The sequence below is a fragment of the Streptomyces sp. NPDC025651 genome, assembly GCF_055558735.1.
Genome location: NZ_JBVHLZ010000017.1, coordinates 114506 through 159313, shown reverse-complemented (window position 1 = coordinate 159313; position 44808 = coordinate 114506). Strand labels below are relative to the sequence as shown.

Annotated in this window: 41 protein-coding genes and 1 riboswitch (1 of these 42 running past the window's edge); of the genes, 23 read left to right on the top strand and 18 right to left on the bottom strand. The window is 73.9% G+C overall.

Annotation, left to right across the window (positions count from 1 at the left end; translation table 11 throughout):
* Positions 1–125 precede the first annotated feature (125 nt).
* From ACZ4D5_RS39950 to ACZ4D5_RS39940, 3 genes are all read right to left on the bottom strand, one after another.
* Positions 126–1514: an RICIN domain-containing protein gene (locus ACZ4D5_RS39950; protein ID WP_467777397.1), complete on the bottom strand. Its 1389-nt coding sequence runs from the start codon at positions 1512–1514 to the stop codon at positions 126–128.
* 5 nt (positions 1515–1519) lie between these two features.
* Entirely contained in the window at positions 1520–3127 is a 1608-nt protein-coding gene (locus ACZ4D5_RS39945) for a peptidoglycan-binding protein (protein ID WP_467777396.1), read from the bottom strand.
* Positions 3128–3239: 112 nt separating this feature from the next.
* On the bottom strand, positions 3240–6461 hold the full coding sequence (locus ACZ4D5_RS39940) for an AfsR/SARP family transcriptional regulator (RefSeq protein ID WP_467777395.1): 3222 nt from the start codon (positions 6459–6461) through the stop codon (positions 3240–3242).
* 496 nt (positions 6462–6957) lie between these two features.
* Between ACZ4D5_RS39940 and ACZ4D5_RS39935 the strand changes: the two genes are divergently transcribed.
* From ACZ4D5_RS39935 to ACZ4D5_RS39870, 14 genes are all read left to right on the top strand, one after another.
* A complete protein-coding gene (locus tag ACZ4D5_RS39935) occupies positions 6958–8550 on the top strand; it encodes a phage tail sheath family protein (RefSeq protein ID WP_467777394.1) in 1593 nt (530 codons plus the stop codon).
* A 65-nt stretch (positions 8551–8615) separates the two neighbouring features.
* The gene (locus ACZ4D5_RS39930; RefSeq protein ID WP_205040150.1) at positions 8616–9059 is read left to right on the top strand and encodes a phage tail protein; all 444 of its coding nucleotides are present in this window, start codon (positions 8616–8618) and stop codon (positions 9057–9059) included.
* Entirely contained in the window at positions 9059–9496 is a 438-nt protein-coding gene (locus tag ACZ4D5_RS39925; RefSeq protein ID WP_467777393.1) for a hypothetical protein, read from the top strand. The genes ACZ4D5_RS39930 and ACZ4D5_RS39925 overlap by 1 nt, the downstream gene beginning before the upstream one ends.
* Entirely contained in the window at positions 9493–9651 is a 159-nt protein-coding gene (locus ACZ4D5_RS39920; RefSeq protein ID WP_362342012.1) for a DUF6760 family protein, read from the top strand. The genes ACZ4D5_RS39925 and ACZ4D5_RS39920 overlap by 4 nt, the downstream gene beginning before the upstream one ends.
* 70 nt (positions 9652–9721) lie before the next feature.
* Positions 9722–12805, top strand: a complete 3084-nt coding sequence (locus tag ACZ4D5_RS39915) for a hypothetical protein (RefSeq protein ID WP_467777392.1) — start codon at positions 9722–9724, stop codon at positions 12803–12805.
* Positions 12806–12866: 61 nt separating this feature from the next.
* Entirely contained in the window at positions 12867–13304 is a 438-nt protein-coding gene (locus ACZ4D5_RS39910; RefSeq protein WP_467777391.1) for a phage tail protein, read from the top strand.
* A 1-nt stretch (position 13305) separates the two neighbouring features.
* Complete coding sequence (locus tag ACZ4D5_RS39905; protein ID WP_362342003.1) at positions 13306–14055, top strand: CIS tube protein; 750 nt, start codon at positions 13306–13308, stop codon at positions 14053–14055.
* 79 nt (positions 14056–14134) lie between these two features.
* Positions 14135–16054: a VgrG-related protein gene (locus ACZ4D5_RS39900; RefSeq protein ID WP_467777390.1), complete on the top strand. Its 1920-nt coding sequence runs from the start codon at positions 14135–14137 to the stop codon at positions 16052–16054.
* Between the two features lie 15 nt (positions 16055–16069).
* Complete coding sequence (locus ACZ4D5_RS39895) at positions 16070–16483, top strand: GPW/gp25 family protein (RefSeq protein WP_467777389.1); 414 nt, start codon at positions 16070–16072, stop codon at positions 16481–16483.
* A 6-nt stretch (positions 16484–16489) separates the two neighbouring features.
* Positions 16490–18490: a putative baseplate assembly protein gene (locus ACZ4D5_RS39890; RefSeq protein WP_467777388.1), complete on the top strand. Its 2001-nt coding sequence runs from the start codon at positions 16490–16492 to the stop codon at positions 18488–18490.
* The gene (locus tag ACZ4D5_RS39885; RefSeq protein WP_467777387.1) at positions 18487–19095 is read left to right on the top strand and encodes a phage tail protein; all 609 of its coding nucleotides are present in this window, start codon (positions 18487–18489) and stop codon (positions 19093–19095) included. Before ACZ4D5_RS39890 ends, ACZ4D5_RS39885 begins: the two co-directional genes overlap by 4 nt.
* Positions 19095–20540 carry a discoidin domain-containing protein gene (locus ACZ4D5_RS39880; RefSeq protein ID WP_467777386.1) on the top strand — a complete coding sequence of 482 codons (1446 nt, stop codon included), beginning with the start codon at positions 19095–19097 and terminating at the stop codon, positions 20538–20540. The genes ACZ4D5_RS39885 and ACZ4D5_RS39880 overlap by 1 nt, the downstream gene beginning before the upstream one ends.
* Positions 20541–20661: 121 nt before the next feature.
* Positions 20662–21492 carry an SGNH/GDSL hydrolase family protein gene (locus ACZ4D5_RS39875; protein ID WP_467777385.1) on the top strand — a complete coding sequence of 277 codons (831 nt, stop codon included), beginning with the start codon at positions 20662–20664 and terminating at the stop codon, positions 21490–21492.
* A gap of 6 nt (positions 21493–21498) precedes the next feature.
* Positions 21499–22818: an acyltransferase family protein gene (locus ACZ4D5_RS39870; protein WP_467777384.1), complete on the top strand. Its 1320-nt coding sequence runs from the start codon at positions 21499–21501 to the stop codon at positions 22816–22818.
* An 81-nt stretch (positions 22819–22899) separates the two neighbouring features.
* Here ACZ4D5_RS39870 and ACZ4D5_RS39865 read toward each other — a convergent pair whose 3' ends face one another.
* A complete protein-coding gene (locus ACZ4D5_RS39865; RefSeq protein ID WP_467777383.1) occupies positions 22900–23823 on the bottom strand; it encodes an LLM class F420-dependent oxidoreductase in 924 nt (307 codons plus the stop codon).
* A 248-nt stretch (positions 23824–24071) separates the two neighbouring features.
* Between ACZ4D5_RS39865 and ACZ4D5_RS39860 the strand changes: the two genes are divergently transcribed.
* Positions 24072–24332 (top strand): hypothetical protein, encoded by a 261-nt coding sequence (locus ACZ4D5_RS39860; protein WP_467777382.1) that lies wholly within the window; start codon positions 24072–24074, stop codon positions 24330–24332.
* Positions 24333–24397: 65 nt separating this feature from the next.
* Here the strand turns inward: ACZ4D5_RS39860 and ACZ4D5_RS39855 are convergent, their stop codons facing one another.
* The 4 genes from ACZ4D5_RS39855 to ACZ4D5_RS39840 all read right to left on the bottom strand — a co-directional run bounded on the left by ACZ4D5_RS39855 (position 24398) and on the right by ACZ4D5_RS39840 (position 27230).
* A complete protein-coding gene (locus ACZ4D5_RS39855; RefSeq protein ID WP_467777381.1) occupies positions 24398–24880 on the bottom strand; it encodes a DUF6099 family protein in 483 nt (160 codons plus the stop codon).
* Between the two features lie 282 nt (positions 24881–25162).
* Positions 25163–25498, bottom strand: coding sequence for a nucleotide pyrophosphohydrolase (locus ACZ4D5_RS39850; protein WP_467777380.1), 336 nt, complete (start codon positions 25496–25498; stop codon positions 25163–25165).
* Complete coding sequence (locus ACZ4D5_RS39845) at positions 25495–26676, bottom strand: AAA family ATPase (protein WP_467777379.1); 1182 nt, start codon at positions 26674–26676, stop codon at positions 25495–25497. Before ACZ4D5_RS39845 ends, ACZ4D5_RS39850 begins: the two co-directional genes overlap by 4 nt.
* A gap of 167 nt (positions 26677–26843) precedes the next feature.
* Positions 26844–27230 carry a peptidase inhibitor family I36 protein gene (locus tag ACZ4D5_RS39840; RefSeq protein ID WP_467777378.1) on the bottom strand — a complete coding sequence of 129 codons (387 nt, stop codon included), beginning with the start codon at positions 27228–27230 and terminating at the stop codon, positions 26844–26846.
* Positions 27231–27426: 196 nt separating this feature from the next.
* On the opposite strand from ACZ4D5_RS39840, the gene ACZ4D5_RS39835 reads away from it, so the two are divergent.
* Both ACZ4D5_RS39835 and ACZ4D5_RS39830 read left to right on the top strand, forming a co-directional pair.
* Positions 27427–27825: a peptidase inhibitor family I36 protein gene (locus tag ACZ4D5_RS39835; protein WP_467777377.1), complete on the top strand. Its 399-nt coding sequence runs from the start codon at positions 27427–27429 to the stop codon at positions 27823–27825.
* A 93-nt stretch (positions 27826–27918) separates the two neighbouring features.
* Positions 27919–28917, top strand: a complete 999-nt coding sequence (locus tag ACZ4D5_RS39830) for an ArsR/SmtB family transcription factor (RefSeq protein ID WP_467777376.1) — start codon at positions 27919–27921, stop codon at positions 28915–28917.
* On the opposite strand, the gene ACZ4D5_RS39825 is transcribed toward ACZ4D5_RS39830, so the two are convergent.
* Together ACZ4D5_RS39825 and fes are read right to left on the bottom strand one after the other, a co-directional pair.
* Positions 28914–29306, bottom strand: a complete 393-nt coding sequence (locus tag ACZ4D5_RS39825) for a cell division protein SepF (protein ID WP_362341968.1) — start codon at positions 29304–29306, stop codon at positions 28914–28916. The two genes, ACZ4D5_RS39830 and ACZ4D5_RS39825, sit on opposite strands and share 4 nt — an antisense overlap.
* 120 nt (positions 29307–29426) lie before the next feature.
* Positions 29427–30740 (bottom strand): enterochelin esterase, encoded by a 1314-nt coding sequence (gene fes / locus ACZ4D5_RS39820; protein WP_467777412.1) that lies wholly within the window; start codon positions 30738–30740, stop codon positions 29427–29429.
* A 375-nt stretch (positions 30741–31115) separates the two neighbouring features.
* On the opposite strand from fes, the gene cbiE reads away from it, so the two are divergent.
* Entirely contained in the window at positions 31116–32375 is a 1260-nt protein-coding gene (cbiE, locus tag ACZ4D5_RS39815) for a precorrin-6y C5,15-methyltransferase (decarboxylating) subunit CbiE (RefSeq protein ID WP_467777375.1), read from the top strand.
* Positions 32372–33121 carry a precorrin-4 C(11)-methyltransferase gene (cobM, locus tag ACZ4D5_RS39810; RefSeq protein ID WP_467777374.1) on the top strand — a complete coding sequence of 250 codons (750 nt, stop codon included), beginning with the start codon at positions 32372–32374 and terminating at the stop codon, positions 33119–33121. Before cbiE ends, cobM begins: the two co-directional genes overlap by 4 nt.
* A gap of 74 nt (positions 33122–33195) precedes the next feature.
* Here the strand turns inward: cobM and ACZ4D5_RS39805 are convergent, their stop codons facing one another.
* Positions 33196–34317, bottom strand: coding sequence for a cobalt-precorrin-5B (C(1))-methyltransferase (locus tag ACZ4D5_RS39805; RefSeq protein WP_467777373.1), 1122 nt, complete (start codon positions 34315–34317; stop codon positions 33196–33198).
* 17 nt (positions 34318–34334) lie between these two features.
* On the opposite strand from ACZ4D5_RS39805, the gene ACZ4D5_RS39800 reads away from it, so the two are divergent.
* Positions 34335–35081 (top strand): cobalt-precorrin-6A reductase, encoded by a 747-nt coding sequence (locus tag ACZ4D5_RS39800; RefSeq protein WP_467777372.1) that lies wholly within the window; start codon positions 34335–34337, stop codon positions 35079–35081.
* A 126-nt stretch (positions 35082–35207) separates the two neighbouring features.
* On the opposite strand, the gene cobJ is transcribed toward ACZ4D5_RS39800, so the two are convergent.
* The 3 genes from cobJ to ACZ4D5_RS39785 form a co-directional block, all read right to left on the bottom strand.
* Positions 35208–36671 carry a precorrin-3B C(17)-methyltransferase gene (cobJ, locus tag ACZ4D5_RS39795; protein ID WP_467777411.1) on the bottom strand — a complete coding sequence of 488 codons (1464 nt, stop codon included), beginning with the start codon at positions 36669–36671 and terminating at the stop codon, positions 35208–35210.
* Between the two features lie 62 nt (positions 36672–36733).
* Positions 36734–37375 (bottom strand): precorrin-8X methylmutase, encoded by a 642-nt coding sequence (locus ACZ4D5_RS39790; protein ID WP_467777371.1) that lies wholly within the window; start codon positions 37373–37375, stop codon positions 36734–36736.
* The gene (locus ACZ4D5_RS39785) at positions 37372–38667 is read right to left on the bottom strand and encodes a cobalamin biosynthesis protein CobG (protein WP_467777370.1); all 1296 of its coding nucleotides are present in this window, start codon (positions 38665–38667) and stop codon (positions 37372–37374) included. The genes ACZ4D5_RS39790 and ACZ4D5_RS39785 overlap by 4 nt, the downstream gene beginning before the upstream one ends.
* A gap of 120 nt (positions 38668–38787) precedes the next feature.
* Positions 38788–38919, top strand: a riboswitch (cobalamin riboswitch).
* Between the two features lie 37 nt (positions 38920–38956).
* Here ACZ4D5_RS39785 and cobN point away from each other — a divergent pair.
* Together cobN and ACZ4D5_RS39775 are read left to right on the top strand one after the other, a co-directional pair.
* The gene (gene cobN, locus ACZ4D5_RS39780) at positions 38957–42568 is read left to right on the top strand and encodes a cobaltochelatase subunit CobN (RefSeq protein ID WP_467777369.1); all 3612 of its coding nucleotides are present in this window, start codon (positions 38957–38959) and stop codon (positions 42566–42568) included.
* A gap of 90 nt (positions 42569–42658) precedes the next feature.
* Positions 42659–43267, top strand: coding sequence for a histidine phosphatase family protein (locus tag ACZ4D5_RS39775; RefSeq protein WP_467777368.1), 609 nt, complete (start codon positions 42659–42661; stop codon positions 43265–43267).
* On the opposite strand, the gene ACZ4D5_RS39770 is transcribed toward ACZ4D5_RS39775, so the two are convergent.
* Entirely contained in the window at positions 43255–43452 is a 198-nt protein-coding gene (locus tag ACZ4D5_RS39770) for a hypothetical protein (protein WP_467777367.1), read from the bottom strand. The two genes, ACZ4D5_RS39775 and ACZ4D5_RS39770, sit on opposite strands and share 13 nt — an antisense overlap.
* Positions 43453–43734: 282 nt before the next feature.
* Here ACZ4D5_RS39770 and ACZ4D5_RS39765 point away from each other — a divergent pair, with 282 nt between their 5' ends.
* The gene (locus tag ACZ4D5_RS39765) at positions 43735–43935 is read left to right on the top strand and encodes a hypothetical protein (protein WP_467777410.1); all 201 of its coding nucleotides are present in this window, start codon (positions 43735–43737) and stop codon (positions 43933–43935) included.
* 62 nt (positions 43936–43997) lie between these two features.
* Here the strand turns inward: ACZ4D5_RS39765 and ACZ4D5_RS39760 are convergent, their stop codons facing one another.
* From ACZ4D5_RS39760 to ACZ4D5_RS39750, 3 genes are all read right to left on the bottom strand, one after another.
* Positions 43998–44195, bottom strand: coding sequence for a hypothetical protein (locus ACZ4D5_RS39760; protein ID WP_467777366.1), 198 nt, complete (start codon positions 44193–44195; stop codon positions 43998–44000).
* Between the two features lie 262 nt (positions 44196–44457).
* Positions 44458–44736, bottom strand: a complete 279-nt coding sequence (locus ACZ4D5_RS39755; protein WP_467777365.1) for a flavin reductase family protein — start codon at positions 44734–44736, stop codon at positions 44458–44460.
* Positions 44733–44808, bottom strand: the final stretch of a protein-coding gene (locus ACZ4D5_RS39750) for an ATP-grasp domain-containing protein (RefSeq protein WP_467777364.1). Its footprint extends 1256 nt past the window's final position; the window shows 76 of its 1332 coding nt (coding positions 1257–1332); the start codon falls outside the window, past its right edge — the gene reads right to left on this strand; the stop codon is at positions 44733–44735. The genes ACZ4D5_RS39755 and ACZ4D5_RS39750 overlap by 4 nt, the downstream gene beginning before the upstream one ends.

The following is a 44808-nucleotide window of genomic DNA, read 5'->3' as shown; positions in this document are numbered from 1 at the left end:
CTCGGGGGGGGGGTGGGGGGGGGGTCCGGCCCGCCCCGCGAGTGGCGGTCCGGGGGGCCCGCGCCTGGGGGGGGGGGGGCGCCGCCCGCGGGGGCCCCCACCCCCCTCCCCTTGGACGTGTCTGCTCACTCCGGCCAGTCGGAGATCGTCCAGCCCATGGCCTTGCTGTTGTCGTCGCACTGCCAGGTGATCGCGCCCTTGTCGTTCTGCATGTCGACGAGGCACTCGCCGGAGCCGACCGAGACGATGCGGGTCAGCCCGTCCGGACGCCTCTCCAGCTTCCACTTCTGGTTGCCGGGCAGCCGGCCGGACTTGAGGTTCTCCGGCGGCGCGCTGTAGATCTGGGCGTAGTTCGTGCCGCCCTTCACGTCCAGGACCTTGCCCGGGGCGTTGGCGGGCTCCAGGGCGTAGGTGTCGGACTCGGGGTAGTGGTGCAGGATCCAGTCCTGGTTCTTGCCGAACTCGTCCGTGAGGGCGGGGTTCTGACCGACGGACGTCTCGTCCTCCGTCTTCCCCTGCTTGACCTCCAGGTACCAGCCGCCGCCCTCGGCGCTCTGGATGGTGTGCGTCTTGGGGCCCTTGGGCTTGTCGTCCTCCTCGCCTCCGCCACCGCCGCCCGGCTTGGAGTCCGAGCCGCCGCCCCCTCCGTCCTCCTTGGGCGGGGGATCCTCCTGCTTCGGCTTCTCCTCCTCGGTCGGCTTCGCGCTCGGTGCTTCCTTCATGCCGTCGCCCTGCGGGAGCTGCTGCTGCTTGCCCTGCTTCTCCCTGGCCTGCGTGGCCATGGTCGGCTTGTGCTGGAACCACACCACGGCGAACGCCACGGCCAGCGCGACGAGGACCGAGAGGACCGCCATCGCCCAGCGCGGGATCACCGACGGCTGCACGTACGTGCCGCGCAGCTCCACCGGCTCGGGCACCCCGGCCCTGAGCACGGAGACGGTGAAGGGGTGCTTGGTGGTGCCGCCGACCCAGCTGACCGCGCCGGGCTTGAGCCGCAGGTCCGCGAAGCCGGCCCGCCCCGGGGCGACCTGGACCGAGCCAGGATCGGCCTCGACCTCCAGCTCCTCGCCGTTCTCCCGGCCGGAGAAGGAGGCCGTCAGCTGCTGGTTGCCGAGGTTGTCGACGGCGACGGACGCCTTGGCGCTCAGCCGGCCGCGCACGATCAACGGCAGGAGTTCCGTGCGGAGTTCGGCGAAGGGGCCCACGGTGATCTGCCCCTCGACGACGTCCGCGGTGTGCGGCGTCTCGCGGGGCCGCACCTGCACGCCGAAGGGGGTCGGGCCCGCCTGCGCGTCCGAGGTCCGCGGCGGCGCGAACTGCACCTCCGCGGTGGCCTCGGCGCCCGGGTACAGGCGCAGGACGTCGGGCTCCACGCGGGCCCAGCCCGCCGTGGCGCCGACCACCTGCAGGCGGTACTCCTCGACGGTGTCGCCGGTGTTGCGCACGCGCAGCCGTACGCTCGCGGTGGCGCCGGGCTCGACGCTGGTCGCGGTGGGTTCGAGTGCGGTCCACATGCCGCTCACCGCCCCTTCACGCCGGGGTTGGTGACGCTGCCGCCGACGAGCGCCTGGAGGGTCTTGCTGTCGGCGACACCGGTCGCCGGGAGGCCGACGGAGGCCTGGTAGTCCTTGATGTGGCCGGCCAGGCTGCTGCCGTACCTGGCCGTGACGGGCGCGGTGCGGTCGTTCTTGAAGTAGGCGACGCCGTGTTTCGCGTAGACGCGGTCGCGGTCCAGGTCCTTGTCGCTGATACCGGCCTGTGAGGCCCACCAGAACGCGGCCTCCAGCTGCACGACCTCCCAGCTCCGGACGCCGGAGCTGACGTCGTCGGGCCGGATGCCCTGCGCCCACAGCGACGTGAGGGTGGCCCTGCCGAGCTCGCCCTCGTCGTCGGTCCTGAATATCTGCGCGGTGTTGTTTCCGGAGTGCTGGCCGGTACGGATCACGGCCTTCTGGTAACAGATCAACTTTGCCTCGGTGTTGGCGTCGATGACGCCTGGGGTGTAGTCGCCGGTGAGCGTGCAGTCGTTCTTCGGGCCGAGGGCCGCGAGGCGGCGCTGGGCGTACTCGACCACGACGTCCCGCTCGTAGCCGCGCCGCCAGGGCGGGCCCGAGCGGGGGTCGCCGCCGTCGGATGCCGGTCTCCCCGCGCGGTCGCCGCCACCGCCTCCGCCGGACGAGCCGCCGTCCTTGGAACCGGAGGAGCCGGATCCGCCCTGGTCCGCCGCGTCGCCGGAGCCCCCGTCGTCGCCGATCAGGTCGTCGTCACCACCACCGCCCGCCTTCTCCTTGGGCGGCGGCGGGGCGTCCGCGAGCTTGTCCTTGCCGCCGCCCTGCGGCGCGGTGTCGGGCTCGGCCGCCGCCAGGTTCTCGCGGGCCGAGCCGTTGAACTTGGGCGCGTAGGAGAACCAGAGGACCACACACGCCACGGCCAGCGCCGCGAGGACGCCGCCGAGCGTGAGCAGCCAGCGCGGCAGGACCGGACGCTGGTCGAAGCTGCCCGGCAGTTCGTGGGCGCGCTCGTCGCCGGAGCGGCGCACGGAGACGGTGAGCGGGTGGGCCTGCCCCTGCCCGGTCCACCGCACCTGCTGCGGCCGGACGGTGACCTTCGCGAACGCGGCCCGCCCCGGGTCGACCTGGATGCGGGTGGGGTCGGTGTCGAAGGTCAGCCGGTCGGCGTCGTCGCGGACGGTGAGGGACGCGGTCAGCTGGGTGTTGCCGAGGTTGTCCACGGCGATGGAGGCCCGGCCGCGGAAGCGTCCGACGATGGTGGGCGGCAGCAGCTCGGCCCGGATCTCCGAGAAGGGCGCGACGGTGACCTGGCCCTCCACGACGTCGTGGGCCTCGGGGTGTTCACGGGGCTCGACGCGGACGCCGAACGGCGTGGGACCCGCCGCGGCGTCCGGTGAGCGGGGCGGTGCGAAGGAGATCTCGGCCGTGGCCTCGCTGCCCGGGTAGAGCCGCAGTACCTCCGGTTCGACGCGGGACCAGCCCGAGGGGGCGCCGATCACGGAGAGTCGGTACTCCTCGACCGTGTCACCAGTGTTGCGCACACGGAGCCGCACGGTGGCGCTGCCACCAGGATCAACGGTCACCGCGGCCGGGTCCAGGGAGTTCCACCACGTCATACGGGCACGGTAGAGCCCGCCACGGCCTTCCTCCTTGTACGAAAGGGCGGCCCCGGGGGCAGCCCTGACTGCCCTCTCGTACGGGCCACTTGACGCGCGGCCCTGCCGCGGCTCAGCCGCGCGCCGAGAGCAGGGGGCTCGACGCGCCCGGGCGCGGCTCCCGTTCCGTCAGGAGCGCGGCGATCTCCGCCGCCTCCATGGCGCCGCGCCGCTCCATCACGCGGTGCGCGATCCGCAGGGCCGCTCTCGCCCGGTCGGGGTCGCCGAGGGCGAGGAGAGCACGGCCGCGCGCGGCCATCGCGAGGGCGTGGCAGAACGCGTCGCCCAGCTCGCCCTCGACGGCCAGCGCCGCGTCCGCGCAGTCCATCGCCTCCCCGGGGCGCTCCTGCTCCAGTTCGCAGTAGGCGAGGCGGGCCCAGCACAGCGCCTCCCAGCGGGGGTTGTGGGAGCGGCCGTGCAGCCGCTGCGCCTCGCGCAGCAGGTCCGCGGCCCCGGCCGCCCTGCCGGCCCCCAGCAGGGTGCAGCCCGCCTGGTAGAGGACGTGCGCGAGGGTGGTCGTGCTGCCCGACTGCCGTGCCTGGCTCATCGCGCGGGCCAGGGCGGCGTCCGCCTCCGTGGGCCGGCCGATGGCGACGTACACCCGGGCCATGTGGGACAGGATGCGGATCCGGTCGCCGTGTCCGCCGAGCGCGCCGAACCGGTCGTACGCGAGGCGTAGTTGCTCGAGGGCCTCCTCGTGGCGGCCCGTGCCCATGAGGACGATGCCCAGCTCGTGGCTGCCCTCGGCACCGACCAGCGGGTCGCCGCAGGCCTCGGCGAGGCGCAGGCTCTCGCGCAGGGCGCGCTCGGCGCGACCGTATGTCTCGGTGCCGTAGTGCGGGGCGCCGAGGAGGCGCAGCGCGCGGGCCGCGGCCCGGTTGTCGCCGTGCTCGCGCGCGGTGCTCAGGGCGAGTTCGGCGAGGGGCTCCAGGTCGCGGTGGCGTGCGGTGCCGACCACGAGGTGGGACCAGGCGGTGAGCAGGTCGACGGTGGGGCGCAGGCCCGGCGGGCCGCCGGAGGGCGTGCCGGTGGCGTCGTCCGCCGGGTCGCAGACGTGCTGCAGCGCGTTCTCCGCGGCCGCGTACAGCCGGCTGTGCGCGACGACCAGCCAGTCGTGCGCGGCGGCCTCGTCCGGCAGCGCCTTGCCTGCGGACGCGGGCCGGTGCAGCAGTTCGGGCAGCACGCTGTTCGGCTTCGTGCGGCGGATCGCGGTGACGACGGTGGCCAGGACGTAGTCGAGGAACCTCAGCCGTGCGTCGGCGCGTTCGCGGGCACTCTCGTGGCGCTCGCACTGCCGGCGCGCGAAGAGCCTGACCAGGTCGTGGAAGCGGTAGCGGTCCTCGCCGTGCGGCTCCACGAGGCCCGCGTCGACCAGGCGTTCAAGGGCCGTCTCCGCCTCCTCGTCGCCGGTGTCGAGGAGCGCGGCCGCGGCCCCCCGGCAGAACGACGGCATGTAGCAGAGCGAGACCACGCGGAAGGCGTGGGCCAGGCCCTCGTCGAGGGCCTCGTACCCGAGCCGGAAGGTGGCCTCGACGCCGAGGTCGTCCACGCGCAGCTCGTCCAGCCTGCGGCGCTCGTCGCGCAGCCGGTCCGTGAGGTCGGCGACGGGGCGCCCCGGCCTCGCGGCGATGCGGGCGGCGGCGATGCGGACGGCCAGCGGCAGCCCGCCGCAGATGGCGACCAGTTCGCGGGCTGCGGCCGGTTCGGCGGTCACGCGATCGGCGCCGACCATGGCGCTGAGCAGGCCGAGCGCCTGCGGCTCGTCCATCATCTCGACGTCGACGAGGCGCGCGCCGGGCAGCGCGATGGTCCGCGAGCGGCTGGTCACCAGCACCGCGCAGCCCGGGGTGCCGGGCAGCAGGGGACGCACCTGGGCGGTGTCGCGCGCGTTGTCGAGGAACACGAGCACGCGGCGCCCGGCCAGGAGCGAGCGGTACAGGGCCGTCTGCTGCTCCAGGCCGTCGGGCACCGCCTTCTCGGGTACGCCGAGGGCGCGCAGGAAGCCGGTGAGCGCGCTGCCGCTGTCGACACCGGGCGCCGGGTCCGCGCCGCGCAGGTCCACGTACAGCTGTCCGTCGGGGAACTGATCGCGCAGGGCGTGCGCGGCGTGCACCGCGAGGGCGGTCTTGCCGACGCCGCCGAGGCCGGTGAGCGTGGCGACGGCCATCGCGCTGCCGGACGCGGCGGTGCGCAGCGTCCGGGTCAGCAGGTCGACCTCCGTCTCGCGGCCCGCGAAGTCGGGTACGTCCGGGAGGAGTTGGGCGGGGACGAGAGGGGCCGCCGGGTGCAGGACGGGGGCGGGCCTGGCGCGGCCGACGGTCGCCGCCACGACGTCCCGCGCCTGCGCGGAGCCCGCCTTCGGCAGCGGCTGTGACCGCGGCCGCGGCGGCCCGTGCCCGAGGTCCTGCCGTGCGGGTGCGCGGCGCCGCTGCTCGCCGACGCGGGGCGTGGCCGCGGCCGCGGCCGGTACACGCTCGCCCCTGAGCAGCGTCTCGTACAGCGTGGTGAGTTCCTTGCCGGGGTCGACGCCGAGCTCGGTGGCGAGCGTGCGGCGGGTGGCCTCGTACACGGCGAGGGCGTCCGCGCGCCGGCCGCCGCGGTGCAGGGCGAGCATCAGCAGGGCCTGGGCGCGCTCGCGCAGCGGGTGCTCGGCGGCGAAGACGCTCAGGGAGGCGGTCGTCTCGCCGTGGCGGCCCAGTTCGAGGGCGCAGGCGAAGAGCTCCTCCTGGGCGGTGACGGACAGTTCGGTGAGCCGGTCCCGCTGACGCCGGGCGTAAGGGCCCGGCAGACCGGCCAGCGGGGCGCCGTCCGAGAGGGCGAGCGCGGCGGACAACTCGATGTGCGCGGACGCGTGTTCCCCCGCCCCGCGCATCCGGCGCGCGGCGGCCACCCGGTCCTCCAGCTCGCAGGCGTCGAGGGCCTCGCGCGGCACCCGCAGGGCGTATCCGTCGCCCGCCGAGACCAGGATCCTGGCGGGTTCGCGGGCGCGGCGGTCCGGTTCGATGAGGGTGCGCAGGCGTGAGACGTACGTCCGCAGGGCGCCGACCGCGCGCGGCGGGGGCTCCTCGCCCCACAACGCGTCCACCAGCTCCGACGCGGAGACCGGGTGCCCTTCGCGCAGCAGCAGCGCGGCCAGGGTGGCGCGCTGCTGCGGGGGTCCGAGCGTGAGGGGCCTGCCGTCCAGCCAGGCACGCATCGGTCCGAGCACCTGGAACCACAGTGCCCCGCCCGGGTGCTCCTGGCCGGCTCCCCACTCGCCGCCCCGGCCCGGATCGCCGCCCGTGTCGCCCAGCATTGTCAGCCCGTACCCCTTGCCCCATCACGCACCGCGCAGTGCCCGTTCGTACGGAACGCGCATGTCCGTACGAACCAAACGTTACGTCAGCACCACCGGTCGCCCGTCACGCGTGGGCAACTTGCGCCACCCACTTGACCAGGTATTGACGGTGATGAGCGGCGGTGCGGGGCATATGCGCCACGGAGCGGTCACATTCGGCCGAGTACGGGAAAACGCTCCGCCGCCATGGCCGTTGGGGCAGTCCGCTCTGCCCCCGGGCACGCCCCCGCGCCCCTGGGGAGCCGTCCGCGCGGCGTCGATGATCCCCTGGGGACGGCTCGGCACGGGGCCGCCGCCCGACGGTGGCCGAAGGGGCAGTGCGGTCTGCCCTCCGCTGCGTCCGTCCGTCTCTACTCGCCGGTTCGCCCATGGGACATCGTCGATTCCGTACGACGGCGCGCGGTCCCGCCGGCGCGCGGCCCACGGTCCCGCCCTCGCAAGGAGAAACCAGAACATGCCCAGCTACCTGTCCCCCGGCGTCTACATCGAGGAAGTCGCCAGCGGCTCGCGGCCCATCGAGGGGGTCGGCACGTCCGTCGCGGCCTTCGTCGGTCTGGCGCCGCAGGGGCCGCTCAACGAGCCCACGCTGGTGACCAACTGGTCGCAGTACGTGGCCGCGTTCGGCGAGTTCACGGACGGGTACTACCTGGCGCACTCGGTGTACGGCTTCTTCAACAACGGCGGCAGCGCCGCGTACGTCGTGCGCGTCGGCGGCAGCGACGGCAGCGAGCCGGCCGCCGCGGCGCCCGCCGCCGCCGAGGCGCCCAAGCAGCTGACCGCGGGCGAGCCGGTCGCGCTCGGCGGCTTCAAGGTCGCCGCCATCGCCGCGGGCAGCACGAACGGCGGCGCGCTCACCGTCGAGGTGCAGGACGGCGAGGGCGAGGCCGCCGCCGACCGCTTCAAGCTGATCGTCAAGGACGGCGAGAAGGTCGTCGAGAGCTTCGACGTCAGCGCGAAGAAGACCGCGCGCAACTACGTCGTCACCCAGGTCAAGCAGCGCTCCAAGGCGATCGTCCTGGAGGAGGCCGCGACGGGCGCGCAGCTGGCCAGGCCCGACGCGCAGACCGTGACGCTCGCGCCGCCCGCCCCCGCGCCCGCCGCCCCGGCCGTGCCCGCGTCCAACGGCGCCGTGGCCCGCGTCGAGACCGCCCAGTTCATCGGCGACTCCGCGGACCGCACCGGCTTCGGCGGCCTGGAGGCCCTCGACGAGGTCAACATGGTGGCGGTGCCCGACCTGATGGCCGCCTACCAGCAGGGCCTCATCGACGAGGAGCAGGTCAAGGCGGTCCAGCTCGGTCTCATCTCGCACTGCGAGCTCATGGGCGACCGGATGGCCATCATCGACCCGCCGCCGTCGCTCAACGCCCGCCAGGTGCGCCAGTGGCGGCAGGAGCTCGCGGGTTACGACTCGCGCTACGCCGCGCTCTACTACCCCTGGATCAAGTCCTTCGACCCGGCGTCCGGCCAGTCCGTGATCGTGCCGCCGTCCGGTCACATGGCCGGCGTGTGGGCGCGCAACGACGCCGAGCGCGGTGTGCACAAGGCGCCCGCCAACGAGATCGTGCGCGGCGCCGTGGACCTGGAGCTGCAGATCACGCGCGGCGAGCAGGACCTGCTCAACCCGATCGGCGTGAACTGCATCCGCGCCTTCCCGGGCCGCGGCATCAGGATCTGGGGCGCGCGCACGATGGCGTCCGACCCGGCCTGGCGCTACCTGAACGTGCGCCGCTACTTCAACTACCTCGAGGAGTCCATCCTCGTGGGCACCCAGTGGGTGGTCTTCGAGCCGAACGACCACGCCCTGTGGGCCCGCATCCGGCGCAACGTCTCGGCGTTCCTGGTCAACGAGTGGCGCTCGGGCGCCCTGTTCGGCCAGCGCCCCGAGGACGCCTTCTACGTGAAGTGCGACGAGGAGACCAACCCGCCGGAGTCGGTCGACGTCGGCCGGGTCGTCTGCGAGATCGGCATCGCGCCGGTCAAGCCCGCCGAGTTCGTGGTCTTCCGGCTCGCGCAGTTCTCCGGCGGGGGCGGCGAGCTGGAGGAGTAGTCGACGAAGGACGCCATCCCCTACGCACGTAACCGCAGGATCCAGCAGTACAGGAGAGAACTCCCTTGTCCCTTCAGCCCGGTGACGCGCTCACCACACACAACTTCGGCCTGCAGATCGACGGCGTCATGGTCGAGTACCTGCAGGAGGTCAGCGGCCTGTCCATGGAGCAGGACGTCATCGAGTACCAGCAGGTCTCGGCGGACGGCAAGCCCGTCGTGAAGAAGATGCCCGGCGTGAAGAAGGCCGGTGAGTGCACGGTCACGCGCGGCATGACGCAGAGCCCCGTCTTCAGCGAGTGGATCAACAAGTCCATCGCGGGCGACATGGGTTCGGCGCGCAAGAACGCGACGATCATGATGATGGACTACCAGAACAGCCCGGTGAAGCGGTACAACCTGCGCAACGCCTGGTGCAGCAAGGTGGAGACCAGCGGGGTCAAGGCGGGCGACGCGGCCGCGCTGACCGAGCAGGTCACCATCGTCTTCGAAGAGCTGGTCATCGAATAATGCGGCGCGAAGGCCCGGCGGGGGCGAGCGCCCCGAGCGCCGTGGACACGGCAGTCGGGCGCGAACCCCTGCGCACGGAGTTCGAGTTCGAGCTTCCCCGTGGGTACGTCGACGAGTCCGGCACCGTGCACCGCAACGGCGCGATGCGTCTGGCGACGGCGCGCGACGAGCTCGTCCCGCTGCGGGACGTGCGGGTGCGCGAGAACCCGGCCTATCTGTCGGTCGTGCTCCTGGGCCGGGTCATCACCCGGCTCGGCACGCTCGGCTCCGTCCACGACGGCACGGTGGAGAACATGTTCGCCTCCGACCTGGCCTTCCTGCAGGACTTCTACCGGCAGATCAATGCGGAGGGCCACACCCGCGCGGCCGTGGCCTGTCCGCACTGCGAGGAGTCCTTCGAGGTGGAGCTGGCCGGGAGCCGCCTGGGGGAATCGTGACGTACGCCGCCGACCGCATCGAGGAGGAAGTCGCGTACCTCGCCTACCACTTCCACTGGGGCATGGACGACATCCTCGACCTCGAACACGCGGACCGGCGCGCGTACGTGGCGCGGACCGCCACGTTGGTGGAGCAGGCGGAGGCGAGGCAGTGAGCGCGAGATGCGCGTGGGCGGGTCGGTGAGTCGGTGAGTCGACAGGTCGGTGAGTGAGTCGAGGTAAGTGATGGGTCTGTTCAGGTGGCGACGGGGGTCGCGCGGTGACGCGGCGCCGGACACGGCGGGGTCGGCGGGTGCCGGTGCCGGTGCGGAGAGCTCCCCTGTCGACGGCGCCTCCTCCGGCGACGGTCACGTGACGGGCGGGCGGCGCCGCGAGAGCGGGTGGAACGCCGTGCCGCCGGTGCAGCGTGTCCTCGCGGCCCCTCGTACGGTCGCCGAGTACGGCTTCGGCGCGACGCTCGCCACCCACCAGAACCCTTCCTTCGGCGGCGAGTTGAGCCACGCGGTGCGGTCATCGGCCCCCGGTGGCCTGCTGCGGGACGTCCTCACCCCGGTGACGGGCCGCCCCGGCGACCTCGACCTGCCGTCACTGCGGCTGCCGGTACGGGGGCAGGGGGAGACGGAGCCGGAGGAGACCCCGGGTTCACCGGCTCCCGTACGGGAGGTTCAGCGGGCGGCGGGTCGACGGGCGGCACCGGCCTCGCCGTCGGGGACGGTGGGACGGCGCTCGTCCGCGCCGGGCGGCGCCGAGGCTCCGGACGCGAATCCGGGCGCGAAGTCGGGCGCGAAGTCGGCACCCGTTCCGGCCGCCGAGGCGGGCACGAAGCAGGGTGTCGGAGCGGATCGCCCCGTACAGCGCGCCACCGCGCAGCCCGAGCGTGCGAACCAGGCGGAATCACCTGCCGAGAAGCCCCTGCCCGGCTCCACGGCACCTCTTCCGGGCGCAGACGCCCCGCAGTCACCCGCACCCGGCGCGACGACACCTGCCACGCCGAACGCGAAGCCCGGCGCCAAGGCAGACCGTCCCGTACAGCGATCCGCCGCAACTCCCGTACGAGGGACGGGCACTCCCCCGTCTTCCGCACCCGGCGGGACGACCCCCGAAGCGCCGGGCGCCGAGGCGGGGCAGCCCGTCCGGCGTACCGCGCGGTCCGACCGCGACAGCCGCGCGGACTCCCCCGCCGACAAGCCACTGCTCGGCACCACCGCGCCCCTGTCCGGTACGGATGTTCCGCGGCCCTCCGCACCCGAGGGAACGACGCCCACCGCCGCGAGCGCGGGTGCGGGCCGACCGCCCGTTCAGCGCGCCGCCGCAACTCCCGCGCCGGAGACGGCCGCCCCGCACCCCTCCGCGCCGAGCGCGAAGCCGAGCGCAGGGGCGGGGCGTCCCGTTCAGCGCGCCGCGGCAACTCCCGTACCAGAGACGTCCGTTCCGCAGTCGACCGCACCCGGCGGTGCCACGCCCGGCGCCCGCACGAAGCCGGGGCCGTCGGGGAAACCGGAGGAGTCGGGGAAGTCGACGAAGCCGGACGCCGGAGCCGGCGAGCCCGTCCAGCGTGCCGTCGCTCAGGCCGGTCGCGAGAAGCCCGGCCGTGCAAGCGCCGACAAGCCTCTGCTCGGCGCCTCGACGCCGCCCTCAGGGGCGGATGCTCCGCGCGCCGCCGTGCCCGCGCACGGCACGACGGCTCCGCAAGCCCCGCTCGGCGGCGGGCAGGCGCCGCGCCCCCGGCCCCGTACGCGTACGGAGTCCTCCTCGACCGCAGCCGACACCACCACGGCACCGCTCGTCGGCACCCGGGACGTGGCCGCTCCCGCTCCCGCCGCCCCGGCCGGAGGCGAACGCCCCGCCGTCCAGCGCTCCGTGACCCCGGTCGTGCCGCGCCGACGCGAGGGCACGGACGCCGGGGCGGGCTCCCCCGGCGTACCCGTGGTGCAGCCCGCGCCCGCCGCGCGGCGCTCTCCGCTCGTGGCGGCGACGCCCGCCGTCGTACCGCAGCGGCAGCTGTTCCCCGTGGGGAAGGCGCCTGCCGCGAGCAGCGGCGGCGTCCCCTCCCAAGCCACTCAAGCCACCCCCACCGAACCGGACGCCACGACCCGCGTCCGGCCCACCGATGTCCCCGGGCCGGTTTCCCCCACCGGCCCGGGGGCGCCTGCCGCTCCCGCGGCAGCACCGAACCCCGCCGCTGTGCGGGCGGATTCCCCCGTCCAACCCGTACAGCGGCGGCCTCACGTACGCAGGGTCCGGCGCGCGCCGGAAGGCGGCACCACGCCAACCGGCCGCCCCCGCACCGGACTTGGCCAGCCCCTGGGCCAGCAGTCCGCCACCCCGCCGGGACCCGCGTCACAGAGCGGGCCGCAGGGCGGTCCGCGCCGGTCGCCGATCGGCGCCCCGCTCCCCCCTGTCCAGAAGGCGACAGCCGGGGACGCCACACCTCCCGTCCCGTCGCCCCCCGCCCTGTCGCCGACCGCACTCCCGCCCGTCGCCCCTGTCACCGCCCCCGCGCCCGACCCCGGGCCCGCCCCCGAACCCGTGCGCGCCCAGGAGCCCCCGCAGCCGCAGCGACCTCAGCAGCCCCTCCCCGTCGTCCCGCTCAACCGCCGTGTCGCGCCCGGCAGTTACCGGACCCCCGCCGCCGAACCCGGCGTCGCCCGCCCTCGCCCCCTGGCGCCGTCCCGAGGACTGACGGTCCAGACCTCGGCGGCGGCCGGAGGAGCGGGGCCCGTGTCCGTTCCCGGGCGGCAAGGCTCCGCCCCGGCACCCCCTCCCACCCCCGTACCGCTCCAGCAGCCGGTGGCAGCGGCGCCGGGAGCGGGTGCCGGGGCGGCCACCAGCGCATCCGCCGCCCCCGTCGTCGTACCGCTCGGCAAGCCAGGCTCGGGACCCGCACGTCCCCTGCCCTCCCCCGGGCGCCCTCCCGTTCAGACCGCGGCCCGAACCGCGGCCGGTCCCGCCACCCGAACCGCGGCCGGTCCCGTGACCCGTCCCGCGGTCCAACGCCGCGAGGCCAAGCCGGCCCCCGGACCCGCGCCCACGCCCGTCGCGGCGGCCACCGCTCCCCGGCCCGCGCCCGCCCCGTCGCCCGCCGCCGCACGCCCCCACACCACCACCGCCTCCGCCTCCGTGAAGCAGCCCGACGCCCAGGCCTCCTCCCCCGCCCCCGCGGCCGCCGCCACCCCCGCCTCCGAATCCGCCCCCTCCGAACTCGACGAGCTCGCCCGCCGGCTCCTCGCCCCCCTCTCCCGCCTGCTCCGCGCGGAGCTCCGCAGCGACCGTGAACGGATCGGCCGGCTCCGCGACCACGGCCGCTGATCCCGGCCGCTGATCCCCCGCCACCCGACCCCGTCCCACAAGAAGCCCAGGAAACGAACCCATGCCCTCGCAACAGGACCCCGGCTCCACCGTCTTCTTCAAGCTCACCATCGACGGCCAGGACCTCGGTCTGTTCAACGGCTGCGACGGGCTCTCCTCCGAGGTGGAGGTCGAGCAGCGCCAGGAGGGCGGCAACAACGGCTTCGTCTGGCAGCTGCCCACCCGTGTGACCTTCTCCACCATCCGCCTCACCCGGCCCCTCACCGCCGACACCTCCCGCGTCGCCGCCTGGATCTCGTCCATCGCGACCGGGATCTCGCGGCCCACCGCCCAGATCGCCGCCCTGCGCGCGGACGGCTCCGTCGTCGCGCAGTGGGGGCTCGTCGAGGTGCTTCCGGTGCGCTGGCAGGGGCCGAGCCTGAGCCCGGACAGCCCGTCCGTGGCGACCGAGACCCTGGAGATCGCGCACCACGGCTTCACCGACGCGGGAGGTGCCTGAGATGGCCGCGCCGACCGGCGGCAAGGCGGGCGCGAGCCTGGTGCGCGCCGCGCTCGCCATCCACCAGCCGCCCACCGACCTCGGCGGGTCGATGGGCGGGCGGATCGGCGAGGTGGAGTTCCAGTTCAACCCGACGCAGCTGCAGATGGCCCGCTCCGCGGAGTGGCGCACGCAGCCCGCGATCGCCTACACCCGCGGCGCCCCGCCGAAGTTCACCGGCTCCGTGCCCGCCACGCTCCAGCTGGAGGTCTTCCTCGACTCCTCCGGCACCCCCAACGCGGGCAAGGTGCAGAAGCAGGTCGAACTGCTCCTGTCCTGCTGCGAGGTGACCCCGCAGAGCGTCAACTCCAAGCGCCCTTCGCCGCCTTGGGTGCGGTTCTCGTGGGGGTCGTTCAACACCGTGCAGTTCGTGGCGTACGTGACCAACGTCAGCGCCACGTACACCCTGTTCAACCCGACCGGCGAGCCGATCCGCGCCACCTGTTCGCTCTCGCTCACCGAGGTGGCGATGCCCACCAAGGGGCAGAACCCGACGTCGGGCGCGCTCTCCGCACGCCGTGTGCACCGCACGGTCGCCGGTGACTCGCTGGCGTCGCTCGCCTGGCGGGAGTACGGCGACGCCACCCGCTGGCGGCTGATCGCCGAGGCCAACGAGATCGACGACCCGATGCGGCTGAGACCCGGCACCGAGCTGCTGCTGCCCGCGGCCGACGAGACCCGTTCCGCCCCCGAGCACGGGGAGTCCGCGTGAGTGACCGGAGCGAGAACCCCGGCGAGAATCCGCGCCCGTACCTGAGCGCGAACCCGAGCGAGAAGAAGACGTACACGCGATGAGTGAGAAGACGTACACCAGCGTCCTGCACGCCGAGATCGGCGGTTCCCGGCTGCCGGACAAGCTCGCCATGCTGCTCGTCGAGGGCTGGGTGGACTCCAGCGTGAACGTGCCGTCCGCCTTCCAGCTGACCTTCGCCGACACGGGCGGGGACATCCTGGAGAAGTTCCCGCAGATCAAGGTGGGGGCCAAGGCCGTGCTGTGCCCGTTCACCGACGGGGTGCGCGGCAAGCCCATGCTGACCGGCGAGGTCACCGCCCTGGAGGTGGACGCGGACGGCGGCGGCAAGTCCCTCGTCGTGCGCGGCTACGACCCGGGGCACCGCCTCCTACGCAACCGCCGCGTGCAGGGCTACCCGAACATGACGGCCTCCGACATCGTGCGCCGCGTCGCCTCCCTCAGCAGCCTCAAGCTCGGCAGGATCGACTCCACCCCGACGGTCTACGAGCTGGCCACGCAGCCCAACATCACCGACTGGGACTTCCTGTCCCGCCTCGCCCAGGAGAACGACACCCACCTCTCCTTCGACGAGAACGGCAAGCTCTGCTTCGCCAAGCTCGCCCCGGCCGCGGGCGCGCCGTCCGACACGACGCCCGCGGCCCAGAGCCCGTACGTCCTCGAATTCGGGCACAACGCGCTGCACAGCCGGGTCGCGGTGACCGCGTCGGGGCAGGTCGCGGCGGCCGGGGCGCGCGGCTGGGACATGCGGGCCAAGCGCGCCCTGTCGGCCCGCTCCCCCGCCGTCACCAGCAAGGACATCGTCGCCGACATCACTCCCGGGCAGCTCTCGCAGCCGTTCGGCAAGGCCGAGCTGACCAGTACGCAGACCCCGTACACCACGCAGGCCCAAGTCACGCACGCCGCCAAGTCGTTGGCGGACGACGCGGCGGGCTCCTTCGCGGAGCTGGAGGTCGCGGTCACCGGCAACCCGGACCTGAAGCCGGGGCAGCCGGTGGCGCTGAAGGGCGCGGGGTTCCCGTTCGAGGGGAAGTACACGGCGACCGGCGTGCGCCATGTCTTCGAGTCCGGGCGGCAGTTCATGACCTGGCTGACGGTCTCGGGGCGGCAGTTCCGCTCGCTGTACGGGCTGGCCTCCGGCGGCGGTGACGTGTCGCCGCCGATGCCGGGCGTCGCCATGGCGCTCGTCAGCAACGCCAAGGACCCGCTCAGGATGAACCGCGTCAAGCTGCGCTTCCCGTGGCTCTCGGACACCTACGAGAGCGACTGGTGCCGCATCGCGCAGCTGGGCGGCGTGCGGGGCGGCGGCCTGATGCTGCCCGAGGTGGGCGACGAGGTGCTGGTCGCCTTCGACCGGGGCTCCCTTGAACACCCCTACGTACTGGCCGGGTTGTACAACGGCAGGGACAAGCCGACGCCCAACACGGACGGGCTGCAGCCGGTCGACCCGACCAGCGGCCGGGTCAACTGGCGCTCCATCTCCTCGCGCAGCGGCCACACCATGGAGCTCGTCGACGCCAAGTCCCGTATGAAGAGCGGCATTCGGCTGCAGACCGGCAACGGCCGCCTGACCGTCCACATGGACGAGACGAAGACCAGCGTGACCATCCGCAGCGACGGCTCCGTGTCCATCACCGGCACCCGCAACGTCAGCATCCGGGCGGGCGGCAATCTGTCGCTGACCGCCGGCGGCTCGCTGACCATGAGCGCGGGCGGGGCCGTGGACATCAAGGCGGGCGCGAAGTTCGGCGTCGCCGCGGGCGGCGCGGCGGACATCAACGCGACCGGCGCCGTCAGCCTCAAGTCGGCGGGCGCGATCGCGGTGAACTCGGTCGGCGCGGTCACTGTCGGCGCGGTCGGCGCGGTGGCCGTCAACGCGGGCGCCGCGGCGGCCATCAGCTCGCCGGCCACGGTCGCGCTGAGCGCACCGGCCGTCCTGCGCAACGGCATTCCGTTCTAGGGGGGGGCGACAGACATGAGTGAGCAGTTCGTCGGCGCGGGCTGGACGTTTCCGCTGCGCACGGACGCGGGCGGCGGCATCGCCCTTGCCCGGCGCGAGCGCGAGATCGAGGAGTCGATCCGGCTCGTGCTCGCCACCGCGCCGGGCGAGCGGCCGATGCGGCCCGAGTTCGGCTGTGCCGTGCACGACTTGGTGTTCGCGCCGGTCAACGAGGCGACGGCGGGCCGGATCCGGTACGAGGTGCGGACCTCGCTCGACCGCTGGGAGCCGCGCATCGAGGTCATCGACGTCGAGGTGAGCCCGGCGCCCGACGACCCGTCCGTCCTGTTCATCGACGTGAGCTACAGCGTGCGCGGCACCAACAACCCGCGCAGTCTCGTCTTTCCCTTCTATGTGATCCCGTCCGCGGAATCCGAGAGCGGAGTCTGAAGTCCGATGGCCCTGCCCGCCCCCCATCTCGACGACCGGCGCTTCCAGCAGTTCGTCGACGACGCCAAGCGCCACATCCAGCAGCGCTGCCCGGAGTGGACCGATCACAACGTCTCCGACCCGGGTGTCACCCTCGTCGAGGCGGTCGCGCACATGGCCGACCAGATCGTCTACCGGCTCAACCGCGTGCCGGAGAAGAACCACCTGGCCTTCCTCGATCTGCTCGGCGTCACGCTCTTCCCGCCCTCACCGGCCCGCGCGGACGTCACGTTCTGGCTGTCCGCGCCGCAGCCCGAGCCGGTCGTCCTGCCCTCGGGCACGGAGGTCGCGACCAGCCGCACCGAGAACGAGGAGGCGGTGGCCTTCGCGACCGAGGCGGACCTGACGGTGGTGCCCTGCGAGCTGGAGTCCGTGCTGCGGCAGGAGGCGGGCGGCACGCCGCAGGACTGCGGGCAGGACGTCTTCGGCGGGAACGACGTCTCGGTGTTCGCCCAGTCCCCGCGGCCCGGGGACACGCTCCTGTTCGGGCTGAGCGCCGCGGTGCCGCGCTGCGCGGCCGTGCTGCAGCTGGACAGCCGGGTGGACGGCGTGGGCGTGGACCCGCGCCAGCCGCCGCTGGTCTGGGAGGCGTGGACGGCGGAGGGCTGGACCGCGTGCGAGGTGGAGGAGGACTCCACCGGTGGCCTCAACCGGCCCGGCGACGTCGTCCTGCACATCCCGGCCGGGCACCTCGTCTCGCGCATCGGGCGGCAGGACGCGGGCTGGGTGCGCTGCCGGGTCGTGGAGGCCAAGCAGGGCCAGCCGTTCTACAGCGCGTCGCCGACCGTGCGGGCCGCGTCCGCGTTCACCATCGGCGGCACGACCGCCGTCGCGCACGCCGATGTCGTACGCGACGAACTCCTCGGCGAGTCCACGGGCGTGCCCGGCCAGCGCGTCCGCCTGGCGCAGGCGCCGGTGGTCGCCGACCGGCCGCCGCTGGTCCTGGAGATCTCGGAGGACCCGACGGGCGCGGAGGGCTCCGGCGACGGCGACTTCGAGGACGGCACGGGCTGGGAGCAGTGGAAGGTCGTGGACGACTTCGCGTCCTCCGGCCCCTACGACCGCCACGTCACCCTGGACGCGGCGACCGGCGAGATCGCGTTCGGTCCCGCGGTGCGTGAACCGGACGGCTCGCTGCGGCAGTTCGGCTCCGTGCCCGCCAAGGGCGCGGCGATCCGCGCGTCCCGCTACCGCACGGGCGGCGGGCGGGCGGGCAACGTGGCCCGCGGCGCCATCCAGGTGCTGCGCAGCTCCATTCCGTACGTCGCCCGGGTGGAGAACCGTGAGGCGGCGCGCGGCGGCGTCGACGGCGAGACGGTCGAGGAGGCGAAGGTCCGCGCGCCGATCGCGCTGCGCGCGCAGGAGCGGGCCGTGACGGCGCGCGACTACGAGGAACTGGCGCGCCGCGCGGCGCCGGAGACGGCCCGCATCCACTGCCTGGCCGCGGACTCGTCCGAGGCCGGCGAGAACGCGGTCCGGGTCCTGGTCGTCCCGCAGGCCGTGTCCGACCGGGGCGGCAGGCTCCGCTTCGAGCAGCTCGTCCCGGGCGAGGAACTCCTCTCCCGCGTCACGCACTTCCTCGACGACCGCCGGCCGATCGGCACCCGGCTCGCGGTCGGCCCGCCGTTCTACCAGGGCGTCACGGTCGTCGCCACGCTCCACTCCTTCCGCGCCGCCCAGGCGGAGAAGGTACGGGCCGACGCCCTGGACGCGCTCTACGCCTACCTGGACCCGCTGACCGGCGGTGCGCACGGCGAGGGCTGGCCGTTCGGGCGCCCTCTGCGCTCCGGCGAGATCTTCGCCGCGCTGCAGCGGGTGCCCGGCGTGGAGCTGGTCGACGAGGTCCTCCTCCACCCGGCCGACCCGCTCACCGCCCGCAGGGGCGACGCCACCGACCGCATCGAACTCGCCCCCTCCGCGCTCCTGTTCCCCTTCGACCACCGCGTCCGTGTGATCGAGGCGCGATGACGACGGCACAGACGACACAGACGGCACAGACGGCACAGGTGACGCGGCGGGGCACGGTGCCGCTGCTGCCCTCCGCCCATCCACTCGGGGAGCAGCTGCCCGCCGTCTTCGCGGACGACGACTTCGCGCAGCGATTCGTCTCCGGTCTGGACGTCGTGCTCGCCCCCGTCTTCACCGTCCTGGACTGCCTGGAGGCGTACTTCACGCCCTCCCTGGCGCCCGAGGACTTCGTCGACTGGCTGACGGACTGGGTCGGCACGGAGCTGGACGGCACCGAGCAGCTCTGGCTGCGCCGCCACGCGGTGGGCTCCGCCATCGCCCTGCACCGCGTCCGCGGCACCCGCCGCGGGCTCTCCGCCGCCGTCGAACTCGCCTTCGGCGTACGCCCGGAGATGACCGAGAGCGGCGGCGCGACCTGGTCCGCGCGTCCGCTCGGCGGCTTCCCCGGCTCGCCGCACCCCTCCCTGCACGTCACCCTGCGCGTGCCCGACCCGGCCGCGGTGGACCCGCACCGCCTGCGGTCCGTCGTCGCGGCCGCACGTCCCGCACACCTCCCCTTCACGGCCGAGGTGGTCGCCACGTCCTCCCCTGAAGGAACCCAGTGATGCCTGAGCAGCCCGACGCACGCACCAACTCCTCGTCCCCCAAGGCTCCCTGCCCCGAATGCGGAACGCCCGTCCGCCAGCAGGGCCAGTCCTTCTGCGGCTCCTGCGGCGCGTTCCTCCGCTGGGACACCCCGGCGGCGAACCCCGGGGGCCCCGCGGCGACGGGCGGTTCGGGGCCTTCGGCTCCGGCCGCCCCGGACTCCGGCCCTGACTCCGGCCCGGGCGCTGCCGTGAACCCGGGTCCGGGCTTCGGCCCCGCTCCCGGTTCGGAACCCGCGGGCTCGGGTGCGGCGTCCGGCTTCGGCTCCGGCGCGGGAGCCGACTTCGGCGCCGCCTCGGGCTCCGGTTCCGGGAACGGCTCCGGTTCCGAGAACGGCTCCGGCCCCGCCGGTACGACGACGTCCCCGCAGCAGCACCACGCGCCGCGGCAAGCCGCTGCCTCCCACCAGCCGATCGCTCCCCGGCAACCCTCCGCTCCCGCCGACACCACCGTCCCGTTGCCGTCGGCGTCGGGGGCGGCGTCGGGTTCGGCCGCGCACGGAAGCGCGGCCCCGCCGCACTCCTCTCCCTCCCCCTCGTCCTCTTCCCCTTCCTCCTCCGACACCGCCATCCGCTCCCTCCTCGTGCCCGTGCCCGAGGCCTCCGATGCCGTCGCGCCGCCGGAGACGCCGGGCAGTGTGCTGCCGGGCAGGCCCGAGGCCGCGCGGCCCCGCGTGCGGCAGGCCGCCGTGCCCGCCGAGCCCGAGGCCGGCATGCCGTGCCCGAGCTGCGGGTCGCCCAACGCCCCACGTCGGCACTTCTGCCGCAGCTGCGCGATCCCCCTCAAGGACTCCGCCACCGCCACCGCCGAGGGCCCGTACGCGGGACAGCGGCCCCGCCTGCACCGCGACCGCACCCGCTGGATCGCCCGCGCCGTGGGCATCGCGGTGGTCGCGGGGCTCCTCGTCGGCGGCATCTTCGGCGGGCCGCCGGCCGCCCGCGCCGTCCAGGACCACTTCGCCAAGCGGGTCCCCGTCCACCCCACCGACTACAGCGCCTCGCACGCCGCCCCGAAGCAGGCGGCCAAGCTCGCCTTCGACGGCTACTCCAACACCTGGTGGGGAACGGGCTACGCGGGCGACTCGGCGGGCCAGTGGATCCAGGCCGACTTCGGCCAGCCCACCGACCTGCTCAACCTCCTGATCACGCCCGGCACCTCGCCCCGCACCGCGCAGGCCGCCGAGCAGGCGAGGCCCATGGAGTTCGACCTGGTGGTCAGCGACTCGTCGGGCAAGGAGCACACCATGCACCGCCGGATCAACGACGGCGGCGTACAGAAGATCGACGTACGCGTACGGGACGCGGTGACCGCACGCCTTGTCCTGCGCTCCGCCTACGGCGCCGGCAAGGACCGCCAGGTGGCCATCGCCGAGCTGGAGTTCTTCGGCCGGTCGACCGGGCAGTAGCGGCGCCTTCCGGCACCGGGATGACCGTCACGCGCGCGCCGCGTGACGGGCTCTCCCCCGCTCTGTGAGCAACCGATGACAGCCCTCCCGGCTGCGGCTTCCAGGGGTTCTGCTGGAGGGCATGAACCACGAAGACACCTCCTCGCGCCGCCCCCGGCGCGCCCTCCGCCGCCCCGCCGCGCTCGCCCTCCTCGCCGCGGCGGGCCTCGTCGCCCTCACCGCCTGTGCCGGATCGGGCGGCGGCACGTCCTCCGTCTCCTCCGACGACCACGCGAAGAGCGAGAACGGCGGGAAGGACGAGCAGACCAACGCGAAGCTGCCCAAGCTCCTCTGGATGGGCGACTCCATCGGCGAGGCCGAGGCCCCGGCCCTCGGCGCCGCGCTGAAGGCCGGCGGGACGTCCTTCACGTCCATGGCCGCGGCGGGCGGCGGCGGCGTCATCGGCGAGATCGCCAAGCCCACCTGGGACGAGCTCCCGAAGAAGCTGAAGTCGGCCGCGCCGGACGTCGTCGCCTACCAGATCACCACCTACGACTGGGGCACCCCGGCCGAGCAGCGCACGGACTACGAACGCCTCGCCAAGACCGTCAACGACGCCGGCGCCGAACTCGTCCTCGTCTCCGCGCCGCCCTTCAAGATCGACGACTTCTACAAGCCCCACGAGGCACAGATCAGGACCGCCCCGAAGTCCGCGAAGGACGTGGCGGCCAAGCACCCCGACAAGGTCCACTTCCTCGACGCCTCCGCCCTGTGGGGCACCGACGGCTCCGCGAAGAAGGCACAGCGCAGCAAGGACGGCATCCACTCCTGCCAGCAGGGCTCGGCGGCGTTCGCCCAGTGGCTCACCTCGGAGCTCGGCAAGCTGTACGCCTTCACGCCCGCCCCCGCCGACCAGTGGGCCACCGGACCGTGGACCGGCGACAAGGTCTACGGCCCGCTCGGCTGCAAGTAGCCGACGATGACCGTCACACGTGCCGTGCCCGCCTCACGGGCCACGCCGCCCGTCCGCCGCGGGCACATCGCTCCGCTGGACGGGCTGCGCGGCGTCGCCGTGCTCGGCGTGCTCTTCTTCCACGCCGGGCACTTCGGCGGCGGCTTCCTCGGCGTCGACCTCTTCTTCGTCCTGTCCGGGTACCTGATCACCGGCCTGCTGCTCAAGGAGGCGGCGGGCACGGGCCGGATCGACCTGGTCGCCTTCTGGGGCCGCCGGGCCCGCCGCCTGCTGCCCGCCCTGGCGACCGCCGTCGCGGGAACGCTGCTCCTGGTGTGGGTGTTCGGGCCGCCGCAACTGCTGCGCTTCGCGCTCGACGACACCCCGTGGGTCGTGTCGAACCTCGCCAACTGGCACTTCATCGGCGACCGACTCGGCTACTGGAACGGTTCCGACACCCGGGTGTTCAGCCACCTGTGGAGCATCGCCGTGGAGGAGCAGTTCTATCTGGTGTGGCCACCGGTCGTCCTGTGCCTGGCGACCCTCGGCACGAAGACCGGCGCCCGCGGCGGGACGTCGGGATTCCGCGGCGGGACGTCCGGTGTCCCTACCACACGAGCCGGTACGCGCGTCGCCCTCGTCGCCGGAGCCGGAGCACTCGCCTCCCTGGGACTCATGGTCGCCCTCGCCGCGCCCGCGTCCGCCGACACCACGCGCGTCTACGAGGGCACGGACACCCGCGCCTTCTCGCTGCTCCTCGGCGCGCTCATGGCCACGCCGCCGGCCACCGGGATCCTGTCCCGCCTGAGCGAGCGGACGACGGGCCGGATCTGTCTGCTCCTGGCCTGCGCGATCGGTGCGTACTGGGCGCTGTCCGACGGGCAGAAGTCCCCGTCCCTGTTCCAGGGCGGCCTGTTCCTGCACGCGCTGGCCGCGGCCCTGCTCATCGCCTGCCTCGCGCGGACCCCGAGCAGCCCGGTCGGCCGGGTGCTCGGCAGCGCCCCGCTGCGCCGGACCGGCCTCGTCTCGTACAGCCTCTACCTCTGGCACTGGCCGGTCTTCGTCCTCCTCGACGAGGAGCGCATCGGCCTGACCGGGTGGCCCCGCACCGCCGTGGTCGTCGCCGTCTCCTTCGCCGCGGCCTGGCTCTCGAAGGTCCTGGTGGAGGATCCGATACGGTTCCGCGCCCGCTGGGCGAAGGGCCGCGCCGGGGCCTTCGCCCTGGTCGCCGCCTTCACGGCCCTCCTCGCCCTGTGGGCGGCCGTCCCCGAACCCCGCACCGGGCAGGGGTCGGTGGACATCACCCAGCTGACCTCCGACGGCGCCCGGCCTCCCGCCGAGAAGTAGGGGGGTGGCCGCCGGGCACCGGAGGGGTGAGCCCGGCGGCCACGTCAGTGGGCCGTCCGCCCGCCGTCGGGGCTGGGAGAGCTACGACAGCTGCGACTGCACCTGCGAGGAGATGAGCTCCAGGTGGTCGAGGTCGGCCAGGTCCAGGAACTGCAGGTAAATACGGCTCGCTCCGATCGCCTCGTACCTCCCGATCTTGTCGACGACCTCGGCGGGCGAGCCCGCGAGGCCGTTGGCCTTGAGCTCGTCCACCTCGCGGCCGATGGCGGCCGCGCGCCGGGCGACCTCCGCGTCGTCCTTGCCGACGCAGGCCACCAGGGCGTTGGAGTACACCAGGTCCCCGCCCTTGCGCCCGGCCTGCTCGGCGGCCGCGCGGACCCGGCCGAACTGCCGCTCGCTGTCCTCCACCGAGGCGAAGGGGATGTTGAACTCGTCGGCGAACTGCGCGGCCAGGCGCGGCGTGCGCGTCGCGCCGTGGCCACCGATCAGCACCGGCACCTTGGCCTGCGCGGGCTTGGGCAGGGCCGGGGAATCGGTGAGCTGGTAGTGCTTGCCGTCGTGGCTGAAGGTCTTGCCGACCTCCGTCGACCACAGGCCGGTGACGATCTCCAGCTGCTCCTCGAGGCGGGCGAACTTCTCCTTGGGGAAGGGGATGCCGTACGCCTTGTGCTCGTCCTCGAACCAGCCCGCGCCCAGGCCCAGTTCGACACGGCCGCCCGACATCTGGTCGACCTGCGCGACCTGGATCGCGAGGACGCCGGGGAGCCGGAAGGTGCCGGCGGTCATGAGAGTGCCGAGCCTGATCCGCTTGGTCTCGCGCGCGAGGCCGGCCAGGGTGATCCACGCGTCCGTGGGACCCGGCAGACCATCGGAGGAACCCATGCGGAGGTAGTGGTCGGAGCGGAAGAAGGCGTCGAAGCCCAGGTCCTCGGTGGCCTTGGCGACGGTGAGCAGAGTGTCGTAGGTGGCCCCTTGCTGGGGCTCGGTGAAGATTCGAAGATCCATGTCGCCATCCTGCACGCTCGAACGCCCGTCAACCCCACCGGTCCCGCCGATCCCCCGCCACCCCGGTCGGGTGAAAATCCGTCAACACGGCGACCGGTGCGGGCCCGCCCCAGTGACCCCGCCCGTCCGGAGATCGTTGGCTCGGGCGGAGCCGGACCGCCCGGCACCCGCGCCGGCGGCCCCTGCCGGTGCGTCGCCTGCATCAACTGCCTTCCCCCACCGGGAGGGCGAGGGCCGAGGAGGCCGTCATGTCCCAGGAAGCCGTGCCCGAGCAGGAGGCCGCGCACGATTCGCCCGTGCCCGCGCAGCAGGGCGCACCCAAGGGCCTGCTGCAGCAGATGGAGGAGCTGATGGCAGCGCTCAACGCGGATCTGACCCAGCTCGACGCCGATCTGCAGCAGTCCACGTCCCCCGGCGTCACGCCCACGTCCCCTGTGTCTTCCGCTTCTCCCGGCGCCACGTCCGCGGGCGCCCGTCCGCAGAGCGGCGACGAGCCCGGCCGCTTCTGACGGCACCGGCTCTTCCCCGGGGCCTCCGCGACCCTGCCCCTCGGCGGGGTCGCCACGGAGCCGCCTCATGACGGCCCCGCCGCCGAGTCGGGAGCAGGCAGGCCCTGCTCCCGCACCGCGAGTCTGCGCAGCATCTCGATGACCCGGTCCCTCGACTCGTCGGCGGCGTCGATCGCTTCCATGCACTGCCAGTACACCCCCTCCTCCTCGGCGCCCATGGCGACGCTGACCAGGGCGATGGCGACCTCGCCGAGGAGCCTGCCAAGGCCGAGCAGGACCTCTTGGGCGTCACCCGTCTCCGTCAGCCGCGCGGCCCGTATGTCCTCGGTCCCCAGGCGCGGGGCGTCAAGCACCCCGCAGGCTCTTCCCCCGACTTCACTCAGGCCCAGCGCCTCGCCCCGTAACTCGGGAGGGCCCGTGACCGCGAGACGGCTGCCGATGGCCTGGGCGAGCGCCTGGGACTGCCACACCTCGGTGACCACGTCCGCCGGGTCCTGACTCCGCGCCAGAGCGCGGCGGTTCGCTTCGATGAGCCGCATCGCGTTCATTGCCGGCCCCCCTCCATCCCGCGCGCCCTCGCCGCACGATCGCCCGAACTCCCTTGTCCACTACCCAGAGTGATACCCATCCGGGCGAAAAGCCAGGGGAAGCCGGAAATCTGTGGACAGGCAATCGAGTTTGGCCAAGCCATTCACTACGAAGAGTGACGAAGGTACCGGAACAAAGCCTTCCGGCAGGGCAAATGGGACTGCGCGGGCAAGGAGCGGAAGAGTCCGGCCGGCCCAGGGCCGGCCGGTCCCTCAAGTTCTCCCGGGTCCCCTCAGGCCCCCTCACGGCCCTTCCGGCACCGGAAACCGCCGCTCGTTCCTGTCGATCTTCGCGGCGAGGGCGGCCAGCGCGTCGATGCCCAGGACCTCGCAGAACTGCAGCAGATAGGCGAGGACATCGGCGACCTCGTCCGTCACGCGGTGGGCGGTGCCCGGCTCCCTCATCACCCGCGCCGACTCCTCCGGCGTCAACCACTGGAAGATCTCCACCAGTTCCGACGCCTCCACGCTCAGCGCGGCGGCCAGGTTCTTCGGGGTGTGGTACTGCTCCCAGTCGCGCGCGGCCGCGAACTCCGCCAGCCTGCGCTGCAGTCCCGCCACATCAAGTCGTTCCGTCACGGCTCCAGGTCTACCACCGAGGCGCCCGCGGCGTCGGCCGCCCAGGACGCGTCCCCCACCGCCCCCACCACGCGGATGTGCCCGCGCCCGCAGGTGCGCGCCGCGAGGTCCCCGATGGCCCGCGCCTGGCGCGCGTCCAGGCGGCGGTCGAGGCCGTCGGCGACGACCGTCAGGGTCTGGTACGCCGCGGGCACCTCCGCCACCGGGTCGACGGCGAGCACGCCGGGCCCGGTGAGGAGCACGAGGGCCAGGGCCACGTACCTCAACTCGCCGTCCCCGAGCCGCCCGAGCGGGGTGCGCACGCCGCCACCGCGGTCGATGAAGGCGTGCACCGCGCCGTCCTCCGCCTCCTCGGCGAACAGGTCGACGACCGGCCCCGCGCAGCCGTCGCGCACCGCGGAGACGAGCAGCGCGTGGCGTCCCGCGCACTCCGCCTGCGTACGCCACAGGACTTCGGCGAGGTTGTCGCAGCCGCTCAGGAGGCGACCCGCGCCGTCCTGCCCCGCCGCTATCAGCCCCGCGGGCACCGGCGCCCGCATCCGGCTGGGCCGCGGGTCGCAGGGGAACGCCGAGCGCAGCGCGACCACGACCTGCTCCGCCGCCGCGAGCACCAGGCGCTGCCCGTCGGTCTTGCCCGCCACCCGCAGCGGCACCAGCGCCGTGCCGAGCCGGTCGTCCGGCATCGGGGCGCGTGTCACGGGCGCCGAGCCCGCGGTGTGCCAGGCCGCCTGGACCATGCGGCGGCCGGGGTCGCGCAGTGCCGTCTCCAGCAGGACGAGGTCGCCGCGGGCCAGCCGCTCGCCCACGACGCGCAGTTCGGGTTCGGCCTGCACGGCGAGGTCGAGCCGGACGGTTCCGGCGGGCCCGTCGACCGTGCAGCCGATGCGGAAGCCGCGCCGCCGCTGGCCGTCGGCGCGGGCGCGTTCGGGCACGCATGCCAGGGGATCCGCGAAGACGTCGGTCAGCTCCGCCCCCGCGCTGAGCCGCGCCAGCGCCTCGTACGCCCGCAGGGCGCTGGACTTGCCGCTGCCGCTGGGCCCGGTGACCAGGGTCAGCGGCCCCAGCGGGAGCACCGTGCCCCGGTGCCCCGCGAAGGCGGACAGGCGCAGTTCGGTGACCTGCGGGCGGCCCTGGCCCGCCGGTGGCTCCGCGACCGACACCGGGGAATGCACCGTCATGATCGGAAGGTAGGCGGCCACGCCTCCGGCGAACCGTTCCGCCGAACCGACCTTCCTACGATCGAGCGATTCCCCGCGAACAGGCCCCGGCCACTCCCTCGATGCACTAGGCGGGTCCGCCTCCGCTGCGCCGACCGGATCCGCCCCTGCCGCGCCGAGCCGTCACCTCAGCATTCGCCGCCCCATGTCACGGAGGTCACGGTGCCCGGGAGCTGACTGATCTCGAAGTACGGGGAATCCGGCGGGTAGTGCAGGCAGCCGTGGAGGTCACCCCCGCTGCCGACGTCGAGGTGGTAGCGGATGTGGTCCGCCCCCGGATCGTGCCTGCCGTTGTTCATGATCGACATCCCCTGGGGCACCTTCAGGTTGTACAGGTTCCCCTTCGACTTCCACGTCGGCTCCCCCTGGAAGCCCCGGTTGTTCCACACGCAGACGTATTCGCGGGGGCACTGGGACCGATCCGCGGCCGCCGGCGGCGCGATCGCCACGCCCATGGCGGTCGCGACCAGAACCGTCGCGAGGAGGCCCGTCTTCCTGCCTACACCGATCCTCATGGTCCTCATGGTCCTCATGGTCCTCCGATGCCGAGCGCGGTTGCTTCCTGCCGTCAGGCTGGCACGCGCGCCGCGCCGGGCCGGAGCAATTGCGCCCTGGTGCAAAAGCTTCTGGGCCGACCGGTCCCCCCGCAGACTGACCGGTCGACGGCACACGCCAAGTGGCGTGGCGTTCAAGCGATTCGAGGGGGACGTCATGGGATTGAGGAAGCTGGGCGCGAGCACCGCCACGCTCACCGTGCTGGCCGCGGGCATGATCGGTTTCTCGGCGGACACCGCCGCCGCCGACTCCTGCGCGTACGCGAGCTTCTGCGCGTGGACCGGCTTCGACCGGACGGGCAAGAAGTGCACGTGGGGCGGGCGCGACGACGACTGGACGAGCAAGGAGGGGGACAACATCTCGTGCAGCTGGGCCAAGAGCACCAACGTGAGGTCGGTGCAGAACGCCACCGGCCGGTGCGTCGTTCTCTACGAGAGGACCCACTACGTCAAGACTCCCGGCTTCCCCAAGTACCTGAGGAACGAGTGGTACGGGAACACCGGCCCCGACGCGGGCATCAACTACCTGTCGCACCATTTCGTCAACTGGTGCTGAACCAGAGCCCCGTCCTGCCCGCCGAGCCGCCTTCACCGCCCCGTCCGGCTCGGGCATGCTGAGCTCCGCCGGCAACAGCACCGGGGGGCAAGCATGCTGCGCATCCACTTCACCGCCGAGGATCTCGGCAGGGTCCGGCTGGCCTGCCGGCCGGACCCGCTGTGGGAGACGGTCCTGAGCCTGCACCAGCTCGTCAGACCGGATCCGTTCTTCCAGCCGTGGCGGCGGCTCACCCGCGGGGCGCTCGCCCGGGCCGAGCTGGGCGCCGACACCCGGATGCTCACCACCCTGGCCCCGCCCAGCTCCTACTCCCCCGACTTCCTGACCCCGCCCCACCCGGGCGGCGGCGTCCCGTGCGTCGAGGCGGGCATCGACATGGTCCTCTCCACCGGCCGCGGCAGGCTCCGTGACGACATCGCCCGGCTCGCCGCCGACGGCGTCCGTCCGCCCGCCTGGCTCGGCGACCTCTCCGCGGGGCGCTCGGGGGCGCTGGGGCGGCTCGGCTCAGCCCTGCGCCGCTACCACGCCGCCGCGGTGGGGCCGCACCAGCCGGTGTCCGCCACCGCCTTCCACGACGAGCGCCACCTGCGGGCGCAGTCGCTGACCGAGCACGGCAGCGAGGCTCTCCTCTCGGGGCTCGGCCCCACCAGCCGCTGGCGGGCGCCGGTGCTCGAAGCCGACTATCCCGTCGAGCGGGACCTGTACCTCGCCGGGCGGGGGCTGACGATCATCCCCAGCTTCTTCTGCCACAACCACCCGATCACGCTCGCGCTCTGCGAGCTCCCGCCCGTCCTGGTCTATCCCGTCCCCCGCGCCCCGCTGTGGATTCCCACCGCGGCGGACCGCGAGCGGCCGGCGCCTGCGCTGGACGAACTGCTCGGCCGCACCAGGGCGGCGCTCCTTCGCGGTCTCGACACCAGCCGCACCACGGGCGGGCTCGCGCGGCTGCTGCGCGTCTCGCCCGCGACGGCCAGCCGCCACGCCACGACCCTGCGCAACGCGGGCCTGATCGTCAGTGAACGGCACGGCGCCCATGTGCTGCACACGCGTACGGCACTGGGCACCGCCCTGCGCGCCCGGCAGCCCGGCTAGGGCTGCGCGACCGCCTCCACCAGACCCTGGACCTCCGTGCCGGGCGGCGCGAGGAGGAAGACGTTCTTGTCGACCCGGTGCATGCCGCAGTTGAGACCGAGGACCACGCCGCTGCTGAAGTCCAGGACGCGCTTGGCCACTTCGGTCTCGGCGCCGGTCAGGTCGAGCAGGACCGGGATCTGCGCCATGACGGTCTCGGCGACCTCGCGGGCGTCCGCGAAGACGTTGACCCGCATCACCACGAAGCGGCGGCGCGTCTCCGTCTCCGCGTCGGGCAGCGCGCGGTGTCCGGGCCAGGAAGGCCATTCGTTGCGGCTGCGCAGCGGTACGACCTGGGCGAGCCCTTCCCACTGTTCGTCGGTGACGTCGTGGCGCTGACTGCTACTCACTGACCCACCCCGTCCTGGCTCGTCCTTGTTTTCTGCACCGGGCAATTCTTACGCCAAGTCACCCGTTCAGCCCAACAGCGACACGGAGGCCGACCTCGACGACTGGCCGGTTCGGGGTGTTCACGTCACTTCGAGAGCACCAGGATGCCCCTGCTTCCCGGTGTTCGGCTCCGTGAGGTTCGCCACCTTCACCAGGCCGTCGGCGAGGCCGCCGCGCCAGCAGGCGTAGTCGTGACCGCCGTTGTACTCGGTGCGGGTCACCGCGTGGCCGTGCGCGGCCAGGGTCTCGTACATGAGCCGGCTGTGGTCGACCATCACACCCTCGCGGAGCCCGACGTCGAGGTGGACGCGGAGGGCGGGGCGCCGCGCCCCGTCGGCGAAGCGTTCGGCGAGCCAGGGCGTCGTGCCGTCGGGCACCGACTCCGGTACGCCGGGCGGCAGTCCGGGGCGCCACCACAGCGAGGCGGACTGGGCGAGGACGACGCCGAACCGCTCGGGCCTGAGCAGGGCCGCGTACAGGGCGGTGAGCCCGCCGAGGCTCTGGCCCGCGACGACGGTGCGGGCGGGGTCGGCGGTCAGGGGCCAGCGCCCGGCCGCCCAGGGCAGGAGCTCGTCGGCGAGGAACCCGACGAACTCGTCGCGACAAGTGAGGTCACGCCAGCGGGTGGTGAGGTCGACCGCGTCGGGGGCGAGGACGACGGGCGGGGGCACGGCGCCGTCGGCGACGAGGGCGTCCAGGGTGTCCTGGAACGCAAGCGGGCCGAACCAGGTGTCGCCGTCGCACAGGACGACCACGGGGCTCTCGGGCCGCGGACCGCCCGGCGGCAGGTACGCCCACACGTTCCGCTCCTCGCCGAGCGCGCCCGCGGGCAGGCGGTGCCGCTCGACGCGGCCGCGCGGGATGCCGTCGCGCCGCTCGGCCCAGGGCTGCGCGGGCGCGTCGGGCAGGGCGAAGACGGAGCTGTCCGGGAGGCCCCAACAGGACTCCATGCGCCGGGGGTTGAGCGGGTCGCGGGTCGCGTACGGCGACAGGGCGCGCAGCCGGAGCTGCTGGGCCTCGGGGGAGGCCGGCACGTCACCGGGCGAGAGGTCGGCGGCGATGCGGTACGAGCCGCGGTGGTCGGAGCCGAGGCGGTAGGTGAGGTGCCACACGTCGGTGCCGGGCAGCGGGGCGAGGAGGGCGTCGGCCAGGTACTCACGGTCGGCGAGGCAGTTGACGAGCAGCAGCACCTGCCGGGTCGCCCGGTGCCCGCGCCACAGGAAGGTGACGGCCCGGGACGCGGGGTCGCCGTCGACCTCCTCGATCAGCGGGGCGCCGCCGCGCCGTTCGACGTCGCGCCAGAAGTCGTCGAGGAGAGCGGGCAGTTGGGACTCGGCGGTTTCGGATACGCGGGAGGCGAGGGCGCGGAGGGCGGGGCTGGAGGCGCGGGGCACGGCCGGGGCGGCGGGGCGAGGGGCCGGGGCGGCGGGGCGAGGGGCCGGGGCGGGCTCGCCTCGCGCGCCGCCTCGCGCGAGAGGCCGTGCGGCGGATCGCGCGGAGCGTGGCCCCACACGCCCCGTGGCGTTCGGTCCGGTGCGCATGGTTGCCGTCCCTTCCTGTCGCTCGGGATTTCTGGCGCGCCGGGTGCGGCGGGGGAGGTCGTCGCGCACCCGGCACGCCAATATCAACTTAGCTTAGCCTAAGCTAACCACCTCTGGGTCTGCCCTCCCCCGGCAAGGGCCCCGGCGCCTCGACAAGGGCCCCCGTCCCGGTCACCAGTAGAGTGCGGCTGCGCACCCCTTCCCGAATCCCGAGGTCAGGTACCAGCAGTGACCCCCGCACCCCCCGCAGGCATACCGGCCGTCACCGTCGTCGGGATCGGGGCCGACGGCTGGGACGGGCTCCCCGCCGCCTCGCGCACGGCGCTCGCCGAAGCCGACGTGCTCATCGGCGGCCCGCGCCAGCTGGACCTGCTGCCCGCCGACGCCTGCGCGGGCGAGCGCGTCGCCTGGCCCTCGCCGCTGCGGCCCGCCGTGCCCGGCCTGCTCGCCGCCCACGCGGGGCGCCGCGTCACCGTCCTCGCCAGCGGCGACCCCATGTTCTACGGGATCGGGCGCGCCCTGAGCGAGGAGCTCGGCGCCGCCGCGCTGCACGTCCTGCCGCACCCGTCGTCCGTCTCCCTCGCGTGCGCGCGCCTGGGCTGGCCCGTCGAGGACACCGAGGTCGTCACGCTGGTCGGCCGACCCGCCGCCCGGCTCGCCGCCGCGCTGCACGACGGGCGCCGCCTCCTCGTCCTCAGCGCGAACGCGGCCACGCCCGGCGAGGTCGCCGCCCTGCTGCGCGACCGCGGCTTCGGGCCGAGCCGGCTGCGCGTCCTGGAACAGCTGGGTTCCCCGCACGAGTCGTCGTACGAGGATGTCGCCGACGCCTGGTCGCACGCCCCCGGCGATCCCCTGAACGTCGTCGCGGTCGAGTGCCGCCGCTCCCCCGACGCCCTGCGGCTCGGCGCCGTGCCGGGGCTGCCCGACGCCGCGTACGAGAGCGACGGGCAGCTCACCAAGCGCCACGTCCGCGCCGCCACGCTCGCCGCCCTCGCGCCCGAGCCCGGCGAACTGCTGTGGGACGTGGGCGGCGGCTCCGGGTCGATCGCCGTGGAGTGGCTGCGGGCGCACCCGGCGTGCCGTGCCGTCACCGTCGAGAAGAACCCCGTGCGGGCCGAGCGGATCACCCGCAACGCCGAGCGGCTCGGTGTGCCGGGGCTGCGCGTCGTCACCGGCGCGGCGCCCGCCGCGCTCGCCGGACTCCCCACGCCGGACGCCGTGTTCATCGGCGGCGGCCTCACCGCGCCGGGGCTCCTCGACGCCTGCTGGGAGGCCCTGCCCGCCGGCGGCCGCCTCGTCGCCAACACCGTGACGCTGGAGTCCGAGGCGCTGCTCACCGACCGGTACCGGCGCCACGGCGGCGAACTGGTCCGGCTCGCGGTCGCGCAGGCCGTCCCCGTGGGCGGCTTCACCGGCTGGCGACAGGCCATGCCGGTCACCCAATGGTCCGTCACCAAGCGTGCGGCACAAGGAGATCAAGAACGATGACCGTGTACTTCATCGGCGCGGGGCCCGGCGCCGCCGACCTGATCACGGTGCGCGGCGCGCGCACGCTCGCCGCCTGCCAGGTCTGCCTGTACGCGGGCAGCCTGGTGCCGCGCGAACTGCTCGCCGAATGCCCGGAGGGGGCACGGCTGGTGGACACCGCGCAGCTCAACCTCGACGAGATCACCGCCGAGTTGGTGCGCGCGCACGAGCAGGGGCTCGACGTGGCGCGGCTGCACTCGGGCGACCCGTCCGTGTTCAGCGCCGTTGCCGAGCAGATGCGGCGGCTCGACGCGGCGGGCGTACCGTACGAAGTGGTCCCGGGTGTCCCGGCGTTCGCGGCGGCCGCGGCCGCGCTGAAGCGGGAGCTGACGGTGCCGACCGTCGGGCAGACCGTGATCCTCACGCGGATCGCGCAGCGGGCCACGGCGATGCCTGAGGGCGAGGATCTCGCCACGCTGGGGCGCAGTGGGGCGTTGCTCGTGCTGCATCTTGCTGCGGGGTATGTCGACCGGGTCGTCGAGGAGTTGCTGCCTCATTACGGGGCCGAGTGCCCGGCCGCCGTTGTCGCGCTCGCCAGTCGGCCCGACGAGGTGATTCTCCGGGGAACCTTGGAGGACATCGCCGGGCAGGTGAAGGCGGCGGGGATCGTGCGGACCGCGGTGATCATGGTTGGCAGGACTCTTGGCGCCGAGCAGTTCCGTGACAGTCATCTGTACTCGGCGGAGCGGGATCGGCACGTCTGCTGAGTTCTTCGGGTGCGGGTGTGCCGTGGCTTGTCGCGCCCACGCGGCGGAGCCGCACATGTCACAGCCCCGCGCCCCTAAGGGGCGCTTCGTCCCACCACGGTTCCCGCTCTGTCGATGCAGATGACTTCCACCGCCACCGGGGCACCCCGCAGCACCGCCAGCGCCTCGTCCCTCGCCCTCGTCGCCACCAAGTCGCCCAGCGGGACGCCCGCCGCCTCGCAGAGCCGCAAGGCCTCCAACCCCGTGTTCGCGGACGCCACCTGCGTCGTCAGGGATGCGTCCGCGCCGCCCGCTCGGGCCAGTTCCGCCAGGAACCCCTTGTCCACCTGGGAGCGGGCCGAGTGCAGGTCCAGGTGGCCCGCCGCCAGCTTCGAGAGTTTGGCGAAGCCGCCGCAGATGGTGAGGCGGTCGACGGGGTGACGGCGTACGTACTTGAGGACCGCGCCCGCGAAGTCGCCCATGTCGAGCAGGGCGTCCTCGGGCAGGTCGTACTCGGCGACGACCGTCTTCTCCGAGGTCGAGCCCGTGCACCCGGCGACGTGCGTGCGCCCGGCCGCCCGCGCCACGTCCACGCCGCGCCGGATCGAGTCGATCCACGCCGAGCAGGAGTAGGGCACGACGATGCCGGTCGTGCCGAGGATCGACAGGCCGCCGAGGATGCCGAGGCGCGGGTTCCAGGTGGAGCGGGCGATCTCCTCGCCGTGGTCGACGGAGATCGTGATCTCGACGTCCGGCGCGACGCCCGCGCGCTCGGCCACCAGCGCCACGTGGTCCCGCATCATCTGCCGCGGCACGGGGTTGACCGCGGGCTCGCCGACGTCCAGGGGCAGGCCGGGGCGCGTGATCGTGCCCACGCCGGGGCCCGCCTTGAAGACGACGCCCGAGCCCGGCGGCAGCCGCCGCACCGTGGCCCTGACCAGCGCGCCGTGCGTGACGTCCGGGTCGTCGCCCGCGTCCTTGACCACGCCCGCCATGGCGTACGAGGCGGTGAGCTCCTCGGCGGCGACGGCGAACGCCGGCGTCTGGCCCCTGGGCAGCGTGATGGTCACCGGGTCGGGGAAGTCGCCGGTCAGCAGCGCCGTGTACGCGGCCGTGGTGGCGGCCGTCGCACAGGCACCGGTCGTCCAGCCGGGCCGCAGACCGGTGTGCTTGAGTTGGGCGCTGCGCCCGCCCTTGGCCTTAGCTGCCTCACTCATGAAGGAAACCGAACTCCGTGCACGTACTGATTCTGGGGGGAACGACCGAGGGCCGCCGTCTGGCGGAGCTCCTCGCGGACGAGGCGGGGGTGCGGGTGACCAGCTCCCTCGCGGGACGGGTCGCGGCGCCCCGGCTGCCGCCGGGCGAGGTGCGCGTCGGCGGCTTCGGCGAGGCCGAGGGGCTGGCCGCGTGGCTGCGGGAGCACCGCGTGGACGCGCTCATCGACGCCACCCATCCTTTCGCCGGGACGATCTCGTTCAACGCGGCGAAGGCCGCCGCGCTCGCCCATGTTCCCCTGCTCGCGCTGCGGCGGCCCGGCTGGGTCGCCTCGGAGGGGGACGACTGGCACGAGGTCGATTCCCTGGACATGGCGGCACGGGTGCTTCCTGGGCTGGGGCGGCGCGTGTTCCTCACCACCGGGCGGATGGGTCTCGCCGCGTTCTCCGGACCCGAACCGGCTGGTCTCTGGTTCCTCGTCCGTTCGGTCGACGCACCCGAGCCGCCGTGCCCTCCGCACATGGAGGTGCTGCTCGATCGAGGGCCTTTCGCCCTCGACGGGGAGAGGGAGCTGCTGCGGCGGCATCGGATCGACGTCGTGGTGACCAAGGACAGCGGGGGTTCGGCCACCGCGCCGAAGCTTGTCGCCGCGCGCGAGGCGGGGGTTCCTGTGGTGGTGGTTCGGCGGCCCTCCGGGCCGGAGGGGGTCGCCGACGTCGCCACGCCGGAGGAAGCGGTTGCCTGGGTGCGTGCGCTGCGCGGCTGAGTGCGGGCCGTTTGCGGCTGGTCGCGCAGTTCCCCGCGCCCCTGAAAGCAGGGGCTCGCGCCCCGTCAGGGGCGCGGGGAACTGCGCGCTCAGCCACAGCTCACCCGCAGGCGACCCACAAGAGAGTCACCCCTCCGGATACCGCCGCGGCGTCCAGACGACCCGCTCCCCGCCCCCGCGCCGCCGCGACACACGCGTCTGCGAAGATCCCACGATCAGCAGCGTGCGCATGTCGACGTCGGCGGGGTCGAGGTCGCCGAGCCGCACGATGCGTACGGACTCCTCCGGACCGCCGACGTCCCGGCCGAGCACCACCGGCGTGTCCGGCGCCCGGTGCTCCAGCAGGAGCTCCCTCGCCTTGCCGACCTGCCAGGTCCGGCTGCGCGAGCCGGGGTTGTAGATGGCGATGACCAGGTCCGCGGCGGCCGCCGCGGCCAGGCGTTCGGCGATGACCTCCCACGGCTTGAGGCGGTCGGAGAGGGAGAGCGTCACGTAGTCGTGGCCGAGCGGCGCCCCCGCACGGGCCGCCGCCGCGTTCGCCGCGGTCACCCCCGGCAGCACCCGCACCGGCACCTCCGCGTACTCCTCCTGGGAGGCGACCTCCAGGACGGCCGTGGCCATCGCGAAGACGCCCGGGTCGCCGCCGGAGACGACGGCGACGCGACGGCCCCGCCGCGCCAACTGCAGGGCGAACTCGGCACGTTCGGACTCCACGCGGTTGTCGGAGCCGTGCCGCTGCTGGCCGGGGCGGTGCGGCACACGGTCGACGTACGTGGTGTAGCCGACCAGGTCGTCGGCCGCGGCGAGGGCGCCGCGCGTCTCGGGGGTCAGCCAGAGCGGGCCCGCGGGACCGGTGCCGACCACGACGACCTCGCCGCGCTCCGGTTCCGCCGAAGGCCCGGGCGCGGGGCCGCCCGTCAGCGGGGCCACTCGGCTCGGCAGCACCGCCACGGAGAAGTACGGCACCGACTCCGGGTCCACGTCGGCCAGTTGGCCGGTGCGCTCGCCCTGCATGGTGGCGCGCTCGACGTACCGGGCCTCCTCCAGACGGCCCGCGCGCTCCAGGGCGCCGCGGACCTTGCCGAAGGTGCGGCCGAGCTTCATGACGACCGCGGAGTCCGTGGCCGCGAGGCGTGCGGCAAGCTCCTCCTCGGGGAGCGTGCCCGGCAGGATCGTGAGCACCTCCTCGGCCTCCACCAGGGGCTCGCCGAGCCGGGCCGCCGCCGCGCTCACCGAGGTCACCCCGGGGATCACCTCGGTCGCGTACCGGTGCGCGAGCCGCTTGTGCATGTGCTGGTAGGAGCCGTAGAAGAGCGGGTCGCCCTCGGCGAGGACGGCGACCGTGCGGCCCGCGTCGAGGTGGGCTGCCAGGCGCGCCGCGGCCTCCTCGTAGAAGTCGTCGAGGGCGCCGCGGTAGCCGCCGGGGTGGTCGGTGCCCTCCGTCGTGACGGGGTAGACCAGCGGCTCCTCGATGTGGTCGGCGCGGATGTGCGCGGCCGCGATCGAGCGGGCGATGGAGCGGCCGTGCCGGGCGGAGTGGTACGCGACCACGTCGGCGGCGGCGATGGTCTCCACGGCGCGGACGGTCATCAGGGACGGGTCGCCGGGGCCGAGCCCGACCCCGTACAGCTTCCCCCGGGTGTTCTCGGTGTTCACTCCGCCTCGCTCGCAATCGCGTTGATCGCCGCCGCGGCCATCGCGCTGCCGCCGCGACGTCCCCGTACGACCAGGTACTCCAGGCCGGAGGCGTGCTCGGCGAGCGCGTCCTTGGACTCGGCGGCGCCGACGAAGCCGACCGGGATGCCGAGGACGGCGGCCGGACGCGGCGCGCCCTCCTCGATCATCTCCAGGAGGCGGAAGAGTGCGGTGGGCGCGTTGCCGATGGCGACGACGGAGCCTTCGAGGCGGTCGCGCCACAGTTCGAGGGCGGCGGCGCTGCGGGTGGTGCCCATGCGCTGCGCGAGGTCGGGCACGGACGGGTCGGCGAGCGTGCAGATCACGTCGTTGTCGGCGGGCAGCCGCTTGCGCGTGACGCCGCTCGCGACCATGTTCGCGTCGCACAGGATCGGCGCGCCGTCGCGCAGCGCCTTGCGGGCGTCGGCGATCACGCGCGGGCTGTAGGCGAGGTCGCGCACGAGGTCGACCATCCCGCAGGCGTGGATCATCCGCACCGCGACCTGGCTGACGTCGGCGGGCAGGCCGCCGAGGTCCGCCTCCGCGCGGATGGTGGCAAAGGACTCGCGGTAGATGGCCGCGCCGTCCTTCTCGTAGTCGAACACAGTGCTCTCGCTCATCTCGTGGCCGTTGTTGCCGTCGGTGCCGTCGGTGCCGTCGGTTTTGTGGTGGTACGTGCCGTGGTGACCTGCTCGGTCAGAGTGCCGCCGGTGACGGGCGCCCGGTCCTCGCCGGCCCTGCGCACCGTCACCTCGTAACTCCCGTCGCCGGTGGCGAGGACGTCGACCCAGTCGCCCCACGGGTGCCCGCAGCGCCGTTCGCAGCCGGACCAGTGGACGGGCAGGCCGCCGAGGCCGGGGACGGCGTCGGCACGGACGTCGGAGAGGGACTTGGCGCAGCCGGGGCGCCCCGTGCAGGCGCCGACGCCCAGCCAGGGCGAGTCGGCGTCGGTGATGTGCCCGGCGTCGGCGAGTACGGCGAGGCGCTCGCGGGCCGCGGCCTCGTCGGCGAAGCCGGGGACGACGAAGCCGCGCCACGGCGTGACGCGCAGTTCGTCGGCGGGCAGCGGCAGGAGCGCCCGCCACTGGGCGGCGGTGACGCGGCCGAGGGGGGCGTGGACGACGACGGCGTCGCCGACGACTCCGGGCACCTGCGGGGCGCTACGGCTGACGGACCACGGCTCGGCGCGCTCGGCGTCGATGCCCGCGCGCTCCAGTGCTCCGGCGAGGTCCACGCGCTGTTCGCGGGGCAGCTCCCACGCCCGCCAGGCGCCGTTGCCCGCGGCGGTCGCGGCGGCGAGGAAGGCGCCCGCGGCGGTGAGCGCGGCGCGGGGGGCGTCGGCCGCGGCGACCCGGAACGCCAGTCCCCCGATGCGGACGACCGCGGTGCCACCCGATTCTGCGATCAAGGTCACATCGCCGCCGAGCCCGACGACGTCCCCGCGCCCGTCGTCCAGGGCGAACAGGAAGCGCCCCGAGAGCTCCGCGGTCCACTCCTCGGAGCACAGGAGTCCGTCCAGCTCACGGGCCCACAACTGCACGTCGCCATGGCCGAGTCGGTCGATTCCCGCCAGCGGTGACGCCACCACGTTGCGGACGCGTTCGTGCCGTTCGGAGGGGAGCAGGCCCGCCCCCGAGAGCAGCGCGGAGAGGTCGCCGCCGCAGCTCTCGCCGAGGCCGCGCAGCTCGATGTTGCCGCGCGAGGTGATGCTGAGGCCGCCGTCCGCCAGACGCTCCGCGGCAGTGGCCAGGACCTCGGCCTGACGGGACGTCAGAAGACCGCCGGGCAGGCGGAGTCGGGCGAGGCGGCCGTCGTCGGCACGGTGCAGGCGCAGGGCTCCGGGGCAGGCGTCACCCCGGTCACGTATGGGAGGTTCGCCCTGTTTTGGGGATGTTGCTCGGGTGGGCGGCATGGCGGCGAGCATACCCACGCGGATCCGGCCGGTCGCCTCCCGAGACGGGCCGTCCTGGCAGGTGGCCGCACCGCCGACCGCGGGCAGGACTTACTATGCAGGCGGCGGACCGCCAGGTCCGTCGACGCCAGCGACGGCGTGGGTCCACCAGGACCCGAAGGAGGAAGCCCGGTGCGAATCCGGCGCGGTCCCGCCACTGTGAGCCCCACCGACGTGGGGTGAGCCAGGAACTCCTGCCGTCCATACGACCACCCGGGGCGCGGACACCCCGAGGAAGGCCTGCGCCCGCATGCTTCTGCTGCTGTCGACCTCCGACACCGACCTGCTCAGCGCCCGCGCGGCGGGAGGCCCGGTCGACTACCGGTTCGCCAACCCCTCCCGCCTGGCCCTCGACGAGCTGCCCGCGCTGCTCGACGGCGTCGACCTCGTCGTCGTACGCCTCCTGGGCGGCGTCCGCGCCTGGCAGGACGGCCTCGACCAGCTCACCGCGAGCGGCCTCCCGGTCGTCGTGCTCACCGGTGAACAGGCGCCCGACGCCCAGCTGATGGCCTCCTCGACCGTGCCCGTCGGCATCGCCGCCGAGGCGCACGCCTACCTCGCGCACGGCGGCCCCGCCAACCTGGAGCAGCTGGCCCGCTTCCTCTCCGACACCGTGCTGCTCACCGGCCACGGCTTCGAGCCGCCCGCGGCCGCCCCCTCCTGGGGCCCGCTGGAGCGTGCCGCCCGCGCCGACGGCACGGACGGCCCGACCGTGGCGGTGCTCTACTACCGCGCCCACCACATGAGCGGCAACACCGCGTTCGTGGACGCCCTGTGCGGCGCGATCGAGGACGCGGGCGCCCGGCCCCTGCCGCTGTACGTGGCCTCGCTGCGCGCCCCCGAGCCCGAGCTGATCGAGGAGCTGCGCGCCGCCGACGCCATCGTGACCACGGTCCTCGCGGCCGGCGGCACCAAGCCGGCCGAGGCCTCCGCGGGCGGTGACGACGAGTCGTGGGACGCGGGCGCGCTGACCGCCCTGGACGTGCCGATCCTGCAGGCGCTCTGCCTGACCGGGTCGCGCTCGGCCTGGGAGGAGAACGACGAGGGCGTCTCGCCGCTGGACGCCGCGAGCCAGATCGCCGTGCCGGAGTTCGACGGGCGCCTCATCACCGTCCCCTTCTCCTTCAAGGAGATCGACGAGGACGGCCTTCCCGCGTACGTCGCCGACGCCGAGCGCGCGGCCCGGGTCGCCGGAATCGCCGTGCGCCACGCACGCCTCAAGCACATCCCGGCCGCCGACAAGCGCCTCGCGCTCGTCCTGTCCGCCTACCCGACCAAGCACTCCCGCATCGGCAACGCGGTGGGCCTGGACACCCCCGCCTCCGCCGTGGCACTCCTGCGCAGGCTCATCGGCGAGGGCTACGACTTCGGGGCCACCGAGGAGATTCCCGGTCTCGTCTCCGGCGACGGCGACGAGCTGATCCGCGCGCTGATCGACGCGGGCGGCCACGACCAGGACTGGCTGACCGAGGAGCAGCTCGCCGCCAACCCGGTGCGCATCCCCGCCGCCGACTACAAGCGCTGGTACGCGACGCTCCCCGAGGAGCTGCGCGAGTCCGTCGAGCGGCACTGGGGCCCGCCGCCCGGCGAGATGTTCCTCGACAAGTCCCGGGTGGGCGACGGCGGCGACCCGGAGGGCGACATCGTGCTCGCCGCCCTGCGCCGCGGGAACCTCCTGATCCTCATCCAGCCGCCGCGCGGCTTCGGCGAGAACCCGATCGCGATCTACCACGACCCCGATCTGCCGCCCTCGCACCACTACTTGGCGGCCTACCGCTGGATCGCGGCGTCCGCGGCGGACGGCGGCTTCGGCGCCGACGCGATGATCCACCTCGGCAAGCACGGCAACCTGGAGTGGCTGCCGGGCAAGAACGCGGGCCTGTCGGCCGCCTGCGGCCCGGACGCCGCGCTCGGCGACCTCCCCCTCGTCTACCCCTTCCTGGTCAACGACCCGGGCGAGGGCACCCAGGCCAAGCGCCGCGTGCACGCCACGCTCATCGACCACCTGGTGCCGCCGATGGCGCGCGCCGACTCCTACGGAGACATCGCGCGCCTGGAGCAACTCCTCGACGAGTACGCCCAGATCAGCTCCATGGACCCGGCGAAGCTGCCGGCGATCCGCGCGCAGATCTGGACGCTCATCCAGGCCGCGAAGCTCGACCACGACCTGGGCCTCGAGGACCGCCCGGACGACGACGGCTTCGACGACTTCCTGCTGCACGTCGACGGCTGGCTCTGCGAGATCAAGGACGCCCAGATCCGCGACGGCCTGCACGTCCTCGGCCAGGCCCCCAAGGACACCGACCGCGTCAACCTCGTCCTCGCGATCCTGCGGGCCCGCCAGATCTGGGGCGGCACCACCGCCCTGCCCGGTCTGCGGGAGGCCCTCGGCCTGGACGAGTCGGCGGCCACGCGCACCAGCGCGGACGAGGCCGAGGAGAAGGCCCGTGCCCTGGTCCAGCTGATGGACGACGCGGGCTGGGACCTCTCCGCGATCCCCGCCGACCAGAGCGAACAGGTCGCCGCCGTCCTGGAGTTCGCCGCCCGCGAGGTCGTGCCGCGCCTCGCGGCCACCACCGCCGAGCTCGACCACGCCGTGCACGCCCTGAACGGCGGCTTCGTCCCGGCAGGCCCCAGCGGCTCCCCGCTGCGCGGCCTGGTCAACGTCCTGCCGACCGGCCGCAACTTCTACTCGGTCGACCCGAAGGCCGTCCCCTCCCGCCTCGCGTGGGAGACGGGCCAGGCCCTGGCCGACTCCCTCATCGAGCGGTACAGGTCCGACAACGGCGAGTACCCCACCTCCGTGGGCCTCTCGCTGTGGGGCACCAGCGCGATGCGCACCGCGGGCGACGACGTCGCGGAGGCCATGGCCCTGCTCGGCGTCCGCCCCGTCTGGGACGACGCGTCACGCCGGGTGACCGGCCTGGAGGCCATCCCGTACGAGGAGTTGGGCCGCCCCCGCATCGACGTGACGCTGCGCATCTCGGGCTTCTTCCGCGACGCGTTCCCGCACACGATCGGCCTGCTCGACGACGCGGTGCGGCTCGCCGCCTCGCTGGACGAGCCCGCGGACCACAACTACGTACGCGCCCACACCCAGGCCGACCTGGCCGAGCACGGGGACGAACGCCGGGCCACCACCCGCATCTTCGGCTCCCGCCCCGGGACGTACGGCGCGGGTCTGCTCCAGCTCATCGACTCCCGCGACTGGCGCACCGACGCGGACCTCGCCGAGGTCTACACGGTGTGGGGCGGGTACGCGTACGGCCGCGGTCTGGAGGGCCGCCCGGCCCGCACCGAGATGGAGACGGCGTACAAGCGCATCGCGGTGGCCGCCAAGAACACGGACACCCGCGAGCACGACATCGCGGACTCGGACGACTACTTCCAGTACCACGGCGGCATGGTGGCCACCGTGCGCGCGCTGCGGGGCACCGCCCCGGAGGCGTACATCGGCGACTCGACGCGCCCCGAGACGGTCCGCACCCGCACGCTGGTCGAGGAGACCTCGCGCGTCTTCCGGGCCCGCGTCGTCAACCCCAAGTGGATCGAGGCGATGCGCCGCCACGGCTACAAGGGCGCCTTCGAACTCGCCGCCACCGTGGACTACTTGTTCGGGTACGACGCCACGACGGGCGTCGTCGCCGACTGGATGTACGACAAGCTCACGGAGACGTACGTCCTGGACCCGACCAACCGCGAGTTCCTCCAGGAGGCCAACCCCTGGGCCCTGCACGGGATCGCGGAACGCCTCCTGGAGGCGGAGTCGCGCGGCATGTGGGCCAAGCCGGACCCGGCGGTGCTCGAAGCGCTGCGCCAGGCGTACCTGGAGACGGAAGGCGACCTGGAGGACGAGGGCTGAGCCGCCGGGCGGCGGAACCGAGGCGACCGGGCGGGCGTCCCTGCAGGCTGTACGCAAGATCAGCAGCGCAGCACGGAGAAGGGCGCCCGCATGACCACGGCCGCAACCGCCACCCGGTACCTCTACCTCGCCCGCCACGGTGCGGCCACCGCCGACGAGAGCGGGCTGACGGAGGCCGGCCGCCGCCAGGCCGTCCTCCTCGGCGAGCGGCTGCGCGGCGTACCGCTGTCGGCCGTCCACCACGGGCCGCTCCCCCGGGCCGAGCAGACCGCCCGCCTGATCGGCGAGCAGCTCGACGGCGTCCCCCTGCACCGCTCGGAACCCGCCGGGGACTACATCCCGTACATGCCGCAGGAGGCCGAACTCCCGCAGGACATCGCCGAGTCCACGCTGCGACGCCTGGCGCAGTTCCCTGCGCGGGAGCGCGAGGGCGGCCCCACACTGGTCCGCGAGGCCATGGCGCGCTTCACGGGCCCGGTGCCCGGCGACGAGCCGCGCCACGAACTGGTCGTCACCCACAACTTCCTGGTGGCCTGGCTGGTCAGGGACGCGTTGGACGCACCGCCGTGGCGCTGGATCGGGCTCGACCACTCCAACACCGCGCTGACCCTCATCCGCTACACCCCGGGCCGCCCCGCCGCCCTCGTCTTCCAGAACGACACGCGGCACCTGCCGGAGGACCCGGCTCAGACGACCTGAGGCAGCGTCAAGTTGTTGACCAGCGGGCCTTCGACGGTGACGCCTTCGGTGATCAGCGACTCGGTGACGGGCAACGGCGCGGGGTTGGCCATGGCAGCGGCGGCGGGCGACGCCGTCACCGCGAGGGACAGGGCGAGGGCGCCGAGCAGAGCGGCGGAGGCGACCAGGACGCGACGAGAGGGCATGCGACTACCTGTCTTCTTGGAATGGTCGAGGAGTACGGCGAAAGCTCGGGGAGCACAGAGCGTACGGAGAACACAGAGAGCACGGAGCGTACGGAGCCGAGCCGGGAGAAGAGCGAGGCTAGCCCCTTCCGGGCCGTCCCGCGCATCCGACGACCCTTTCGTATGATCGTCGGTGACTTCTAGGTCGCGTCGGGGTTACACACGGTGAGAACGAGCCGCGGTCGGCGGCCCGTACCCGCACGGTCCAAGGAGGCTGCAGTGAACGGCAGTTGGGTGCAGGCAATGTCCCGTTGGGCGCTGGTCGCGGCGATGGCGGCCGCGCCCGCCGTCCTGTGCTCCGGCACGGCGCACGCCGACGAGACCCACACGAACGCGCACAACGCGCCCAAGGTCGCACTGATCAACACCGGCCAGATCGACGACCCGCTGGAGGACGTGCTGGAGCACACCCTCAACTTCGGGGACGGCTACCGGTGGGACTGACGCACCGAGGGCGGAACCTGACGCGCCGAGGGCGGGGCCGGCGCCCCGCCCTCCTCTTCAGGTCACGGGGCGAGGCAGGCCGCGCCCGGGACCTCCGACGGGAGCCCGGGGCTCGCGGGGTCGACGAGTGTCGTGACGTCGCCGGCCGACTGCGCCACGCAGTCGACGGTCGCGACGGGATCCGGCACGGCACTCGCGGGCACGGCGAGGACGCCCAGCAGTGAGACGGCACCGAGGATGACGGCGGCGGAGCGGCGCATGGGAACTCTCCTTTGTTGCGGCTGAGTTGTTCGACGACTCGCTGTCCGACACGAGCCGCTCCGTGGCTCCCCAGGCCTATCCCCCGATACGCCTCATATCACCCGTTCGTGGGCGAGGTAACGATCAACCTCACGCCCCGTTGATCACGAACTGTGAGCCGGGTCCGATCAGGACGCCGCCGTCGGCCGATTCGCCGGTCGTCACGTCACGTTCAAGAGCGTCACGCTGCCGTGGGCCCAGAGGGCTGCGCAGGGATGCCCCTCAGATGACCTCTCTCGGCTCGCCGAACGCGTGCGGGCCGGTGTGCCGACGGGTGGGCGGCACGAACCGGTCGACGCCCGTGGCCGCGAACCGCTCGGCCACCTCGCGCCGGCCGGCGCCGAGCAGCTGGATCCCGAACCTCTCGCAGTCCTTGGCCCTGGCCCGGGGCGAGGACGTCTCGGCGAGCGCGAAGGAGACGAGCGCCGGTTCGGCGCTCGCCGAGGTGAACGACGTGATCGTCACCCCGACGGGCCCGTCGGGCGTGGCCGCGGTGGTCACGACTCCGCCCCGGAGGGCGTGGCGCCCAGCAGCCGTTCGGGGCGCGGGGCCACGGCCGCGATGGGGCGCGGG

Excerpts from the sequence above, each read along its gene's own strand:
- ACZ4D5_RS39945 (WP_467777396.1), bottom strand. The coding sequence starts at position 3,127 with ATGACGTGGTGGAACTCCCTGGACCCGGCCGCGGTGACCGTTGATCCT.
- ACZ4D5_RS39940 (WP_467777395.1), bottom strand. The coding sequence starts at position 6,461 with ATGCTGGGCGACACGGGCGGCGATCCGGGCCGGGGCGGCGAGTGGGGA.
- ACZ4D5_RS39895 (WP_467777389.1), top strand. The coding sequence starts at position 16,070 with ATGAGTGAGCAGTTCGTCGGCGCGGGCTGGACGTTTCCGCTGCGCACG.
- ACZ4D5_RS39875 (WP_467777385.1), top strand. The coding sequence starts at position 20,662 with ATGAACCACGAAGACACCTCCTCGCGCCGCCCCCGGCGCGCCCTCCGC.
- ACZ4D5_RS39835 (WP_467777377.1), top strand. The coding sequence starts at position 27,427 with ATGGGATTGAGGAAGCTGGGCGCGAGCACCGCCACGCTCACCGTGCTG.
- ACZ4D5_RS39880 (WP_467777386.1), top strand. The coding sequence starts at position 19,095 with ATGCCTGAGCAGCCCGACGCACGCACCAACTCCTCGTCCCCCAAGGCT.
- cobN (WP_467777369.1), top strand. The coding sequence starts at position 38,957 with ATGCTTCTGCTGCTGTCGACCTCCGACACCGACCTGCTCAGCGCCCGC.
- ACZ4D5_RS39950 (WP_467777397.1), bottom strand. The coding sequence starts at position 1,514 with ATGTGGACCGCACTCGAACCCACCGCGACCAGCGTCGAGCCCGGCGCC.
- ACZ4D5_RS39905 (WP_362342003.1), top strand. The coding sequence starts at position 13,306 with ATGGCCGCGCCGACCGGCGGCAAGGCGGGCGCGAGCCTGGTGCGCGCC.
- ACZ4D5_RS39830 (WP_467777376.1), top strand. The coding sequence starts at position 27,919 with ATGCTGCGCATCCACTTCACCGCCGAGGATCTCGGCAGGGTCCGGCTG.
- ACZ4D5_RS39765 (WP_467777410.1), top strand. The coding sequence starts at position 43,735 with ATGTCCCGTTGGGCGCTGGTCGCGGCGATGGCGGCCGCGCCCGCCGTC.
- ACZ4D5_RS39900 (WP_467777390.1), top strand. The coding sequence starts at position 14,135 with ATGAGTGAGAAGACGTACACCAGCGTCCTGCACGCCGAGATCGGCGGT.
- ACZ4D5_RS39775 (WP_467777368.1), top strand. The coding sequence starts at position 42,659 with ATGACCACGGCCGCAACCGCCACCCGGTACCTCTACCTCGCCCGCCAC.
- ACZ4D5_RS39885 (WP_467777387.1), top strand. The coding sequence starts at position 18,487 with ATGACGACGGCACAGACGACACAGACGGCACAGACGGCACAGGTGACG.
- ACZ4D5_RS39915 (WP_467777392.1), top strand. The coding sequence starts at position 9,722 with ATGGGTCTGTTCAGGTGGCGACGGGGGTCGCGCGGTGACGCGGCGCCG.
- ACZ4D5_RS39790 (WP_467777371.1), bottom strand. The coding sequence starts at position 37,375 with ATGAGCGAGAGCACTGTGTTCGACTACGAGAAGGACGGCGCGGCCATC.
- ACZ4D5_RS39855 (WP_467777381.1), bottom strand. The coding sequence starts at position 24,880 with ATGAACGCGATGCGGCTCATCGAAGCGAACCGCCGCGCTCTGGCGCGG.
- ACZ4D5_RS39860 (WP_467777382.1), top strand. The coding sequence starts at position 24,072 with ATGTCCCAGGAAGCCGTGCCCGAGCAGGAGGCCGCGCACGATTCGCCC.
- ACZ4D5_RS39935 (WP_467777394.1), top strand. The coding sequence starts at position 6,958 with ATGCCCAGCTACCTGTCCCCCGGCGTCTACATCGAGGAAGTCGCCAGC.
- cobJ (WP_467777411.1), bottom strand. The coding sequence starts at position 36,671 with ATGACCGTCCGCGCCGTGGAGACCATCGCCGCCGCCGACGTGGTCGCG.
- ACZ4D5_RS39925 (WP_467777393.1), top strand. The coding sequence starts at position 9,059 with ATGCGGCGCGAAGGCCCGGCGGGGGCGAGCGCCCCGAGCGCCGTGGAC.
- ACZ4D5_RS39845 (WP_467777379.1), bottom strand. The coding sequence starts at position 26,676 with ATGACGGTGCATTCCCCGGTGTCGGTCGCGGAGCCACCGGCGGGCCAG.
- cobM (WP_467777374.1), top strand. The coding sequence starts at position 32,372 with ATGACCGTGTACTTCATCGGCGCGGGGCCCGGCGCCGCCGACCTGATC.
- ACZ4D5_RS39760 (WP_467777366.1), bottom strand. The coding sequence starts at position 44,195 with ATGCGCCGCTCCGCCGCCGTCATCCTCGGTGCCGTCTCACTGCTGGGC.
- ACZ4D5_RS39805 (WP_467777373.1), bottom strand. The coding sequence starts at position 34,317 with ATGAGTGAGGCAGCTAAGGCCAAGGGCGGGCGCAGCGCCCAACTCAAG.
- ACZ4D5_RS39870 (WP_467777384.1), top strand. The coding sequence starts at position 21,499 with ATGACCGTCACACGTGCCGTGCCCGCCTCACGGGCCACGCCGCCCGTC.
- ACZ4D5_RS39890 (WP_467777388.1), top strand. The coding sequence starts at position 16,490 with ATGGCCCTGCCCGCCCCCCATCTCGACGACCGGCGCTTCCAGCAGTTC.
- ACZ4D5_RS39785 (WP_467777370.1), bottom strand. The coding sequence starts at position 38,667 with ATGCCGCCCACCCGAGCAACATCCCCAAAACAGGGCGAACCTCCCATA.
- ACZ4D5_RS39840 (WP_467777378.1), bottom strand. The coding sequence starts at position 27,230 with ATGAGGATCGGTGTAGGCAGGAAGACGGGCCTCCTCGCGACGGTTCTG.
- ACZ4D5_RS39770 (WP_467777367.1), bottom strand. The coding sequence starts at position 43,452 with ATGCCCTCTCGTCGCGTCCTGGTCGCCTCCGCCGCTCTGCTCGGCGCC.
- ACZ4D5_RS39910 (WP_467777391.1), top strand. The coding sequence starts at position 12,867 with ATGCCCTCGCAACAGGACCCCGGCTCCACCGTCTTCTTCAAGCTCACC.
- ACZ4D5_RS39865 (WP_467777383.1), bottom strand. The coding sequence starts at position 23,823 with ATGGATCTTCGAATCTTCACCGAGCCCCAGCAAGGGGCCACCTACGAC.